Below are 56,498 nucleotides of genomic sequence, written 5' to 3'. Positions count from 1 at the left end.
GCCATGGGCGTCGGGGATGATCGCCTCCGCGTCCTTGGCCACCCACTGCTTGGCGCCGGCCGGGCTCTCGGTGAGCTCCCACTCGAAGCCGAAGAGGATCTCGAAGAACCGGTTGCTCCACTGGGTCGGCTTGTCGGTCCAGGTGACCTCGAGGCCGGACGTGATGGCGTCGCCACCCTTCCCGGTTCCGAACTCGCTCTTCCAGCCCAGGCCCTGCGCCTCGATCGGCGCGCCCTCGGGCTCGACGCCGACGAGGTCCGCGTCGCCAGCACCGTGGGTCTTGCCGAAGGTGTGACCACCGGCGATGAGCGCGACGGTCTCCTCGTCGTTCATCGCCATCCGGGCGAACGTGTCGCGGATGTCGCGCGCCGAGGCGAGCGGGTCCGGGTTGCCGTTGGGGCCCTCGGGGTTGACGTAGATCAGGCCCATCTGGACCGCACCGAGCTGCTCGGAGAGCTCGCGTTCGCCGCTGTAGCGCTCGTCGCCGAGCCACGTGTCCTCGGGACCCCAGAAGATCTCCTCGGGCTCCCAGACGTCCTCGCGGCCGAAGGCGAAGCCGAAGGTCTTGAAGCCCATCGACTCCAGCGCGACGTTGCCGGCCAGCACGAGCAGGTCGGCCCACGAGATCTTCTGGCCGTACTTCTGCTTGACCGGCCAGAGCAGGCGGCGGGCCTTGTCCAGGTTGCCGTTGTCGGGCCAGCTGTTGAGCGGGGCGAACCGCTGGCCGCCGTCACCGGCGCCACCGCGACCGTCGTAGATGCGGTAGGTACCGGCCGCGTGCCAGCTGAGCCGGATCATCAGGCCGCCGTAGTGGCCGAAGTCGGCGGGCCACCAGTCCTGGGAGTCCGTGAGGACGTCGACGACGTCCTGCTTGAGCGCCTCGAGGTCGAGGGTGGCCAGCGCGGCGGCGTAGTCGAACTCGGCGCCGAGCGGGTTGGACGCCGGGGCGTGCGCGTGCAGCACCGACAGGTCCAGCTGGTTGGGCCACCAGTCCTGGTTGGACCGCGGGCGGTGCCCCTTGGGCTCCGGTGCGTCCAGAGCGGGGTTCTCGCTCTCGCTGCCGTCGTGGGCGACGGGGCAGCCTGCCTGGTTCTCGGACATGCTCAACCTTTCGGGGGTGTTCGTTCAGGTGTGGGCGGAACAGTCGGGGCACAGGCCCCAATAGATGACCTCGGCCTCGTCGATGACGAAACCGTGGGAGTCGGAAGCGGTCAGGCACGGCACGTGCCCCACCGCGCAGTCCACGTCGGCGATCGACCCGCAGGACCGGCACACGACGTGGTGGTGGTTGTCGTCGGTCCGCGTCTCGTAGCGGGCCACCGAACCGGCAGGCTTGATGCGGCGCACGAGTCCGGCCTCGGTGAGGGTGTGCAACGAGTCGTAGACCGCCTGGTGCGACACGTCCGGGACGACGGACCGCGACGCCGCGATCACCGATTCCGTGTCGGCGTGCGGGTGCGCATGCACGGCCTGCAGCACGGCCAGCCGGGGCTGGGTGACGCGCAGGTCGACGTCTCGCAGCAGCTGCTGGAAGTCGGGAGCGGTCACGTTCGACAGTCTGCCACTAATCTTGAATGAGTCAAGACTGGCTCCGGCGCGTCCCCGATCTCCTTGCCCACGGCGCGAGCCGATAGCGTCACGACATGGCACACCAGATGAGGGTCCGACGCGCCTTCGCCCGCGGCGCACTGCGTACGACGAGGTGGCGCCTCGTGGGCGACGTACCCCAGACCGGCATCCTCGTCGGCGCTCCGCACACCTCGAACTGGGACTGGGTCGCGATGCTGCTGATCGCCTGGTCCAACGGGCGCAGCCCCCAGGTCCTGATCAAGGAGAGCTTCTTCAAGGGGCCCATCGGCTGGCTCATGCGCAAGACCGGCGGGATCCCGCTGGACCGCAAGAACCCGGGCGCCACGATCCGCGCGCTGCTCGAGGAGGCCGCGGGCGACGAGCCGTTCCTGCTCGTCATCGCGGCCGAGGGCACACGTGGCAAGGGCGAGTACTGGAAGCCCGGCTTCTACCGGATCTCCCAGCAGACCGGCCTGCCGATCAGCCTCGGCTTCATCGACTCCCCCACCCGGACCCTCGGCATGGGCCCGACCTTCAGTCCGTCGGACGACGTCGTCGCCGACATGGACTTCGTGCGCGCCTTCTACGCCGACAAGATGGGCGTCCGTCCGGAGAACCGGACCGAACCGCGGCTCCGCGAGGAGAACGCGGCGGACTGAGTCGTCGGGGCCTTCAGGTCCCGTGGCACCCTTTGCCCCATGTTCGAGGCCATCGGGTACGTCGGCGCGGTGGGCTCCGCCAGCATGTGGGCTCCGCAGGCCGTTCGGGTGGTGCGCCTGCGCCGCGACGTCGAGGCCCTCGCGGCGATCAGCGCGTCGGCGTACGCGATCGCGGTGGGGTTCAACGCACTGCTGGTGGTCTACGGCAGCGGTGCCCACGCGGTGCCCGTGGTGGTGGCCGGCGTCCTCAACCTGGCCTGCGCCACGTTGATCTTCGGCATGCTCCAGCGGGCGAGGCGGCGGGCCACGTGAGCGTTGCCCTGGGGTTGCTGGTGGGCGTCGTCGACGTCGCACAGTTCCTGCCGCATGCCCGCCGCACGATCGACAAGCGCCACGACGTCAGGGCGATGAGCGGCCTGAGCGTGTGGACCTGGACCATCGCGACCGCGCAGGGCCTCGCCTGGATCGTGTACGGCGCCGCGAACGGCCTGCTGCCGATCCTGCTGCCGAACCTGGTGATCACGCCGGTCTGTGCAGCGATCCTCACGATGCGCCTCGCGGCCGGCGCGAAGGGGGCAGACGATCCGGACTGAGCGGCGTACTGTGCGGAAGGTCGTCCAGAGCCCAGCAGGAGGTCCCACGTGAGTCGGTTGCGTCAGTCAGCAGTGGTGTTCGTCGGTGCGTTGTCCCTGGCGGGAGGCCTGGTGGCGACGGGTCCTGCTGGTGCGGACAAGGGCGGCAGCAACAGCGCCACCGGCACGGGGCGGATCTTCATGGTCAATCCGGTCCAGTCGAGCAACGACCAGGACCTGACCGACCAGAAGGATTCCGCGGGCGCCGTACCCGACAGGGCGTATGCCGACGCCCAGCTGCGCAACCTCGACGGCTCGGGCTACCTCCGCGGCAAGTGGGTCACCGTCGAGTCGAGCACCGGCACGCCCGCCTTCAGCAGGACGAACACCTACCTCTACAACCGCTCGCAGGACCAGTTCGAGCAGGTGATGGCGTACTTCTGGGTCAACCAGGCGCAGGAGTACCTGCAGTCCCTGGGCTTCGACAACATCCTGCACGAGCCGTTCCCCGTGAAGATCAACCAGTACGGCGGCGACAACAGCTACCAGACCGACAAGCCCTTCCGCGTGCGACTCGGCAAGGGTGGGGTCGACGACGCGGAGGACGCCGAGGTGATCGTCCACGAGTACGGCCACGCCGTGCACCAGTCGCAGGTCCCCGGCTACGGCCAGAGCCTCGAGGCCGGTTCGATCGGTGAGTCCTTCGGCGACTACCTCGCGGTGACCGTCGGCCTCGACGCCGCGGCCACCCACGGCTGGCCGGTCGCCGCCGACCCGTCGTGCCCGATGGACTGGGACGCGACGTCGTACACGGACGCACCGCACTGCATCCGCAGCTTCCACACGGACCTGACCGTCGAGGACAAGATCGACCAGGTCCACCACGACGGACAGATCTGGTCCCAGGCGCTGTGGGAGATCCGCAACGACTACGTCGCCCTGGGCGGGACGACGAAGGACTGGGACCGGACGCTGATCGCCTCGCAGTTCAGCTACGCGCCCGACACGTCCTTCTCAGACGCTGCCGCCGCGACGTACGCCGAGGCGCTGGCAGACGGCCCCGCGTTCGCCGCTGCCGTCAAGGCCCGGTTCGCCGATCGCGGGATCACGTTCTGAGCAGGTGGATCACTGGCCGGGACCGTCGTTCAGGCCGAGGACAGCGACCGCTTGGTCGGCCATGGCTCGTTCTCCGCGAAGGTTGGGGTGGACCGGAATGAGCTGGACCGAACCCAGCGCCGGCTCGACCCAGCGCGTGCCGATCGGTCGACAGGCGTCGTGGCCCTCGGAGATGGTCGAGACGTCGATGTAGGTTGCGCCGGTGACCTCGGCTGCGCGACGGACCGCGTCGTTCAAGGTGGCCTGCAGGTCGCGCAGATAGGGCACATCACCCCGGGCGATCGGCATCAGCGGGAAGCATCCGCCCGTGGGCGGCAGCAGCCAGAGGTAACCAGCGATGGCAACCCTGGCGTTGGGCGCCTTGGCCTGCACCGCACTCAGCGCATTGACCAGCGCGGGGTAGGTGGTGTTGCGCACGGTGTCGGCAAAGGAGGAGCCGTACTTCGCCTTGCACGGACTCCCCTGTCCGAGGGAAGCCACGGCGAGTGCCCCACAGGAGATCGCCGCATTGGCGAGCGTGTCGCTGTCGTTGCCGCCGATCGTCATCGTGACCAGGTCCGTCGACGCGGACAGGGCGTCCAGCTGAGGCGCGAGGCCCTGCATCTGCGCGGTGAAGTAGTCCTTGGTCTGCGCTGCCCCGCAGCTGACGTCGGTCAACTGGTAGCCGTGCTCGGAGGCAACGTCGTGGGCCCAGTTGTTCGACGACTGCCAGCAGATCGGATTGGTGCGGGGTGCGATCGGGAACACCCCGCTGCCCGCACTGAAGCTGTCCCCGAGATTGACGTACTCGACCCGGTCCACCGGCGAAGGGTCCGCAGTTGCCGGGCCCGTGGCCAGGGCGACTGAAGCCGTGGCCGACATCAACGAGCCGAAGGCCAGCAGGGCCGTGACCGACCTCATCGAGCGTGCGCGCATGCGTTTCTCCTAGACCGATCAGCAGGTCGCGCCGACACTACGTCCGCTTGCTTCACTTGTGTAGTAAGTGCTCCTCATTGCTCACATGCTGGACCCGGCCACCCCAGCCGACGCCCAGCAGCACCAGGCCGACAGCGGTCAGCACGTAGAGGTTGCCGGACAGCCCCTGCCAGAGGTTCCAGTCGTACTCGACCCCGTTGCGGAACGGCGCCCACCAGATCGCCCGCGACGCGGCGATGACGACGACGGCACCTGCGACCACCCGCGCCCGGGGCAGGCCGCTGAGCCACAGGGCGAGGACGATCGGCACGAACCAGACCCAGTGGTGGTCCCACGAGATCGGTGACGCGAGCACCATGCCGAGGGCAGCCATGCCGACCGCCAGGGGGCGGGCCGCCGGCGACGTCGAGCGCCACAGGAGCGCGGCTGCGACGAGCGAGAGGGCCGCGACGGAACCCGCGACCACGAACCACAGCGAGGTCGATGCCTCGTGCCCGAGCAACCGGCTCAGGGTGCCCAGCACGGACTGGTTGCCGGCGTACTCGACGCCCCCGATCCGGCTCGGGTCCCACAGGATTTCCGTCCAGTAGGCCACCGACGCGGTGGGTGCGAGCGCCGCACCCACGAGGACCGTGGCCGCAAAGCTCCCGACGGCGACGCCGGCGGCGCGGCGCTGCCCGACCACCAGGAGGAACGCCACGAAGAACAGCGGCGTCAGCTTGATGCCGGCGGCGATCCCGACCAGCCAGCCCGCGTGCCGCCGTTCGGGACGCAGGACGTCGGCCAGGATCGCGGCCATCAGGAAGAGGTTGACCTGGCCGTACGACAGCGTCGACCACACCGGCTGGCTCAGCAGCGCCACCGCCGTCAGGACCGGCACCACCATCGCCGGGTACGTCGACCCGCCGGCCTCGAGCGTCGCGTGGATGGCCCACGCCAGCACGAGCACGCACGCCGCCGACCAGAGCGCGGCGGTGAGCCACAGGGGCAGCACCGCCACCGGCAGCATCAGCACCGCCGCGAACGGCGGGTACGTGAACGGCAGGTCCGCTACATGGAAGCGGACGTCGTACAGGTCACCGCCGAACAGCGCGCTCGCGCCGAGCTCGTAGACGCGCAGGTCGATGAACCAGTCCCACCGCCAGGCCAGCAACGCGCACCACAGCCCCACACCTACGGCGAGGGCGAGGACCAGACGACGGGCGGACCGGGACGATTCCACCCGGCGAGGCTAGGCGTGACCAGGGGCGTGGTCTGCCTCGTGGAAGCCGAAGTACCGAGACTTCACCCGCCTGTCGCCGACCCGACAGGCTGCTGACCCATGCCGTCCAGCCTTGCGCCCGGTCAGGGGGTCCTCACGGGTTCATCGAGTAGGCGCCGGCGGTCGAACGGGCATCGGCCCAGACCCGGGCAGAGCGCTCCTCGTCGAAGACCGGCCGACGCTGGATCGCGTTGGCACCCTTCACCTGGGCCTTGGTCAGCGACGGCTTCCTCGTGAGGTTCAGCGCGTGGGCCGAGACGTCGCCGACCAGCACCTCGAAGATGCTGTCGACGAGGTCGTCCTCAACGCTCGAGATGCCGGCCTGCTGCAGGATGAGGTCGCCGTACGCGACGGTGGTGAAGATGTCACCGACGACCAGCAGCAGGTCCAGGTCGCGCATCTGCTCCTTGCTCAGCGGGGTCGAGCCGAGCAGGGCCTGGAACGCATCGACCTGCTCCAGGAGGAGCTTCACGTTCGGCAGGGTCGCCCAGTCGGCGTACACCGCACGCCAGTCGTGGAAGACGACCTTGCCCAGGCCCTGGGTCGGCCCCTGGTTCCACAGGTACTCGTCGTCCGCGGTGTCACGACGACGCGGCGGCAGGCCCGGCGACGTGGCGGCAAGCCGGGCACCGAGGGGCTTGGCGGCACGGATCGCGGCCCGCGTGACCTTGAACGCCGGCGCGAAGGCAGCGTCGGGAACCTTGCCGGCCTTGCCGCGAACTGCGAGGAGGGCAAGGCTCGGGTCGGTCGGGCTGAAGATGTAGTTCTGCAGGAACTTGAGCGACAGCGCCATGTTGAGGTGGACGGTGCCTTCGAGGCGCGGGAGCCCCATCATCGCGATGGCGCCGACCGGGTAGTACATGTCGTTCTCGAAGCCGCGGGCCGCGATGCAGTCGGCGATCAGGTCATAGATCCGGGCACCCTGACGGCTGACGGTCATCTTCTCGATGGCGTCGAAGAGCAGGTAGCGACGGTCGTCGGCCGTGCCGGACCGCATGTAGTCGACGGCACGCTCGGAGAAGAGGTCCATCGCCTGCAGGCGGATCCAGCTCTCCGTGAAGTTCGCGCGCACCTGCGCGAAGTCGGTGACCTTGGTGTCGAACAGCACCCTGTTGTCGGCGTGGGTGAGGCCTTCGTGCCAGATGTGCTGCGTGGCGCCGACCGCACCGAACCCGATGTTGAACTTGCCCACATTGACCGTGTTGATCGCTGCATCGAACGCCTCGGAGCCGACGTGGATGATGTCCTCCTCGCGGACCGGGTAGTCCTCGAGGTCGAACGCGGCGACGTAGATCTGCGAGTTGACGACGTTCTTCCGCAGCTTGTACGCCGGGTGCTGGCTGTCCGCGACGAAGAAGACGTAGCCGTCCTGGGTGGTCGGTCCGGTGGGGAGGCCCTCGATGCGGCCGAAGACCGACACCATCCCGGCCTTGTTGCCGTTGCCGATGTAGTACTTGCCGCCGTTCGCCCTGTAACCGCCCTTGCCGTCGGGGGTGAGCACCATGTCGGAGGTGTAGACATCGGCCCCGTGATCGCGCTCGGACAGACCGAACGCGAAGATCTCGCCGTCGTCGAGCAGTTGCGCGGCCCGGCGCTTGACCACCTCGTTGCCGGTCTGCCAGATGGGCCCGAGGCCCAGGATCGTCACCTGCCAGACGTACCAGTACGACATGCCGTAGAAGCCGAGGATCTGGCTGTACTTGGTGACGCGGGACTCGTCCCAACGCTTGTTCGGGTCACCGTCGGCCTGCGCCGCGGGGGTCAGCAGCGTCGCGAACACCTTCTCCTTCTTCTGGAACTCGAGGAACTCGTCGAACCAGACCCGGTCGCGGTCCTGCTGGAGCAGCCACCCCTTGCCCTTGCCCTTGCCCTCGAAGAAGTCGATGGTCGCCTCGAAGATCCGCCGCGTCTCGGCGTCGAACTCGGCGAAGTCGGGCTTGTGCGGGTTGAACAGGCTCATCAGGGATCTCTCCATCCAGAAGGGGTGGAGCGAGATTAATACATCGATGTAGGAAATTGCTACATCCATGCAGGAAATCACGGGATCGCCTACTCTCGCTCCATGCCTTCGAGCACGACCACCCACGCAGGACGCCAGCGCGCCGCCCATCTCGGACCGGAACGCCGACGCCCCCAGGTCCTCGACGCCGCCCTGACCATCGCCGTGCGCGACGGGATCGGCGCCGTGACCGTGGGATCCGTGGCCGCGGCGATGGGCGTCACACGCCCTGTCGTCTACGCGTGCTTCTCCGACCGGATCGAGCTGGTCGACGCTCTCCTCGACCGGGAGACCACGAGCCTGGTCGAAGCGGTCCTCGTGGCGCTGCACAGCTCCGCGAATGCCGACGACCCGGAACGGGCCTTCATCGACGGGTTCCGGGCGCTGCTCCACGCCGCGACGGACTCCCCCGACACCTGGCGCCTCGTCCTCGCCGGCGAGCCCGACCCGGCCATCGCCGAACGCTTCCGTTCCGGGAAGGCCCTCGTCCAGGCGCGCACCGTCGAGTGGATCCGACCTGCCATGGAGCACTGGTGGCAGACCCCGGACCTGGAGCGCAAGCTGCCCGTGCTCATCGACCTGTTCCTGGCAGCCTGCGAGTCAGCGGTGCGCTCCCTCCTCGACCCGGACAACGACTGGGGTCCCGACGACCTCGGCACCTTCATCGGCAAGGCGATCCACGGGGTGTTCAGGGACGCCTGACCTCACGGCAGCGCTCCCCAACGATCAGCTACCGGGGTGGGTGTGAACCACAGCTGTCGCGCACGATCAGCTTGGTCGCGAGCACGGTACGACGCCGACGAGGTCGCTTGCCCTGGATCAGCTCGGCGAGTGCGTGCATGGCCTGGAGCCCGATCTGTCGCGCGGGGACTTCGACCACGGTCAGTGCCGGGTCGACCAGTGACGCGAGGGGAGAGTCGGTGTATCCCACGACTGCAAGATCGTGCGGGACCCGCAGGCCTTGCACCTTGGCTTCGGCCATGGCTCCGAGAGCGAGGTTCGAGCCTCCGGCAAGGATCGCCGACGGTGGATCGGGAAGTTGCAGCAGCCGGGCCATCGCACTGCGTCCGGCCTCGACGGTGAAGTCCGGAACCTCCGCCACGAGGTCGGGAGACGGTACGACGCCGGAGTCCTCCAGCGCGCGCACGTAACCGCGGTGGAGCTCAGCGACGTTGTGCCACGCCAGCGGCGCCGTGACGAAGCCGATCCGGTCGTGGCCGTGCTTGCGAAGGTGCTCGGTCGCCGCGTACCCCGCATCGGCCCCATCGAACACGAGGCTGTATCCACGTCGATCCGGCTGGTCGACGTAGACGATCGGCAACGAGGTGTCGTCCTGTCCCGCGAACCGGTCCCCCGGCAGGTCGCCGGTCGAGACCGCGATGATCCCGTCCACTCCTCGGGCGACGAGTCGCCGGATCATCGCCTGGGCAAGGCTCGCCGAGTCGCGGGTGTCCACGATCAGCACCAAGGTCCCCCGCTCTCCGGCAACCTCCTCGATCCCTCGTAGCAGTGGGAGGTAGAACGGATCCAGCCCCCCGATGAGCACGGCGATCGTATTGGCCCCGAAGGCGAGGGCACCGCCTGCGGCAGCCCTCGGCGATGACTCCACCACCACGGTGCCGACGCCGTGGCGCGTCTGCACCAGCCCGTCTGTCTCCAGCTTGGCGTAGGCAGCACGGACCGTGTTCATGTTGACGCCGAGCTCGTTGGCGAGAGCGCGCACGGGCGGCAGCCGGTCACCGGGGGCGAGCTCGCCGTCTGCCAGCTGCAGTGCGATCCGCGAGCGAATCTGCTCGGCAATGCCCAGCCCGGTCCGGGGGTCGAGTTCGAAGGTTGACAGTTCGTCCTCCACATGCTTACTGTTTCAGTGTTATAGAACAGTGTACATCATTCCAGGGGATCAGCACTGCAACTGTGCCAGCACCCCGTGGTCAGTCAGTGAGGAACCCACCATGAAGAAGCTCAAGATCCGGAGACGGAGTGCACTGGCCGTCGGGCTGACCATCGGCCTGGCCGGCGGCATCGCCACGGTCGCCGGTGCGGCCATCCCCGGCGCCGACAAGGTCATCAGGAGTTGCTACGACCCGAGGTCGGCGTACGTCCGGGTCATCGACACCGAGGCCGGACAGACCTGCACGACCGCGGAGAAACCCCTCAACTGGAATCAGACCGGACCGCAAGGTCCCGCCGGACCCACCGGCTTGACGGGCCCCGCCGGGCCGAAGGGTGCCACCGGACCCACCGGCGCCACCGGAGCGCAGGGGCCTGCTGGTCCCGCTGGTCCCGCCGGTCCCGCCGGTCCCGCCGGCGGGTACCAAAGGGTCAGTCGCGGTGAAGGATGTGCCGGTACCTGCACCAGCGAGTGGTACAACACCTACCTCGAGGCCTGGGCCGGCTGCCCCTACGGCATGACGCTGGTCGGCGGTGGGTTCGAGATGAAGCCTGGCAGGTACAGCAACGGAAAGGTCTATCCGGTCGAGGTCCAGAAGAACGCACCGTACCCGGGCTACGACTACTGGGTCGTCGGCGTCACCGTCCCGCAGCAGCTCACGTTCATGGACCTCAAGGTCTACGCGATGTGCGTCGCCAAGTAGCCGCGTAGCCCGGCGCACCCGGAAAACGCAAGGACCGCCTCCCCTTGTCGGAAGACGGTCCTTGTTCGGTGGAGCTGAGGGGATTCGAACCCCTGACCCCCTGCATGCCATGCAGGTGCGCTACCAGCTGCGCCACAGCCCCAAACTCAGTTTCCCCGCCGGAGCGGATCAACCTGCGGAATACTAACCAACCCTGCCCGAGGAGGTGAAATCGGGGTCAGAGGTTGTACGCCGCCAGCGCCCAGTCGCCCGTGGTGCGCTGCTCCAGGACAACTCGTCCGCAGTTGCCGAGGGCCCGGAGATCGCGCGCGAACGCCAGCGGCCAGCCGAGGAAGGCCACCAGTCCCGTTCGGGTCGCCGCACCGTGGGACACCGCGACTCCGGTCTCCCCCGGCCCCAGCGCGGCGGCCAGGTCGCGGATCGCGGAGGTGAAGCGAGCCGAGACCTCGGCGGGCGATTCCGCGCCCGGGATCTCCTCCCAGTCACCGCGCCGGAAGCGCTCGAAAGCGGCCTCGTCCTGCGCGAGGAGCTCGGCGTGGGACTGGCCCTGGTACTCCCCCAGGCGGAACTCCCTCAGCCGGGCGTCGTACGACGGCACGAGGCCGGCTTCCTTGGCGACCTCGTCGGCGGTCATCCGGGCCCGGGCGAGGTCGCTGGACCACACCAGGGCAGGCTCCATCGCCGCGATCAACGGTGCGACCGAACGGGCCTGCCCGACCCCGACGTCATCGAGCTCGACATCGAGCTGTCCCTGGATGCGGTGTTCGGCGTTCCACGCCGTCCGGCCGTGCCGGAGCAGGACGATCCGACGTGCGTCGCTCATTCCGAAGGTGCGTTGATCTCGGCCGGGAGCTCGATGACCGGGCAGTCGCGCCACAGGCGCTCGAGGGCGTAGAACTCGCGCTCCTCGCTGTGCTGGACGTGGATCACGATCTCGCCGAAGTCGAGGAGCACCCAGCGGCCGTCGCGGTGGCCCTCACGGCGGATCGGCTTCGAGCCGAGCTCACGCAGCTTGTCCTCGATCTCCTCGACGATGGCGCGGACCTGGCGGTCGTTGGCGCCGGAGGCGAGCAGGAAGGCGTCGGTGATGGCGAGCTGCTCGCTGACGTCGAAGGCGAGCTGGTTGGTCGCGAGCTTCTCGGCAGCAGCGAGCGAGGCTGCGCGGATGAGCTCGACGGCGTGGTCGGTGGCGGTCATGTGTCTCCGGACTGATCGTGAAGGGTGTCGCTGTCTGACACGGGGCGGGGATAGAGCCCGTGCTTGGTGATGTATTGCACGACGCCGTCAGGCACGAGGTACCAGACGGGCTGGCCCCTTCGTTGCCTCTCGCGGCAGTCGGTCGAGGAGATCGCCAGTGCGGGGATCTCCACCATGGTGACGCGCTCGGGCGGAATCTTTGCCAACGTCGCGGGATCCATCTCTGCACCCGGGCGGGTACAGCCGACGAAATGGGCCAGTTCGAAGAGCTCCTCGGCGTCGCGCCAGCTGAAGATGTCGGTCAGCGCGTCGGACCCGGTGATGAAGTAGAGATCGGCTTCCGGGCGCTCCTTGCGGAGGTCGCGCAGCGTGTCGATCGTGTACGTCGGCCCCTTGCGGTCGATGTCGACGCGGCTCACCGTGAACCGCGGGTTCGCGGCCGTGGCGATCACCGTCATCAGGTAGCGGTGCTCGGCCGGCGACACTGCGCGGTCGGCCTTCTGCCACGGCTGGCCCGTCGGGACGAAGACGACCTCGTCGAGGTCGAACCAGCCCTGGACCTCCGACGCAGCCACGAGGTGGCCGTGGTGGACGGGGTCGAAGGTGCCGCCCATCACCCCCAGGCGGATGCGCCGTCCGGGGTCCGAGGCCGACACCGGGCGGTCAGCTGTGTTCGCGGCCGCCGCCGAAGGCGACCAGGCCGATCAGCAGGAGCAGCAGGAGGGCAAGGACGCCACCACCGATGAACCACGGGTTGACGGCGGGCTCGCCGTGCTCCTCGGCGGCACTGGCGACGGCGAGAGCGAGGGTGCTGATCTGGCTGAGCATGGCCGGATCCTATCGAATGTCCCCGGCGGCAGCGTGGCGGGCGGTCTCGAGACGGTTGCTGCGCAACCTCCTCGACCAACGGGCGGTTCAGTGCAGGGCGAAGTCGACGCCCAGGAAGAGCAACGTGAACCGGATCGTGCGACCGACGAAGACGGTCGGGACGAACGCCCACATCGGCATCTTGAGCAGCCCGCCGACCGCGGCCATGACCAGCAACGGCGGGATCCCGACCGAGGCTGCCACGAACATCACGCCGATGGCGTACCAGGGGCGCCCCTGCATCCGGGCGACCCACTTCTCGTACCCGGCCTTCACCTTCGGCGAGGACAGCTTCTTCTGGGCCCAGGCCGAGTCGGCCCCGCGGCGGGCCGCTTCGTACCAGACCACCTTGCCGACAGTCGCGCCCGCGCCGGCCGCGATGCCCAGGGCGATCGCGGTCGCCGTACCACCGTCGGCAGCACCGGCGCCGACGATGTAGACCTCCATCGGGAGGAAGGGGAGCAGGGCCGAGGCAATGCTGAAGGCAAACGTCGTCAGCCACAGGATCATGCCGGCCCCCGCATCACTGGTCCGGGGCCTGCTCGCGCGCGGGGACCGGAATCCCCAGCTTCAGCAACCAGCCCAGCGAGACGCACTTCAGGACCAGGAGTCCCACCGCGATCACGATGCCGAGCCACACCCAGCCGGTCACCAGCAGGATCACCGCGAAGGCGCCGGAGTTGGCCGCCTTGCCGATCCGCGACCAGTTCCAGAGGTAGATCCGGCGGTCGACGACGTGGAAGTAGTTGGGGCTGCGGATCGGCCACGCGAGGAACGCCAGCGAGAGGTACATGTCGATGACCATGAACTCGAACAGGTAGATCGCGATCGGGATCCCGATCCACGTCATGGGTTCGTCACTGAGGTAGCCGCTCGGTTCGAGCCAGATCAGCCCGACGTACAGCGCGCCGCAGCTCAGCCGGTCGCACATCATGTCGACGACCGCGCCCATCCGGGTCTCGCAGTCGAACCACCGCGCCCATTCGCCGTCGATGCTGTCGCCGACCCAGTAGACGACGAGTCCCACGACGATCAGGGTGAGGCTTTCGTCGTACGCCGCCCAGACCGCGATGGCCAGGGTGATGGCCGTACGGATGAACGTGATGATCGTGGCTCCGGTGAAGAGCCGTTCGACGGACGGATCCGCATAGATCCGGTCCGGGGAGCCTGCCATGTCGCGAAACCTACCGCGCGCCCGAAGAACGCCCGACGACACACCCCCAGTAGTTCCCGGGATTCATCGACCGTCCACCTCCGTTGCCTAGCGTCGCAAGCGTGATCTGGATGGCTGTCGCCTTCGCGCTCGCGAGCGCCGTGACCACGTCGCTGTCGACCTCGAACCAGCACCTGGCCACCGGAAAGGCACCCACCGGCACCGGCGCAGCAGGCCTGATGCGCTTCCTCGTACGACGTCCCGAATGGCTCCTCGCGCTGGCGCTGGGGCCGGTCGGCTTCACGTTCCACGTGCTGGCACTCGACAACGGACCGATCGCCCTCGTGCAGCCGATCGCCATCATGGGCATCGTCTTCGCGGTACCGGTTCGGGCGGCCCTCGCGCGCACCTGGCCGGCCCGCGCCGAGCTCGGTGCCGTGGCGGTCACGGCACTGGCCATCGCCGCGCTGCTCCTCGCGTCCGACGTCCGCCCGGCCCCCAGCGGGCCCGACCCGTTCACCCTGCTGGTGGCGTCGTGCGCGTGCGGGATGGCCGCTCTCGCAGCCGTGGCGGTCGCCGGGGCACTCGCCCAGCCTGTGGCGCGTGCCTTCGCCCTGGGCTGTGCGTCAGGGGTTCTCTTCGGCCTGATGGCGGTGTTGATCGAGGCCTGCCAGCTGCACCGCGACGAGCACGGCTGGGTCGGACTGGCCACCACGTGGCTCCCCTATGCCCTCGGGGCGTCCGGGCTCGGCGGCATCTGCGTCAACCAGCTCGCGTACCGCTCAGCCCGCCTGTCCGCCTCGATGCCGGTCCTGAACGTCGTGAACTGCCTGCTCACCCTCGGGTTCGCCCACGTCGTCCTCCGCGAGGTGCCCCACCACACCCCCGGGTCTGCCCTGGTGTCGATCGCCGCGCTGCTGGCGATGGCGTGGGGGTTGTGGCGACTGGCCCGCCTCGAGGAACTAGCGGACGTGGCCGTCGCCGATGACGACGTACTTGGTCGACGTCATCTCGGGCAACCCCATCGGACCGCGCGCGTGTAGCTTCTGCGTGCTGATGCCGATCTCGGCACCGAATCCGAACTCGCCGCCGTCGGTGAACCGGGTGGAGGCGTTGACCAGGACGGCTGCGGAGTCCACCTCCGCCACGAACCGGCGTGCCGCACCCTGGTCCTCGGTGACGATCGCGTCGGTGTGACCGCTGGACCAGGTGTGGATGTGCTCGAGTGCCGCCTCCAGGTCGGGTACGACGCGCGCGGCGATGTCGAGCGAGAGGTACTCGGTGGCCCAGTCGTCTTCGGTGGCCGGGACGACGTCGTCATGCTCCGAGAACGCGTCGTCGCCGTGCAGGACGACCCCGGCGTCCTGGAGCGCTGCGACCACGCGGGGCAGGAACTCGGCGGCCGCGGACTCGTGGACGAGCAGGGACTCGGCCGCGTTGCAGACGCTGGTGCGATGGGTCTTGGAGTTGAGGACGATCGACAGTGCCTTCTCGAGGTCGGCTGCCGCGTCGACGTACACGTGGCAGTTGCCGACGCCCGTCTCGATGACCGGCACCGTCGACTCGTTGACGACCGACTGGATCAGGCCCGCTCCCCCGCGAGGGATGAGCACGTCGACCAGGCCACGCGCCCGCATCAACGTCTTGACGCTGTCATGCGTGTCGCCGGGGACCAGCTGGATGACGTCGGGGGCCAGGCCGGAGGCCTCGACCGCGTCACGGAGCACGGCCACGATGGCGGCATTGCTCGAGCGGGCCGAGGAGCTCCCCCGCAGCAGCACGGCGTTCCCGGACTTCAGGCAGATGCCGGCCGCGTCGGCGGTGACATTGGGGCGGGCTTCGTAGATCATCCCGACCACGCCGAACGGCACCCGGACCTGGCGCAGCTCGAGGCCGTTGGCGAGCACGCCGCCGCGCACCACCTCGCCGACCGGGTCGGCGAGGCCCGCGACGTCGCGCAGGCCCTGGGCCATGTCCGCGAGGCGCCCCTCGGTCAACCGGAGCCGGTCGATGATGTTGGCGGGCGTGCCACCCTCCTCGGCGCGCGTGACGTCGTCGTCGTTGGCCGCGAGGATCTCGCCGGACCGGGCCAGCAGCGCATCGGCCATGGCCTGGAGCGTGGCGTCCTTGGCGGACCGGGTGGCGAGCGCCAGCCCCCGGCTGGCGACGCGCGAACGTTGGGCGACGCTGATGAATTCGGAAGTACTGCTCACCCAACCGAGCGTAGTTCCTGGGACGCCGTCACGCGGACGACGTCTCAGGCCCTATCGCTGTGTCAGGTCAGGCGCAGGGACGGCGCTTCGGCTCGATACCGGTCCGGTGGGTGACGTTGCGGTTGTCCCACATCGCGCGCCAACGCAGGTTGTAGGTCCTGAGCACGAGCGGGTCGTGGATCTCGTAGGTGACCTCGTCGCTGCCCAGCGCGGGCGCCGACCAGTTCTCCGAACCGGTGAAGACGACCTTCGTGGCCCGGCCCTTGTAGGTGCCGTCGACCGTCAGCACCTTCAGGTGGGAGTAGCACCGCGTTCCGTAGACCTGCTTCTCGCCGCCGGTCGAGAGCTTCATCCCGAAGTCCCAGTCGGCAGCCTTCACGCTGATGCCGGAGCCCTTGAGGATCCGGACGACTTCCTTGCTGATGACCGAACCGATCACCGCGACGACGCATCCCTCACGCTTGCGAGCAGCCACGGACTTGGCGATCCGCACGCCCCGCGTGCCGTACCAGGCATACATCGCGATGCGGACCACGGTCTTGCCGCTGGCGCCGAAGCCCGGCTTGGTCCGGCAGTGGATCTGACGGACGCGGTCGAGCGCCAGGTCACCGGAGCTCGTGAACCGCACGCTCTCGCGAGGAGCCGCGAAGCGCTGGTAGTACACACCGAGGGTCTCGGTGCGGTACGTCATGCGCCGGGGCGACACGGCCCGGTCGAACTTCAGCTGGTTGAAGATCGCCAGGAAGCTCCGGTAGAGGTCGTGGTTGCCGTAGACGGTGTAGGCGTCGTTCCACTGTCCGCGCACCGCGCCGCCGCTGAGGTTGGCCGAGCTGTTGATGACCACACTGGTGGCCGCGCCTGCCCGGCTGAAGGTGTAGGTCTTCATGTGCATGTTGCCGCCGCGCGAACCGTTGCGGCACGCGTTCCTGCAGATGATCAGGAAGCTGTTGGCCCGCGGGTTCTTGCCCAGCTTGGCCTGCAAGCCCTTCTCGACCGGACCGATGAGGTTCGCGTTGACGACGATCTGGACGTTGACGCCGCGGTCCTTCGCTGCCTTGAGCAGGGTGGCCGTGTCGGAGCGGTCGATGTTGTACGACGCGAACCGGATCGTCGCACCGGGCGGCGTGTTGCGGATTCCGTCGTGGACCCGCTTCAGGATCGCCGTACGGCCCTCGTAGGTGCCGTTCGGGGTGTTGAAGACCGGGCCGACGGGCGGGAGCCACGTGGGAACCGTGGCGGCCGTCGTGGAGGCGACGGACGCCTCGGGCGCGGCGCTGGCGCCCGCCACCTGCCCCGAGCCCGTGAGCAGGCCGAGCACCAGGAGGGAAGCTGCAGCAACGATCTTCATGAAGAGAACCCTAACCGAGAAGTTTTGCAGTCGTGGTCATACGAGGCCATACAAATAGCCATACAAGGAGCCGTTCAAACCGAAGGACGCCGCACCAAAGTACGACGTCCTCCGGCTGAAGAGAAACTGTCAGCCCTTGCGCTTCACGATCTCGGCGGTCACGGCGGGCAGCACGGAGTGCAGGTCCCCCACGACACCGAAGTCGACGAGCTCGAAGATCGGGGCTTCCTCGTCCTTGTTCACGGCGATGATCGTCTTCGACGTCTGCATGCCGGCGCGGTGCTGGATGGCACCGGAGATGCCGTTCGCGACGTACAGCTGCGGCGAGACGACCTTGCCGGTCTGGCCGACCTGGAAGGCGTGCGGCTTCCAGCCGGAGTCGACCGCGGCACGCGAGGCACCCACGGCTGCACCCAGAGCGTCAGCGAGACCCTCGACCGCGGTGAAGTCACCGCCGGTGCCACGACCACCGGAGACCACGATCGCGGCCTCGGTGAGCTCGGGACGACCGGTGGCCTGACGCGGCTGCGAGGCCACGATCTGCGCGGTCTTGGCGCCATCGGAGATCGTCGCAGCGAACTGCTCGACGGCCCCGGCGCCGGCACCCTCTTCCGGAGCGGCAGCGTTGGGCTTGACCGCGATGATCGGGGTGCCCTTGACGACCTTGGCGTCGACCGTGAAGTTGCCGGCGAAGACGGACTGGGTCGTGACGATGTCGCTGCCGTTGACCTGGACGTCCACGGCGTCGGTGATCAGGCCCGAGGAGAGCTTGATCGCCAGGCGACCGGCGATCTCCTTGCCCTCGGCCGAGGCCGGGACCAGGATCGCGGCGGGCGAGGCGGCAGCAGCGATCTGCTCGAGCACCTCGGCCTTGGGGGCCACGAGGTAGCCCTTGATCTCCGCGTCGTCGACGACGTAGACCTTGTCGGCGCCGTACGCCTTGACGGCGTCAGCAGCGGCGGCAGCCTTGTCGGCACCACCGATGAAGACGGCGGACGGGGACCCGATCCGCTTGGCGATCGCCAGCAGCTCGTAGGTGGGCTTCTTGACAGCACCGTCGACGTGGTCGACGAGAACGAGAACTTCAGACATGGCTCAGGCTCCTCAGATGAACTTCTTGGACGCAAGGAACTCGACCAGCGCCGTGGCGCCCGATCCGTCCTCGTCCTTGACGATCTCGCCGGCGGTGCGCGCCGGGCGTTCGGTCACGGTCTCGACCTTGGTCCAGGCAGCGTCGATGCCGACCTCGGAAGCGTCCACGCCGATGTCGGCGAGGGTGAGTGCCTCGAGGGGCTTCTTCTTCGCGGCCATGATGCCCTTGAACGACGGGTAGCGCGCCTCGCCCGACTGGTCGGTGACCGACAGGACCAGCGGCAGCGTGCCGCCGATGACCTCGGTCGCGGAGTCACCGTCACGCTTGATGCGGACCTGGTCGCCCTGCGACTCGACCACGGCAGCGAGGGTCACCTGCGGGAGACCGAGACGCTCGGCCAGCATCGCCGGCACCACGCTCAGGCCACCGTCGGTCGACGCGAGGCCACCGACGATGAGCTCCGGGACACCGATCTTCTCGATCGCCTTGGCGAGCACGAGCGAGGTGGCGATGGCGTCCGAGCCGGCGATGGCGTCGTCCTGCACGTGGACGGCCTTGTCGGCGCCCATCTGCAGCGCCTTGCGCACGGCGGCCTCGGCGGCGGCGGGACCGACGGTCAGCGCGGTGACGGTGATCTCCTCGTCGGGGCGCTTCTCCTTGATCTGGAGAGCCTGCTCGACGGCGTACTCGTCGAGCTCCGAGAGGAGACCGTCGACGCCGACGCGGTCAACAGTGTTGTCCGCCTCGAACTTCCGGTCGCCCGTGGCGTCGGGAACGTACTTCACAAGAACGACAATGTTGGAGAGAGTCATGGTTGTGGCCGGACCGGCCCCTTCCTGTGCAACGAGCCCCGCGCCGTAGTTGGCGCAGGGAACAACTGTGTGGTCCTCTTCAGGACAGCGTTCGGCAGGCTACCGTCCGGTTCGCCACCGCGGAAACCGCATCTCAGTGGACTACCTCACAGTCCCTGGCCGAACAGGCTGGTTCAGGGCCGGATGACCCTCTCGAGAAGCCGGCCGATGACGAGGTAGACGACAGCGGCGATGCCGTAGTTGAACAGCGCTGTCTTGACGTCGTCGTTCTTGCCAGTGAACTCCTTGACCGGGTTGTCCAGGTCGAAGAAGCCGAGGTCGAAGGTGTTGGCGAGGTCCCGAACGATCTTCACCAGGTCGTTGTTGGCGTTGGCCTCCAGCGCGAAGGTGAAGGCGGCGGCGGCGAGGATCAGCGCCAGGGTGACGCAGACCCCCCAGATCACCCGTGCGCCGAGGTCCCGCCAGCGCGCCACGGCCAACGCGTGGCTCGACGGACCCGGGTCGACTTTCGCCGCCCCGGACTCCTCGATGTTGTCCGCCACGTTGCTCACCGACCTTCGAAGGTGGCCTTGCCCGGCCCGTTCTCGATGAAGGACTGCATGCCCGTCCTGCTGTCCTCGGTGGCGAACACCGACGAGAAGTGCTGGCGCTCGATCTGCAGGCCGGTCTCGAGGTCGGCCTCGAGTCCGCGGTCGACGGACTCCTTGATCGCCCGGAGGGCGTACGGCGCCGCGGTCGCGAAGCGGGCGGCCCAGGCGACGGCTTCGGTGTAGACGTCGGCGGCCGGGACCACCCGGTCGACCAGGCCGATCGCGAGGGCCTCCTCGGCCTTGACGAAACGGCCGCTGTAGAGCAGGTCCTTGGCGCGGCTGGGGCCGACGAGGCGCGGCAGGCGCTGGGTGCCACCGGCGCCCGGGATGATCCCGAGCAGGACCTCGGGCTGGCCGAGGACCGCGTTGTCGGCAGCGAAGCGGAGGTCAGCGGCGAGCGCGAGCTCGCAACCACCACCGAGGGCGTAGCCGTTCACTGCCGCGACGACCGGCTTCGGGATCCGCGCGATCGCGTTGACGGCGCCCTGGAGCGCCTCGACCCGGTCGACCATGTCCGTGTAGGACATCGTCGACATCTCCTTGACGTCGTTGCCTGCGGCGAAGACCCTCTCGCCGCCCCAGACCACCACGGCGCGCACATCGGCACGCCCGGCGGCCTCGGCGGCTGCGTCGCGCAGCTCGTCCTGGACCTGGATGCTGATGGCGTTCATCGCCTTGGGGCGGTCGAGCCGGATCGTGCCGACGCCGTCGGCAACTTCCAGGCGCACGAACTCGCTGGTCATCTGCTCCCTCTCGTGTGGTGACGCTCCTGCTGGGGCTCCCCTCCGCATTGTGCCGCTCCTCACCCCCTCGGTGTACAGAACCCCCGGGACTTGAACACATTGACGGCACAATGACGGCGTGACTCCCGGCCTCTGGCGATCCCTCGATGAACGTGCTGCGGTGTGGCCCGGTCGCAACTGGCCGCTCGGTGCGACCTGGTCGCCCGAGTCGACCAACTTCGCGGTCTACTCCCCCAACGCGACCGGCATGTGGCTCTGCCTGCTCGACGACGCGCCCGGCGACGGCGAGCAACGCTTCGCGCTGACCGAGCAGTCCCTGGGCATCTGGCACGGCGCGTTGCCCGAGATCGCACCGGGCACCCGCTACGGCTATCGCGCCGAGGGACCCGCCGACGAGACCGAAGGCATGCGGTTCGACCCCGCCACCCTGCTGCTCGACCCGTACGGCCTGGCCGTGTCCGGCAGCGCGGGCAACGCCAGCAGTGTCGTGGTCGACCCGTCCTTCGACTGGTCCGACGACAACCCGATTCGTCGGCGCTGGCTCGACTCGGTCATCTACGAGCTCCATGTCAAGGGGTTCACGCAGCTGCACGACCGGATCCCCGAGGAGCTGCGCGGCACGTACGCCGGCCTCGGCCATCCCGTCGTCACCGACTACCTGCGCGACCTCGGGGTCACGGCGGTCGAGCTGCTCCCGGTCCACCAGTTCTTCTCGGAGCCGGCACTCGTCGAGCGGGGAACCGTCAACTACTGGGGTTACAACCCGGTCAGCTACTTCGCCCCCGACGCCGGCTACTCCGCCTCCGGCGACCGCGGGCAACAGGTCACCGAGTTCAAGCAGATGGTCAAGGACCTGCACGCGGCCGGCATCGAGGTGATCCTCGACGTCGTCTACAACCACACCGCCGAAGCCGGGCCCGACGGGCCGACCTACTCCTTCCGGGGGCTGGACGACCGTGGCTTCTACCGTCGGGTCCCTCCCGTCGACGGCGTGTACGACGACACGTACTGGGACGTGACCGGCTGCGGAAACACGGTGAACTCGGAGGATCCGCTGGCGCTGCGGCTGATCCTCGACTCGCTGCGGTACTGGGTGAGCGAGATGCACGTCGACGGCTTCCGGTTCGACCTGATGTCGGCGATCACCCGCACCGCCGGGCCCGACGCGATCCGCGTCGACATGGCGTGCAAGCTGCTCATCGCCATCGGCCAGGACCCCGTGCTGCGGCACGTGAAGCTGATCGCCGAGCCGTGGGACGTGTCGATGGACGGGTACCTCGTCGGCGGGATGCCGCCGCCGTGGGTGGAGTGGAACGACCAGTTCCGCGACACGATCCGCGACTTCTGGCGCGGCCAGACCCAGGGCTCGCACGCCGTCGCCACCCGACTGGCCGGCTCGTCGGACCTGTACGCCGACGACGGCCGGTCGGCGTACAACTCGGTCAACTTCGTGACGGCCCACGACGGCTTCACCGTGCGCGACCTGGTCTCCTACGACACCAAGCACAACGAGGCCAACGGCGAGGACAACCGCGACGGCACCGACAACAACCGCTCGTGGAACCACGGCGTCGAGGGCGAGACGGACGACCCGGAGATCGTGGCGCTACGGCGACGTCAGGCCGCGAACCTGATGGCCACGCTGTGCCTGTCCAACGGCGTGCCCATGCTGACGGCCGGCGACGAACGTGGCCGCACGCAGGGCGGCAACAACAACGCGTACTGCCAGGACAACGAGATCTCGTGGATCGACTGGCAGGCCGACAACGCCTGGCTCGACGTCTACGAGGTGACCCGGACCGCCCTCCAGCTGCGCCGTGAGCACCCGGCGCTGCGGCAACGGCACTGGTTCGAGGGGCGCCCGACGATCATCGGCGGCCCCAAGGACCTCGCCTGGCTGCACCCGTCAGGACGCGAGATGACCGACCAGGACTGGTACGACGCCGACCTCGACACGATCGGGATGTTCGTGTCCGGCAAGCCGCTGCGCTCCCCCGGCCCGCGCGGCGAACAGCAGATCGACACGTCGTTCCTGCTGTGGTTCCACGCCGGCGCCGAGCCGATCACGGTCTTCCTGCCCGACAACGACTGGGTGCGCGCCGGCGCCATCGTCCTCTCCACCGACACCGGCCTGCCTGCCGGGACGAAGCTCGTCGTCGGCGAGGAGCTGGTGATCGGGCCGCGGAGCGTGGTGGTCATGCAGGAGACGGAGGCCTGACATGGTGCGTCCTGCGAAGGCGCTGGACCAGGTGGTCCGCAACCGGATCGCCCCGTCCCTGAAGGACCTCGGGTTCACACGCAAGGGCCTGAGGTTCACGTTCGAGCGGCCGGACGGCGCCCGGGCCGTCGCGACTGTCCGTCGGTACACCCTCGGCAGGAACGACGCCGAGCTCCACGTCGACTTCTTCGCCCAGCCGCGTGTCTGGCGTGACTTCATGGCGCTCGAGGGCCGCGATCCGGACTGGCACCTGTGGAGCCAACGCGTCCTGGTTCCCGGCGCAACGGGCCCGATGCGGGACCACTGGTCCTTCGACCTCGACGACCTTGAGGCCGGCGCCTCGCTCACCGAGGAGGTGGTCGGACTGGCGCAGACCGCCGTGTCCTTCCTCGACCCGTCCGCCCTGCTCACCCACGTCCGCTCGAACCCGCACCTCCCCGGGCTCGGCAGCCGTCGCGAGGTGGTCGTCGCCAGTCTGCTCGCTGCGACAGAAGGGCCGTCGCCGGAGCTGGACGCGATGCTCCTCGCGTTCGACCAGGACCCCGACTGGCCCGACTTCAACCCGGCGTTCACCGGGTTCCTCCGCTCCTGGCTCGTCACCCGCTGACCCTTCCCCCAGCCCGGGGACCGTGACTACGTTGTGGGAACGCTTCACCAACTCTCGGGAGGTTCACCCATGCCACGCCTAAGGTCCCTTGTCGGCGCCATCCTCACGTCGGCAGTCGCGACCGGGCTCACCGCCACCCTCGCGGTCACGCCCGCCACGTCCAGCCCATCCACCTCGTCCAGCGAGACCGGCCCGTCCGCATCGCCCTCGGCACAGGGCGACATCCTCGAAGCCGTCCAGAACCTGCCGGGGGTCACCTCGGTCGCGGAAGCCACGGCCCCGGCCGGCTACCGGTTCTTCAAGATCACCTTCCGCCAGCCCGTCGACCACCGCGACCCGACGGCCGGCACCTTCGAGCAGCGCCTGACGCTGCTGCACAAGGACGCGGCCCGGCCGATGGTGATGTACACGAGCGGCTACAACGTCTCCAGCAATCCCAGCCGCAGCGAGCCGACGCAGATCGTCGACGGCAACCAGCTGAGCATGGAGTACCGCTTCTTCTCGACGTCGATCCCCGCGCGGCCCGACTGGCCCCGGGAGCTCACCATCTGGCAGGCCGCCTCCGACCAGCACCGCATCATCAAGGCGTTCAAGCGGCTGTACCGGGAGAACTGGCTCACGACGGGTGGCTCGAAGGGCGGCATGACCGCGACGTACCACCGACGGTTCTTCCCCGACGACGTCGACGGCACGGTGCCCTACGTCGCCCCGAACGACGTCGACAACGAGGACGACTCGTACAACGAGTTCCTCGCGAACGTCGGCACCGACCCGCAGTGCCGCGCCGACCTGACGGCCGTCCAGCGCCGGATCCTCGGTCCGGACCGGGCATGGTTCCTCGAACGCACCCGCCAGGAGGCGGAGGCGACCGGGGACACCTGGGACGTCCTCGGCAGCCTTGACCGCGGCATGGAGATCGCCGTGATCGACCTGTACTTCACGTTCTGGCAGTACTCCCCGCAGTCAGCGTGTGCCGCTGTCCCGCAGGCCGACGCGACCAACGAGGAGGTCTGGGACTGGACGCTGGGTGTGGTCCCGCTGACCGGCTACCTCGACCAGGGCCTGCTCGGCACGCTGCCGTACTACTACCAGGCTGCCTACCAGCTCGGCTGGTACGAGGCCTACGAGGAGCCGCTGGCCGACGTGCTGCAGCACCCGGGCGGTTGGGGCGGGCCGAACTTCGTGCCTGCCGACCTGTTGCCGATCGACTTCGACCGTCGCGCCATGGCCGACATCGACCGCTGGGTGCGCACCCGGTCGACCGAGATGCTCTATGTGTACGGCGGCAACGACCCCTGGGGCGCCGAGGCCTTCGAGTGCGGCCGACGGGCGGCGCAGCGCGCGTGCTCGGTGCACGTCGTCGAGGGCGGCACGCACGGGGCCCGCATCGCCCAGCTGCCGGAGGCGGAACAAGTGAGCGCCACCGCGCAGATCCGAGCGTGGGCGGGGCTCGACGCCGGCGGCGCTCGCCCCCGGCACAACGCGTCGCTCGACCGGGCGCCGGACTACCTGCGCCCGCCCGGGCGCTGAGCCGCGGCGCTCAGGCGAGCGCCACGACGCCGAGCTCGGCCGTTGCGACCAGCAACGGGTTCGTCGGGAGCACCCGCACGGTGTAGCCGAACGGGCCCGAGCGGCCGAGCTCGACCTGGCCGTCGAAGCGGTGCCGCCCGCCGTCGTACGACTCGACGAGGGTGAGGGGCGTCGTGGTCGCGTCGACGATGTCGTCCTCCGCGTCGACGCGGCCGTGGACCAGCTGCACCTGGACGTCGTCGGGCGACAGCTCCCCCAGGGCGACGTAGGAGTGCACGCCGAGGGTGCCGCCGACCTCGGCGGCGTCCTCGACGCCCTGGGCCTCGACGTGTTCGACGCGCACCTGCGGCCAGGCCGCGCGGACCCGCGCCTTCCATGCAGCGAGGTCGCGGGCGCCGTGCTCGGTGGCAGCGAGCGTGCGTGCATTGGCGACCGCCGGCGCGTAGAGCTGGGCAACGTAGTCGCGCACCATCCGGGTCGCGAGCACCTTGGGGCCGAGGGTGGTCCACGTGTGCCTCAGCATCTCGACCCAGCGGGCCGGGACGCCCTCGTGGTCGAGGTCGTAGAAGCGCGGTGCGACCTCGGACTCGATCAGGTCGTAGAGCGCGGCTGCCTCGAGGTCATCGCGCTTGTCGGAGTAGTCCTCCAGCCCGTCGGCGGACGGGATCGGCCAGCCGAACTCCGGGTCGTACCACTCGTCCCACCAGCCGTCGAGGATGGAGAGGTTGAGCCCGCCGTTGAGCGCTGCCTTCATGCCGGAGGTGCCGCAGGCCTCGTACGGGCGCAGCGGGTTGTTGAGCCAGACGTCGCAGCCGGGGTACAGCGGCAGCGCCAGCGCGATGTCGTAGTTGGGCAGGAACACGATCCGGTGGCGCACGTCCTCGGCGTCGGCGAAGCGCACGAGCTCCTGGATCAGCCGCTTGCCGCCGTCGTCGGCGGGATGTGACTTGCCGGCCACCACGAGCTGGATCGGTCGCTCGGGGTGCAGCAGGAGTGCCTTGAGCCGCGCGGGGTCGCGCAGCATCAGCGTCAGGCGCTTGTACGACGGCACGCGACGTGCGAACCCGATGGTCAGCACGTCCGGGTCGAGCGCCTCATCGATCCAGCCGAGCTCGGCCGGTGCCGCGCCGCGCTTCTCCCACGAACGCCGCAGGCGTCGACGGGCGTCGACGACGAGTCGCTCGCGCAGTGCCCGCTTGGTGCGCCACACGTCGGGGCCGGAGACCTTCGCGAAGGCTGCCCAGAACGCCTCGGCGTCGTCGTCCTCGGGATCGCCACCCTCGGCAGCGGCGAGGGCCAGGACCTCGGGCGCCACCCACGTGGGAGCGTGCACGCCGTTGGTGATCGAGGTGATCGGCACCTCGGCCTCGTCGAAGGCCGGCCACAGCCCGTTGAACATGCCGCGGCTGACGTGGCCGTGCAGCTGCGAGACGCCGTTGGCGCGCTGGGACAGCCGGAAACCCATCACCGCCATGTTGAAGACGCCGGGATCGCCGCCGTCGTAGTCCTCGGCACCGAGCGCGAGGATCTGGTCGACCGGGACGCCGGGCGTCGCCCCGTGGTCGCCGAGGTACTGCTCGACGAGGGTGCGCGGGAAGCGGTCGATGCCTGCCGGGACAGGCGTGTGGGTGGTGAACACCGTCGAGGCGCGACCGATCTCGAGCGCCGTGGCGAAGTCGACGACGTCGGCGCCGCCAGCGCCCTGCTCGCCGACGGTGAGCTCGCGGATCCGCTCCACGCCCAGGAATCCGGCATGGCCCTCGTTGGTGTGGAACACCTCGGGCGTGGGAGCACCGGTGATCCGGGAGTGGACGCGCAGGGCGCGGACGCCACCGACCCCGAGCAGGAGCTCCTGGCGCAACCGGTGTTCGGTGTTGCCGCCGTACAAGCGATCGGTGATCAGCCGATAGTGCTCGGGGTTCTCCTCGAGGTCGGTGTCGAGGAGCAGCAGCGGCACCCGGCCGACCGCGGCGACCCAGATCCGGGCGAGCAGGTCCGGACCGTCGGGCATCCGGAGCGAGACGGTGGCACGTTCGCCGGAGGCCTCGACCAGCGGCGACAGCGGGAGGCCGTCGGGGTCGAGGACGGGGTAGCTCTCCTGCTGCCAGCCCTCGTGCGACAGGGCCTGCTTGAAGTACCCGTGCTTGTAGAGCAGGCCGACGCCGACGATCGGGACGCCGAGGTCGCTCGCGGCCTTGAGGTGGTCACCGGCGAGGATGCCGAGGCCGCCGGAGTACTGCGGCAGGACGGCCGTGATGCCGAACTCGGGCGAGAAGTAGGCGATTGCCTCGGGCCAGGTCGCGTCCGGTTCGGCGGCGCTGGCGCGCTGGTACCACCGCTCCCCCTCGAGGTACGACGACAGGTCGGCCCGCACCTCGGCGACGCGCGCGACGTACGACTCGTCGGCAGCCAGCTCGGCCCAGCGCTCGGCCGACACCTCGCCGAGCAACCGGGTCGGGTCGTGACCGGTGCTCACCCACAGGTCGGGGTCGACGGCCGCGAACAGCTCCTGGGTGGGTGGATGCCACGACCAGCGCAGGTTGGCGGCGAGCTCACCCAGGGAGGCAAGCGCGTCGGGCAGGAGGGGGCGGACCGTGAACCTTCGGATCGCACGCATGTGTCCGACCGTAGCCAATCCCACTTGAACGTTCCAATGCTGTTTGTGAAAAGCGCCCGTAACAACCGCTCGCCGGCGCCGTTGAACCGGGTACTAGCGGGCGGGGTGGTCATGGGGGCCACCTCGCCCGTTGTTTTTGCGCGAGCGGGTGCGCGGGCGGCCGCTTTCGGTCCGGGGTCCTAGGGTGGAACCAATGACCACGACCCCCGCCCTCCGCTCGGTCGCCGAGCACCAGCAGCACGTCGCTGCGCTCCTCGTACCGCGTGCCGGGGGGCAGGAGACGATCGCCGTCGCCGAGGCCCGTGGCCGCATCCTGGCTGCCACCGTCACCGCGCCCGAGGCGCTCCCCTCCTTCGACAACTCGGCGATGGACGGCTACGCCGTCCGGGCCGCCGACATCGCCGCCGCGACGTCCGACTCCCCTGCCGTGATCCCGGTCGCCGGTGACATTCCGGCCGGTGCCGCGGTGGGCGAGCTGGCGCCGGGCACCGCGCTGCGCATCATGACCGGCGCTCCGGTCCCCCGCGGCGCCGACGCGATCGTCGAGGTCGAGATCACCGACGGCGGCACCGACAAGGTCGCGATCACCGATGCACGCGACGTCGGGTCCTTCGTCCGTCCTGCCGGTTCCGATGTCGCAGTCGGCCAGGAGGTCCTCGCTGCCGGTGCCGTGCTCGGTCCGGCCCAGATCGGTGTGCTGGCAGCGCTCGGCATCGCGGAGGTCGTCGTACGACGACGGCCACGGGTACTGGTCTGCTCGACCGGCTCCGAGCTGGCCGACGACCCGGTCCCGGGGTCCGGGCAGATCCGGGACGCCAACGGCGCCCTGCTGGCCGCGGCCGTCGAGGAAGCCGGCGCGATCGCGGTCCGCAAGCTGTGGGTGGCCGACGACGTGCCCGCGTTCCTCGCCCTGCTCGACGCCGAGACCGCGGCGGGTGACATCGACCTGGTGCTCACGTCCGGTGGCGTCAGCGCTGGCGCCTACGAGGTCGTGAAGGACGCGCTCGGCCCGCGCGGCGTGGAGTTCGTGAAGGTCGCCATGCAGCCCGGGATGCCGCAGGGTTCGGGAGTCGTCGGCGGTGTCCCCGTCGTGTGCCTGCCCGGCAACCCGGTGAGCGCGCTGACGTCGTACGAGGTCTTCGTCCGCCCGGCCCTGCGTACGGCGGCCGGCCATCCCCACCCACACCGGCCGGTCGTGCGCGCCGCACTCACCGAGCCCCTCAGCCCGCTCAAGGGCAAGCGCCAGATGCGCCGCGCACGCCTCGACCGCGCGGCCGGCACGGTCACTCCGTGGGGCCCGCCCGGCTCCGGATTCCTCGGCTGGTTCGCCGGTGCCGACGCCCTCATCGACCTGCCCGCCGACGGTGGCCCGCTGCAGCCCGGCGACGCCGTCGACGTGTGGGACCTCAGCTTCAGTTAGGTTCGAACCATGGTCGGACGCATCCCCGTGATCGACGTCAACCCGCTGCTGGAGGCCGGTGCCACCGGCGGCCGGCTGGCCGTCAAGGCGAGCGTCGGCGAACCCTTCCCGGTCAGTGCAACGGTGTTCCGCGAGGGCCATGACCGGCTCGGCGCCGAGGTCGTGCTCGTCGCGCCCGACGGCACCCGGCACGCGCCCGTTGCGATGACGCCGCTCCCGGCCGTCGACCGGCACACGGTCAGTCGCTACGAGGCGTGGGTCGAGGCGGACAGCGTCGGCGCCTGGTCCTTCGAGGTGCAGGCCTGGTCGGACCCGATCGCGAGCTGGCAGCACGCGGCCGGCATCAAGATCCGGGCCGACATCGACACCGAGCTGATGTTCGCCGAGGGTCGGTTGCTGCTCGAACGGGTGCTCGCCGAGGGCGGCCCGGACCGGGCCGGCACGAGGATCCTGCGCGCCGCGATCAAGGCCAGCAGCGACCAGAAGCGCCCTGCCGCGGCCCGGCTCGCGCAGCTCGAATCACCCGAGCTGGTGGGGGTCCTGAACGCGCACCCGCTGCGGGACCTGCTCACGGTCGAGGGTCCGTTCCCTGTGTACGTCGACCGCCCCCGCGCCCTCTTCGGCAGCTGGTACGAGTTCTTCCCGCGCTCCGAGGGCGCGACGTACGACCCGCAGACCGGCGCGGTGGTGAGCGGGACCTTCCGGACCGCCGCCGAGCGACTGCCCGCGGTGGCGGCCATGGGCTTCGACGTCATCTACCTCCCACCGATCCACCCCATCGGCGAGGTCAACCGCAAGGGCCCGAACAACACGGTGCTCGCCGAGGGCGAGCCGCTGCCGGCCGACTGGACCGGATCGCCCTGGGCGATCGGCAGCGCGGCCGGTGGCCATGACGCCGTCCACCCCGACCTCGGCACCCTCGCGGACTTCGACGCCTTCGTGGCGGCGGCCGGGGCGCTCGACCTGGAGGTCGCCCTCGACCTCGCCCTGCAGGCCGCTCCCGACCACCCGTGGGTGGCCGCACATCCCGAGTGGTTCACCACCCGGGCGGACGGGTCGATCGCCTATGCCGAGAACCCGCCGAAGAAGTACCAGGACATCTACCCGGTCAACTTCGACGCGCATCCCTACGACCACCCGGACAGCCTCGCGACCGAGGTGCTGCGCGTCGTACGGCACTGGATGGCGCACGGCGTCCGGATCTTCCGCGTCGACAACCCGCACACGAAGCCGGTCGCGTTCTGGCAGTGGCTGCTGGCCGAGGTACGCCGGACCGACCCGGACGTGCTGTTCCTGGCCGAGGCGTTCACCAAGCCGCCGATGATGCAGACGCTCGGTGCGATCGGCTTCCACCAGTCGTACACGTACTTCACGTGGCGCACCGCGAAGGTCGACATCGAGGACTACCTGCGCGAGGTGTCGCACGAGTCCGCCCACCGGATGCGGCCGAACTTCTTCGTCAACACCCCCGACATCCTCCACGAGTTCCTGCAGTACGGCGGCCCGGCCGCCTTCCGGATCCGGGCCGTGCTCGCCGCGATGTCGTCGCCCACGTGGGGGATGTACGCCGGCTACGAGCTCGGCGAGCACGTGGCCGTGAAGCCGGGCAGCGAGGAGTACCTCGACTCGGAGAAGTACCAGATCCGGGTCCGGGACTGGGGTACGGACGCCACCGGCCTGGCGTCGTACATCACGAGGCTGAACGGGATCCGGCGAGCCCATCCGGCGCTGCAGCTGCTGCGCAACCTCACCGTGCACCCGACCGACGAGGAGCACGTGCTGTGCTTCAGCAAGACCGCCGGGACCGACACCGTGATCGTGGTGCTCAACCTTGATCCCCACCAGGTGCACGAGACGATGGTGCACCTGGACCTGGCCGCCCTCGACCTGCCGGCGGGCAGCTCGTTCAGCGTGCACGACGAGATCAGCGGCGCGGACTGGACCTGGGGCGCCGACAACTACGTCCGGCTCGACCCCGCAGAGCCGGCACACATCCTGTTCGTGAAAGGAAACGCATGACCGTGGCGGACTCGAGAGTCCTGAACGACGAGCCGGAATGGTTCCGTACGGCCGTCTTCTACGAGGTGCTCGTCCGGTCGTTCCGCGACTCGAACGGCGACGGCACCGGTGACTTCCGCGGTCTGACGGAGAAGCTCGACTACCTCCAGTGGCTCGGCGTGGACTGCCTGTGGGTGCCGCCGTTCTTCCCCTCCCCGCTGCGTGACGGCGGGTACGACGTCTCCGACTACACAGGCGTGCTGCCCGAGATCGGCACCGCCGAGGACTTCCACGCGTTCCTCGACGCCGCCCACGAACGCGGCATCCGCGTGATCATCGACTTCGTCATGAACCACACGAGTGACCAGCACCCGTGGTTCCAGGCGTCGCGCTCGGACCCCGAGGGCCCCTACGGCGACTTCTACGTGTGGTCGGACACCGACGACCTGTACCAGGACGCGCGGGTCATCTTCGTCGACACCGAACCCTCCAACTGGACGTGGGACCAGACCCGCCAGCAGTACTTCTGGCACCGGTTCTTCCACCACCAGCCGGACCTCAACTTCGACAACCCGGCCGTGCACGACGCCATGATCGAAGCGATGTCGTTCTGGCTCGACATGGGTCTCGACGGCTTCCGGCTCGACGCCGTCCCCTATCTCTACGAGCGGCCGGGCACCAACGGCGAGAACCTCCCCGAGACCCACGAGTTCCTGCGCAAGGTGCGCCGGTTCGTCGACGAGAACTACCCCGGCCGGGTGCTGCTCTGCGAGGCGAACCAGTGGCCGACCGACGTCGTGGAGTACTTCGGGCCGGAACTGCTCGACAACGGCGAGGTCATCGGGACCGAGTGCCACATGGCATTCCACTTCCCGGTGATGCCGCGCATCTTCATGGCCGTACGACGCGAGTCCCGCTTCCCGATCTCGGAGATCATGGAACAGACGCCCGCGATCCCGTCCGGCTGCCAGTGGGGCATCTTCCTGCGCAACCACGACGAGCTCACCCTCGAGATGGTGACCGACGAGGACCGCGACTACATGTGGGGCGAGTACGCCAAGGACCCGCGGATGAAGGCCAACATCGGCATCCGCCGCAGGCTCGCTCCCCTGCTCGACAACGACACCAACCAGATCGAGCTCTTCACCGCACTGCTGCTGTCGTTGCCCGGCTCCCCCGTCCTCTACTACGGCGACGAGATCGGGATGGGCGACAACATCTGGCTCGGCGACCGCGACGGCGTCCGTACGCCGATGCAGTGGACGCCCGACCGCAACGCCGGCTTCTCCGCCGCGACGCCCGGCAAGCTGCACCTGCCGGCCATCCAGGACCCCGTCTACGGCTACCAGAGCGTCAATGTCGAGGCCCAGCTGGAGAACCCGTCGTCGCTCCTGCACTGGACGCGCCGGATGATCCACATCCGCCGCGGCCACGACGCCTTCGGGCTCGGCACCTTCACCGACCTGGGTGGGTCGAACCCGACGGTGCTGTCGTACGTCCGCGAGCACGTCGCGGCGGACGGCTCGGACGACGTCATGCTGTGCGTGAACAACCTGTCCCGCTTCCCGCAGCCGGTCGAGCTCGACCTGCGTCGCTACGAGGGCCGCGTGCCCGTCGAGCTGCTCGGTGGCGTGCCGTTCCCGCGGATCGGGGAACTGCCCTACCTGCTGACGTTGAGCGGCCACGGCTTCTACTGGTTCCGACTGACGAATCCCGACACCTCGGGGAGGCCGGTGCTGTGATCGAGCACTTCCTTGCACAGAGCCGCTGGTTCGGCGGCAAGGGGCGCGCCTTCACGGTGACCGGCGTGCGCCAGGTCGGGGCTATCGGATCCGTCGGGAGCGATCCCGGGGTGGTCGTCGTCCTGGCCGAGGTCACCTATGCCGAGGGTGACCGAGAGCTCTACCAGCTGCCGCTGTCGTTGTACGACGCCCCGCAGGACCACCTCGACCACGCCCTGGTGGGGCGCTGGCCGGAGTCTGCGGAGGGCTCGGAGGACGGCGCGTTCGCGTACGACGCCGTCCAGGACCGGGCCGCGATGTCCGCCTACCTGCGGGCCTTCGACGGCCCGCACACGGGCCTCGACTTCGTCCGGCTCGAGGGCCACGACCTCGATCTCGACGCGGTGCCCTCGCTCTTCAGCGGCGAGCAGTCCAACTCGTCGGTGCTGTTCGGCGACGACTCAGTCCTCAAGATCTTCCGCAAGGTGACACCGGGCGAGAACCCCGACATCACCACCCACCAGGTCCTCACCGAGGCGGGCTCCACGCACGTCGCCGCGCTCTACGGCTGGATCGAGTCCGACGACCTCCACCTCGCGATGCTGCAGCAATTCCTGCGGACCGCGAGCGACGGCTGGGAGCAGGCACTGGCCAGCGTCCGTGACCTGTTCGCCGAGGGCGACCTGCACGCCGAGGAGGTGGGCGGCGACTTCGCCAGCGAGGCGTCACGACTCGGTACCGCCCTGGCCGAGGTGCACGACCAGTTGCGGGCAACCTTCCCGACCGCCGAGATCGACGCCGCCGACGTGGCGCGGACGATGTCCCGCCGCCTGGACGAGGCCATCGCCGTCGTCCCCGACCTCGGCGAGTACGCCGACGGTGCCCGCGCCGTCTTCGCGGCCATGGCCGGACTCGGCAACCTCCCCGTGCAGCGGGTGCACGGAGACCTCCACCTCGGCCAGACCCTGCGCACCGTCGCGGGCTGGAAGCTCGTCGACTTCGAGGGCGAGCCCGCCAAGTCGCTCGCCGAGCGCCTGCTCCCCGACTCCCGCTGGCGTGACGTCGCCGGGATGACGCGGTCGTTCGACTACGCGCCGCATGCCGTCGACGCCTCCCTGCCCGAGGACGACGCCGACGTGGCGCATCAGCGCGCCATCCGCGCCGACGAGTGGGCTCGCCGCAACCGCAAGGCGTTCCTGGCGTCGTACTGCGGCGAAGGTGGGCTCAGCGACGCCGACCGCACCGTGCTCACAGCGTACGTCGTCGACAAGGCCGTCTACGAGTGCGTGTACGAAGCACGCAATCGCCCGGCCTGGCTACCGATTCCGCTGGCAGGCGTCGCGCGGCTCGTCGCGGACTGATCAGCCGAGGATCGCGCGCACGATCGCGATCGAACCGACCACGACGGCTGCGAGCAGCCACAGGCCGATCAGCAGTACGACGGCACATCCCACCCGACCCGTCCAGCGCTGCGCATCGGACTCCGGAGCAGGCAGGTCACGGCTTCCCCGAGGGCGCACTGCCGCTTCGCGGCGAAGCGCCTGGACGCGGGCGGTGTCGCGCAGCGCCGAGGGGATGCTCGCCAGCCGCGCGGTCTCGTCGCCGAAGCGCTCGCGCCATGCGTCGACAGCCGCCAGGGCAACCGGGTCGTCGCGACCCGTCACGAACCACAGCGCCCCCGCGGCGGGCAGGTTGCCCATCTCGTTGTGAACCGATGCAAGGAGGTCGAGCACCTCGTCGTCCTGGCGGTTCACGAGAAGGCCCGTCAGCCGGTCCCGCGCCTTCCACGCGCGGCCGGCTTCGAGGTCGGCGCGAGCGCGGACAAGGGCGTTGGTCACCGGCGGATCGTGTCAGGAGAGTGGCGTGGGTGCCACCGGATTCCCGTCAGTCAGCGATTCGCGGCGCAGGTCTCGATCTCCCTCTCCGGGTCCGGTCCGTTCGCCAACAGGTCCCGTTGGCTTCCCACCTCGATGACCTCCTTCGCCGGCGGCGGCTCCACGACGATCTTCGCGCCGAAGCCGCGGTACTCGACCCGGATCCTCAGCGAGTCGGCCATGTCCTTGATCGCCAGGACCTCCGCGGGCAACTGGTCAGCGTCAAGGCGGGCAAGGACGTCAGCCGCCCCGAACTCGACCGCCGCGTACCTCCCGTCGGTGACCGTGACCACGCCCGGGACGGTAGCGGCCGGGTCAATCGGCGCATCGAGCTGATTGACGATCTTCGGCATCATCGCTGGTGCTGCTTCGTCCAGAAGGAGGTCGACCCTGACCAGATCTCCGGTGCCGTCAACCAGGCCGACCGCCGATGGCTCCAGAAGCATGTTCGCCGTCGGAGGGACGGCGGAAGCAGCGGCCTGGTCCCCGGTGCCGGTCGTGAAGTGCATCCAGCACCCGATCAGATCCGGGGCGATCCCGTCGCCCGTGACCTGGGACCAGACATGGCCGGCAATCATGCGATAGTCGACAGCGGCACCCGGCACCATGTAGCGCTGGAGGGCTGCTGGTCCGGCGAGATCGAAAGCACCCGTCGCCATGGTCTGCTGGTTGTCCCGGTCCTTCCAGATGACCTCGTACTCGGCGGTCGGATTCGCCAGTAGATCCCGCTCTGCGGCGTTCACCAGCGCCTGCGCCTGCTCCTTCGTCGCAACGTCAACGGCCGCGCTCGACGTCTCCTTGCCTGCGGACGGGCCGTCGGACTTCTCGCCGCAACCAGAGACGAGCAACGCGGCAAGAGCCACACAACAGAGGAGAACCCGAGACATGGGCGTCAGTATTGCCCGGCTCCCGCCCGGCGTCCGTGTTTCCGGAAGGTACTTCAACCTCGAGTTCGAGATCTTCTACACGAGCTGGAACGCGTCGGCGAAGTCGCGCAACATCGAGCGGGTGTCAGCCGGTATCTTCGCACCGCTCGTCGGACAGGCAAGCAGCCGCGTGCCCAGCTCTTCGGTACGGCGCGCACGATCGAGCGCGATGCGCCCGAGGCGGACAGCTACTGGGAGGCCGTGCGCTGGCAGGCCGCGTCTCAGCCCGCGCCACCTCCGCGGACGGCTACCGTTCGTCCATGGACGGTGCACAGGCACCTGCGCGGCACGGACTCCTCGGCCGTTTCGACGCGCCCATCGAGGCGGCCTACCAGACCTGGTACATCGAACGGTTCCGACCGCTCGGGATTGCCATGGCAGCCGCATCGGTCGTCGCCTGGATCATCAACCCTTTGATCGTGACCGCGTATCTGGAAACGGATCATGTAGTGGCGACATTTCTCGTCAGCTGGGCGGTGAACATCCCGGCCCTGCTCGCCGGCATCGTCTACCTGCGCCGGCCCGAGCCGAAGTGGGCGATAGCTTTCGCGACCGGCCTGCTGATGCTGACCGCGGCCAACACCATTGCGGTCCTCCTCCCGTGGATCCCCGGTCTCAAGCCGATGGCGTTCGCACTGGCCGCCACCTTCTTCGGGCTGTTGGCACCCCTGGTCCAGTTGCCCTTCCGACTGACGCTTCTCACCGGGCTGCTGATCACCACCGCCGGGGAACTCGGCCTGTTCCTCGCCACGGACCGGACCGGGCAGGACGTGGCGATCTCACTGACCTTCATCCCGATCTCCTCGCTGCTCGTCGGCCCGGCGATGGCGTTCGCAAACGAACGTGACCTCCGGGCGCGCTACGTCCGCGAGCTGCTGATCCAGCACCAACGACAGTTGATCCGGCGATATGCACCGGCCTCTGTCGTGTCGCGCATCGAGCTCGGCGACAGCTCGATCGACCACCCGCAACGGCGTAGGATCACCATCCTCTCCTCCGACGTCGTCGGATTCACCGCGATGGCAGACCGGATCGATCCCGAGGCGCTGGCTCACATCATCAATGACTACCTCGGCGCCGTCTCCGACCTGATCGAGCGCCACGGCGGCACCGTGACGGAGTTCGCCGGCGACGGCGTGATGGCGATCTTCGGTGCCCCGGACGAGATCGATCCAGTCGACCAGGTCCGCTCGGCGATCGCCGCGGCACAGGAGCTGCAGCGGTCCCTCGTCGACTGGAGCCGCGCCTGGTACGCGCACGGGATCGTCGAGGCGGCCAACGCCCGGATCGGGATCAACACCGGCGTCGTGTCGGTCGGCACCTTCGGATCGGCGATCCGGGCGACGTACACAGGCATCGGACTGCAGATGAACATCGCCGCCCGCGTCCAGGCCCAGGCCGAACCCGGGGGGATCCTGCTGTCCAACACCAGCTGGCACCTCGTCAAGGACGCGGTCGACTGCGAAGCCCGGGGCGAGGTCTTCGTGAAGGGGGTGCACTTCCCCATCGAGCTGTACTCGCCGGTCGCCGGCTGACGCCGGCGACAACTCACAACTCGACGGTGACAAACCCCAAGTCGGGGGTGACAAACCCCAACTCGCGCGTGACAAACCCCAAGTCGCGCTACAGGAGCTCGATCGGCTCCCGATCCACCGCCGCCCCCTGGACCACGCAGTCCCGGTCCTCGAGGGCGCAGTGCCACGCCCAGAGCAGCTGGCCACCGCCGACGCCGACGAGGGCGGCGGTGGCGAAGCCGAGGGCGGAGGTACCGACGAACGGGGTGACGGCGACGGCGGTGACGGCATTGAGGACCAGCGCGAAGAACGACGACATGGAGACGACGGCGCCGAGGCGTGCGGGGAACAGGTCGAGCAGCATCAGCTGCATCGTCGGGTACGTCGTGCCGTTGCCGAGGGCGATCAGGCTGAGGCCGATGACGGCCCACGGCAGGTCGGCAGCGACGGGCGAGGCGGCGATCAGGACACCCACCACGCCGCCCGCGAACGACAGGGTGCAGCCGATCGAGATGAGGCGGCGGGCGCTGATCCGGCCGGCGGCGCGGCCGCAGAGCCAGGACCCAGTCATCATCGCGCCGATCATCGGGACGAAGAGCTTCCAGAAGTCGAGCTCGCCCTCGCCGAGGACGTCGACGACGAAGATCGCCGCGCCACCGATGTAGAGGAACTGGGCGCCGAAGATCAACGCCGTCGCCCACGCGAGCCGGTGGAAGGCGGGCTCGCGCGCGACCGCCGCGAGGCTGCGGAGGACCGCTCCCACGCGCAGCTCGACACGGCGCTCCCGCGGCAACGTCTCCGGCAACAGCACCAGGACGGCGAGGATCAGGGCCACGCCCAGGGCCGCCTGGAACACGAAGACCAGCGGCCACTCGCCGAGCTGCAGGACCAGGCCGCCGATGATCGGGCCGATCGCCGGCGCGATGCCGAAGATGACGGCCACCCGGCTCATCAGCCGCTGCGCGGTGGCGCCCTCGAACAGGTCACGGATCACCGTCCTGCTGACGATCGTGGCACCACCCGCGCTGAGCCCCTGGAAGGCGCGACACACGAGGAGCCACGCCAGGCTCGGCGCGAAGGCGCATCCGATCGACGCGGCGACGTACACGACCAGGGAGACGACCATGACGGGCCGACGGCCCACGGCATCCGAGATCGGGCCGTGCAGCACGCTCATCGCCGCGAACGCAGCGAGGTAGACGGTCACCACCAACTGGAGCGCGCCGGCACCGACGCCGAAGTCGTCGCGCATCTCCGGGAACGCCGGGAACGGGGTGTCGATGCTGAACGGGCCGATCATCGACAGGCAGGCCAGCACGATCGGTACGACGACCAGGAGCCGGACGGACGTGGCTTCTCGGGTCGTGGTCACCGGACCATCACACCATCCCTCACTAGGGTGATCGCCATGACGGCCACGCGGATCCATTTGCGCGACGGAGGCGTCAGCCTCCTGCTCGAGTACGACGCCAGCTGGGCCAACGGACTTCCCCGGGTGCTGCACTGGGGAGATGACCTGGGGCGCCTCGGTTCGCGCCAGCTCGCCGATCTCGCGGAAGCCGCCCGGCCCCGCCGTGGCAACAGCGCCTTCAGCGTGCCGGGCATCGCGTCCCTCGTTCCGGTCGAGTCGGAGGGCTGGCTGGGCCGGCCCGGACTGATCGGCAGCCGCCAGGGCGCGGGCTACGTCACCCGGCTGGCGGTCACCGGCCACGAGGCGATCCAGCAGGGCGTCCGGTTCCACGCCGTCGACGAGGCGGCGCAGATCTCGCTGGACCTGACCGTCACGCTGTCCCCGCAGGGTGTGGCGCGACTCGGTGCCGAGCTGAGGAACACCGGCCGGACGTCGTACGACCTGGATCATCTCGGCCTGGCCCTTCCCGTGCCGGGCCACGCGACCGAGGTGCTGAGCCTCGCGGGCAGCCAGGGCCACGAACGCGTCCCGCAGCGCCTTCCCCTGGGTGTCGGCGCGCACGTGCGCGAGGACCGCAAGGGGCGCCCCGGACACGACTCGCCGCTGGTCCTGGTCGCCGGCGAGAGCGGGTTCGGGTGGGAGTCGGGCGAGGTGTGGGGCGTGCACCTGGCGTGGTCCGGCAACCAGGTCCAGGCTGCCGAGCGGCTCTACCACGGCGAGGCCGTGCTGGCGTCCGGCGAGCTCCTGCTCCCCCGCGAGGTGACCCTTGCGCCCGGTGAGACCTACACGGCACCGGACGTCTGGGCGAGCCACGGCCACGGGCTCAACGAGCTGTGCGGCCGTCTGCACGAGGAGATCCGGGCCCGCGCGACCCACCCGTCCACGCCCCGCAAGGTGCTGCTCAACACCTGGCAGGCCGTCTACTTCAAGGCAACGCCGGAGCGGCTCATGCCGCTGGTCGATGCCGCGGCCGCCGTCGGCGTGGAACGCTTCGTCGTCGACGACGGCTGGTTCCGCGGCCGCAACAACGCCCGTGCCGCCCTGGGCGACTGGGAGGTCGACCGCGAGTGGTGGCCCCAGGGCCTGACCCCGCTGGTCGAGCGGGTCACTGCCGCCGGCATGGAGTTCGGCATCTGGGTGGAGCCCGAGATGGTCAACCCCGACTCCGACCTCGCCCGCGCCCACCCCGACTGGCTGTTGCGTCCCGGGCCGGGGCACGGCCCTGACTCGCTAGGCCTGCCCTCCCGCTTCCAGTACGTGCTCGATCTCGCCAACCCCGGCGCCTACAGGCTCGTCGCCAGGGCGCTGCACAAGCTGCTCGACCAGCACCCCATCGGCTACCTCAAGTGGGACCACAACCGCCCGGTCACCGAGGCCGGCCACGGCCCCGACCACACGCCGGGCGTCCGGGCCCACACCCTCGCCGTCTACCGGCTGATCGACGAGCTGAAGGAACGCCATCCGGGGCTGGAGATCGAGTCGTGCGCCAGCGGTGGGGCCCGGATCGACCTGGGCATCCTGGCCCGCACCGACCGGGTCTGGGCCAGCGACTGCATCGACGCCCTCGACCGGCAGGAGGTGCAGCGCTGGACACAGCTGCTCGTCCCGCCGGAGCTCGTCGGGACCCACCTCGGCCCCGAGACCGCCCACTCGACCGGCCGCACCCAGCCGCTCGACTTCCGCGCAGCGACGGCGTTGTGGGGCCACTTCGGCATCGAGTGGAACCTCGCGAAGCTTCCGCCCGAGGAGCTCCCCGTGATCCGCAGCTGGGTCGAGCTGCACAAGAGCCTGCGCCCGCTGCTGCACACCGGTCGGGTCGTCGTCTCCGACCACCCCGATCCGACCCTGTGGGTGCACGGCGTGGTCGCGCAGGACCAGCGCGATGCGGTGTTCGCGATGACGTCGCTCGGCAAGCCGCCGACCTCGCCCCGCGGCCGGGTCCGGTTGCCCGGCCTCGACCCCGCGACGTCGTACGACGTCCGGTTGCTCGGCCCCGAAGGGGCGGGTGAGCCGCCGTGGAGCGTGCCCAGCTGGCTCCAGGGCAAGGGCGTGCGGCTCCCCGGACGGGTTCTCGGCAGTGCCGGCGTGCAGGTACCGGCCATGAAGCCACAGCAGACCTGTCTGCTCCGGGTGACCGCTCGCTAGTGCCACTACAGTGGACGGGATGACCCTCGGCGAGATGGACCTCCACCTCGTTGCGGAAGGCCGCCACGAGCAGCTCTGGCAGGTGCTCGGCGCCCACGTCCGCATCGAGCCGGTAGCGGGCACCAGCTTCGTGGTCTGGGCGCCCAACGCCCGCCAGGTCGCGGTCGCCGGTGACTTCAACGGCTGGGACGGTTCGACCCACCGGATGGCGCCGATCGGCTCGGGGCTCTGGGAGACGTTCGTCCCCGGGGTCGGCTCGGGCGCCACCTACCAGTTCGTGGTCGAGGGCGCCGACGGTGTGTGGCGGCACAAGGCCGACCCGATGGCGTTCCACGCCCAGCCGCCACCCGAGAGGGCGTCGCGCGTCTTCGCCTCCTCACACGTGTGGCAGGACCGCGCCTGGCTGGCCGAACGAGCCGAGCGGCAGCCGGTCAACGAACCGATGGCGACGTACGAGATGCACCTCGGGTCGTGGAAGAAGCACCCCGACGGCTCGTTCTGGACCTACGACGAGCTCGCCGCGGACCTCCCCGCCTACCTCAGCGACCTGGGCTTCACCCACGTCGAGCTGATGCCCGTCATGCAGCACCCGTTCGGCGGGTCCTGGGGCTATCACGTGACGTCGTACTTCGCGCCGGATGCGCGCTTCGGCGACCCCGACGGGTTCCGGCGCCTCGTCGACGCCCTCCACGCGGCGGGCATCTCCGTGATCCTCGACTGGGTGCCCGGCCACTTCGCGACCGACGACTGGGCGCTGGTCCGCTTCGACGGCACCGCGCTCTACGAACACCCCGATCCGCAGCGCGGCTGGCACCCCGAGTGGGGCTCGCACATCTTCGACTTCGGCCGGCCCGAGGTGCGCAACTTCCTCGTCGCCAACGCGCTGTACTGGCTCGAGGAGTTCCACGTCGACGGCCTCCGCGTCGACGGGGTCGCCTCGATGCTCTACCTGAACTACGGCCGCAACGACGGCGAGTGGACGCCCAACCAGTACGGCGGCCAGGAGCACCTCGAGGCAGTGCGCTTCCTGCAGGAGCTCAACGCCACCGCCTACAAGCGGGTGCCGGGCATCGTGACGATCGCCGAGGAGTCGACGGCCTGGCCGGGCGTCACCGGCGCGACCTCGGGCGGCGGACTGGGCTTCGGCTTCAAGTGGAACATGGGCTGGATGCACGACAGCCTGGACTACCTCCGGCACGACCCGATCCACCGCGCCCACCACCACGGCGAGATGTCGTTCTCGATGGTCTACGCGTTCTCGGAGAACTACGTGCTGCCGCTCAGCCACGACGAGGTCGTGCACGGCAAGGGCTCGCTGGTGCGCAAGATGCCCGGCGACCGCTGGCAGCAGCTCGCCAACCTGCGCGCCTACCTCGCCTTCATGTGGGCGCATCCCGGCAAGCAGCTGCTGATGATGGGCTGCGAGTTCGCGCAGGAGTCCGAGTGGGCCGAGGCCCGCGAGCTGGACTGGTGGCTGCTCGCGAAGCCCGACCACCGCGGCATGCAGGACTTCGTGCGCGACCTCAACCACCGCTACCGCGAGGAGTCCGCGCTCTGGCGCCTGGACAACGACCCCGCCGGCTTCGCGTGGATCGACGCCCAGGACGCCGGCCACAACACCTTCTCCTTCGTACGACGCGCGCCCGCCGGATCCGGGGTGCCGGACCTGGTGTGCATCTCCAACTTCGCTGCGGTCCCCCACGACTACCGGCTGGGTCTCCCGGTCGCCGGTGCCTGGGCCGAGGTGCTCAACACCGACGCGTCGTCGTACGGCGGGACGGGGGTGGGGAACCTCGGAACCGTGGAGGCGGTCGCCGCCGGGCCGCTCGAGGCGAACGCCCCGGGCGGCAGCCCGGCCTACGCAACGCTCGTCCTGCCACCACTCGCGACGCTCTGGTTGAGGTCCCCCGCCGGTGGTTGAGGTGCGAGCTTGCGAGCCTCGAAACCCCGCCCGTTAGGGTTACCTCCGTGTCCGAAGACCCGGAGATCCGCCACACGACCGTCGACGACGGCACCGCCCGGCTCATCTGGACCGCGGACCTCACCGAGCGCGGCTGGCAGGCCGCTGTCGACGTCGTACGACGCCAGGTCGCCACCGCGCTGATCGACCACGAGCGGGTCGAGGTCAAGGTCGCCGTCGACGACGCCGAGGCGCAGCGGATCGCGACGTGGTCCGGCATGCGCCGCGAAGGCGTGCAGCGCGGACGGACCGGCGACGTCGTCGTCTACGCCCGCCTCGCCGACGACACCCCCGTGCACGAACCCGGTGGGTTCCGGGCGCTGCTCAACTCGTTCCTCCCGCGCAAGCGCGGCATCGGGCAGATGCTGATCCGCGACGACTCGCCGGATCCATCGGGGCCGCGGGTACTCATGTGCCAGTTGACCTACAAGGACGACTGGGACCTGCCCGGTGGCGTGGTCGAGCCCGGCGAGTCGCCGCGCCTGGCCGTCACCCGCGAGGTCGAGGAGGAGCTCAGCCTCCAGATCGAGGCCGGAGCGCTCGTCCTCACCGACTGGTTGCCGCCGTGGGGTGGCTGGGACGACGCGATCTGCCTGGTCTTCGACGGCGGCGTGCACCCGGCGGCCATCACCGACCAGGTCGTGCCGCAGGCCCGGGAGATCCGCTCCGCCGCGTTCCTCACGCTCACCGAGGTCGACGAGCGGGCGGCCGACTTCACGGCGCGGCGGGTGCGGGCTGCACTGGCGTCCCTGGCAGGGGAAGGTCCGGCGTACACGGAGTCGGGGAAGTGACCTTCCTCCCGATCGTGCGGTGCTGGGCGACCAGCACACCGACGACGAGGATCGCGCCACCGACCAGCTCTCCGGTCGAGGGCACCTCGGCGAGGAGGAGCCAGGCGGACCCGATCGCGACCGGCGGCACCAGCATGATCCACGGCACCACCGAGGCCGAGGTGTTGCGCGACAGCAGTCCGTTGAAGATGCCGTAGCCGACCAGCGACGCCAGCCCCGCGGTGTAGAGCGTGGACACGGCCGCCTTCCAGCCGAACGCCGCGACGCCGTCGGCGAGCGCACCCGGTCCGTCGAGGACCATCGACAGTGCGATCAGCGGGATCGGGACGACGAGGGCCGACCAGACGGTGAGCGCCAGTCCCCCGGTGGCGCCCGACGCGCGGGAGACGACGTTGCCGATGGCCCACATCAGCGCACCCATCAGGCACAGCGCGAGCGCGATCAGGGGCACGTGTCCGCCGCGGCCGAAGCCGACGACGACCAGTCCGGCGGCCCCGAGCACGACGCCGATCGTCTGCGGACGGGTGGGCCGTTCGCGGAGCACCACGGTGGCGATCAGGATCGTCAGCACGACCTGGGCCTGGAGCACCAGTCCGGCGAGCCCGGGTGGCATGCCGGCGTCCATGGCGACGTACAGGAAGGCGAACTGGCCGAGCGACATGAAGACACCGACGGCCGCGACGGTGCGCCACGGCACGGGCGGCGGGTCGAGCAGGAACACCGCCGGCACGACCACCGCGAGGAAGCGGGCGGCCAGGAACAGCAGCGGCGGTACGTCGCCCATGCCCCAGTCGATCACGACGAAGTTGAAGCCCCAGATCACGGCGACGAGCGCGGCGAGGGACTGGTCCTTGCGATTCACGTGACCAGCATTGCCGCCACGACCATGAAGCACCAGCGAATAGATCTGTGCCATTTGATGTAGCGTTGCTACATGATTGATCTGGACGCCCTGGCCGGTCTGCAGGCAGTCGCCACCCACGGCTCGGTCGTCGCCGCGGCCGCCGCGACCGGCTTCACCCCCAGTGCCATCTCCCAGCAGGTCAAGCGGCTCGAGCGCCAGACAGGCGTGCCGCTGCTCGAACGCGTCGGTCGCGGCGTGATGCTCACCAGCCACGGCCACCACCTGGTCGACGCCGGCCAGCAGGTCCTCTCTGATCTCGAGCTGCTCGAGACCAACCTGCAGCAGCGCGCCGGTGTCGTTGCCGGCCGGATCCGTCTCGCCGCGTTCTCCACCGCCATGCGTGGCCTGGTGGCACCCATCGCCCGGGGCCTGCGCGACGCCCACCCCGACCTGGCCCTCACCCTGCGCGAGGGCGAGCCGTGGGACGTCGTCGACCTCGTGGCGAGCGGCCAGGTCGAGCTCGGGATCGTGCACCGCTGGGGAGGCGTCGCGCAGACCATCCCCGACCACGTGGTCGCCACTCCCCTGCACGGCGACGTCGCCGACCTGATCGTCCACTGCGACGACCCGCTCGCCCGCCGCCGCAGCGTCACACCCCACGACCTGGTCGACGTGGACTGGATCGCCACCCCCGAGGGCACCATCTGTCGCCAGTGGCTCTCCCGGATGTACGACGGCACCGGCCGCCCGCCCCGGATCGCCCACGTGTCAGCGGAGTTCGACTCGCACCTCGCCCTCGTCGCGGCAGGACTCGGCGTCGCACTGGTCCCGCGGATGGGTCGCGCGCCGCTCGGTGACCAGCTGGTCGCCGTACCCGTGACCGATCCGGAACCGATCCGCCTGATCGACGCGTTGCACCGCCGCACCATGGCGGACTCCCCCGCCGTCCAGGCGGTGCTGGCGGCGTTCGATCAGGTCGGAGCTGGCGTCGAGCCATGAGCGCCACCACGATCGCGCCAGCGCCGCCACGCCGGACCCGCAGCTGGGCACTGCTTGCCGCGGGCACGGTCCTTGCGGTCGTTGCGTTGCCGGCCGTCGCCTACGAGTACAGGTACGTGTGGGCGGACCGACTTCTCGACCATCCCATGGCCTTCGGAGCCATCGGGTGGTCCCTGGTGGCCGTCGCTGGATACCTCATCCCGCGCCGTACCTGGCAGCAGCTGATGGTGGGACTGACGTCAGCCGCCGTCGCTCTTTGCTGGATCGCCGGGGTGTGGTCCCTCGAGATATTTCAGTCCGCCGAGTTCGCCGGCTTCTCCGGGATCGCCAACGCGGACGGCACGATGCAGACCCACGTGCTCCTCGGCGGGTTCGTAGACCCCTACTGGGAAATCCGGGTCGAACAGACCGATCGAGGACTGCTCAACAGGCGATTCACGGTGGGATGTGTGAACGGCGACGGGCAGTCCTTGCAAAGGTTGTCGTGGTCAGACGGATCGCTGGTCGTCGACACGTCCGCCGGAACTGTCGCAGTGCCGGTGGGCGAGAACGGGCACATCGGGCGTGCGCGCCCACTCGTCGGCACCACTCCTGACGAAGACTTTGGCGGCAACGGCAACGCGCCGATCCTGGAGAGTTGCTGACGACGACAAACCCCAAGTCGCGCGTGACAAACCCCAGCTCGGCGGTGACAAACCCCAAGTCGCGATCAGCTGGGCTGAGACTCGAGCGCCCGGCGGGCGAGGTAGGTCGCCCCGGCGACGGCCGCGGGCATCACCAGGATGCCGCCGAAGGGCACCAGGAAGCAGGCCTGGACGCAGACACCGAACCCGAGCATCGCGCCGCGGTGCTGGCGCATCAGGTCGGCGCGGGCGGCGCGGTCCATGCCGCGGGCCTCCAGGGGGCGCGACACGAGCTCGCCGGCGAGCAGGCGCCCGGAGACGATCAGGCCGAGCGTTGCTCCGATGATCGCGCCGATCACGGGCAGCAGCCCGATGAGGAACACGACGACGGCTGTCGCCAGGCCCATCACCACCAGCACCAGGCCGTCCAGCGCGCCGCGGATCCAGCCGACGCCGCGATCGGGGATCTCGCCTCCGAGGGAGATCTCGACCTGCTTCCAGATCTTCTCGTAGAACGGGTCGCCCACCGCGAGGGTGAGCCCGGTGAAGGTGACGATCGAGAGCATCACCGCGCCGGCGAGCACGCCGATGTAGACGACGGTGCGGAAGATCGAGCGCGCTGCGTCGGCCCAGTCGTTCGCGAACGGGGTCGCCCACGCGATCAGGTCATCGAGGACGAGGACCAGGCCGACGAACGCCGCCGCCAGCAGGACCATCACGATCACGGCCGGCACGATGCCCAGCGCCATCAGGCGGGTGCGGGTGCGCCACAGCCGGATCCCCTGCAGCAGGAAGCCGGCGCCCTGCCCGAACCCCATGCCCCGCGCTGCGCCTGCCATCACGATCCGCCGGCTCAGAACAGGGCAGAGGCGAGGGCGGCGCGGCCCTTGAGGACGCGCGGGTCGTCGTTGCCGACCGCACCGAAGAGCGCCAGCAGGTGCTCGCGGGCCTTGTCGCGGTCCTTGCCGGAGGTACGACGAACCAGCTCGACGAGGCGCGCGAAGGCGTCCTCGACGTGGCCGCCGAGCATGTCCAGGTCGGACACGAGGGTCTGCGCGTCGACGTCGTCGGGGGCGGCTGCCGCAGCAGCGCGGGCCTCGTTGATGTCGACGCCCTGGGTGCGCTGCAGGACCTTCGCCATCGCCAGGCCCGCGGCGGCCTCGTGGTCGGCGGGGTTGCCGTCGACGAGCTTCTGGTACTCCGCAACGGCCAGGTCGATGTTCCCCTCGGCCAGCGCGTCCTGGGCGGGTGCGTAACGGGGGTCCACCTCGGGCTCGCCGCCCTCCTCGCCCTCGACCCCGGTCACGGGGGCGCCGAAGGCGTTGGGCTGGTGGCGACCGGCGATGCCCTGCGCGGTCAGCTGCTGTGCGAGCTGGTTGAACAGCGCGCGGATGTCGTCGATCGGAGCCGCGCCCGGGATCGGCTGCGTGGCCGGGCGACCCTCGAGGATCACCAGCATCAGCGGCACCTGCTGGATCTGCATCGCCTGGGCGATCTGCGGATTGGCGTCCACGTCGATCGTGGCGGCGAGGAACCGGCCGTCGTACTCATTGGCGACCTGGATGACGTCCTCGGCCATGTCGACGCTCTCGGGCACCTGGCTGGCCGAGTGGAAGACCAGGACGACCGGGGCGTTCATCGACGCCTCGAGGACGGTCTGGAAGTTCGCCTCGTCGACGGCCACGGAGTACGCCGAGGTGGCCCGGCCACCACCGGTACCACCGCCGGCACCACCAGCGGGAGAGGCGGGCGCGCCGGCCGGGGCCGGGCGCTGCTTCAGCGCCGAGAGATCAATGGCGCCGGGACGGGAGAACGGCTGCTGCGTCATGGACGCAATCCTACGGAGCGTCGTCAGTTGGGGACGCGGGGGCCACGCAGGCCGGCCCGCTGCACGACGCGCTGGATGGCGAGGTCGCGGTCGTCGGGACGGCCGACGTACCGGATGTCGCGCAGGCCCTGCTCCTGGGCGGCGGACTCGAAGCAGAAGTGGCCGAAGCCGAGGATCCGGCCGTGGAGCGGCTTCTTGACCGAGATGTCGAGGATCCGGCTCAACGGCATGGTCGCCAGGCTCTGCGACAGCACGCCGTGGACGCGGAAGACCCGCATGTTGGTGATCACGAACCGGTCGCGCAGGACGGCGAGTCCGCCCCACGACGCGTGCAGGAGCAGCCCGGCCGCGACGATGATGAAGAACCAGGCGACCGCGATCGCGACGAACCAGCTCGCCACCAGCAGCACCAGCGCGAGCAGGCCCTCGGCGCCGGGCCGCAGGTAGGCGAACCAGTGGTGGGTGACCTCGTCGACGACGACCTCACCCTCCTCGCGGAGCAGGTGCTTGCTGATCCGGGGGTCGCCGAGGCGCGCGATGAATCCCGACACGAAACTCACCTGGGGCTCGTCACGGGCGCGGCACTAGCCGAGGGCGCCGAGGAAGTCGATGATCCCCGTAAAGGCCTGATCGGTGAGCGCCCAGACGTCGGAACCGGTGCTCTTGGCGGTCGTGGCCAGGCCGTTGGGATCGGTGAACATCCAGAAGCCGAGGAACACGATCACCACGACACCGATCAGCTTCTTGGTGTCCATGCGTGGGTGTCTCCATCCTGGTGTGGTTGTGCCCCCGAGGACACAGATCGACACATTGGTACCAAACGCCCCACCTGTCGCGCGGGAGGCGCGCCCAACTCCGGCCGTCAGCGGTCAACTGGCCGTCAGGGACAGGCGTGCTGCAACCCGTTCATCAGGGTTCCGGCCGGAGCCTGCGAACCGCGGAGCCAGGCGTCGAAGAAGGTGTCGAGGATCTCTCCCGTGCGGGCCTGGACGAACGCCTCGAACTGCGCCACCGAGGCGTTTCCGTCGTGGTGCGCGGTGACCCACAACCGCAGCACCCGCTCCATCTCGGCCGCGCCGATGCGGTTGCGCAACGCCGCGAGGACCATCGCTCCCCGGTCGTACACGGCGCTGTCGAAGATGTGCGCCGCACCGGGGTTGTCGAGCTTCAGGGTCCAGAACGACGACCTCGGCGTCTGGCAGGCATCGGCGTAGTACTCGTCGAGCCAGGCCTCCACGCTCGGGCCGCCGTGCGCGGCGTCGTACAGGACCTCGGCATAGGTGGCGAAGCCCTCGTTGAGCCAGATGTCGCGCCACTTGCGTACCGAGACGCTGTCGCCGAACCACTGGTGGGCGACCTCGTGGACGATCACATCCGTGTCGATCCACGAGCCGTACGTCGGCCGGGTCTGGTTCTCCAGGGCGAAACCGACGTCGAGATTGGTGACGACGCCACCGATGGACGAGAACGGGTAGGGGCCGAACTGGCCCTGGAGCCCCTCGGTGATGCCCGCCGTACGACGCAGCACCCGCAGGGCACGGCGGCGCTCACCCAACGAAAGGCGCGAGGAGACCGCGTTGTAGACGGGGATCCCCGACGCGGTTCGACTGGCCTCGAACACGAAGTCACCTGCCGCCACGACGGCGAGGTAGGTCGCCATCGGGTCCGACATCCGCCAGTGGGTGACCGCGCGGGTGCCGACCACCGTCCGCGAGACGCGGACACCGTTGCTGATCACCCGCTTGGCCTTCGGCAGGGTGACGCGGATGTCGAACGTGGCCTTGTCACTGGGGTGGTCGTTGGACGGGAACCACCACGGCGCCATGTGCGGCTGGTTCATCGTGACGAACTCGTGGCGGTCCGCCAGCCAGTTGCGCTCGCCGGCGTACCCGACACGGGACGGACGGCCCCGGTAGACGACCTCGACCTTGAAGGTCTTGCCGGCACCGATCGCACTGCGCGGAACGACCTTGAGCTCGTGGTGATTGGGGCGCGTGAAGCGGGCATTCCAGCCGTTGACCCTGACCGCGCTCACCGGCAGCAACAGGTCGAGGGAGAAGCTGCTGAGCGCCCGGTTCGCGCGCAGGGTGACGACGGTGCGTCCGCGCAGGATCCGCTCACCGAAGTCGTAGGCGATCCGCACGTCGTAGTGCAGCGCGTCGGTGCCGCCGTTGCCGTCGTAGGGCCAGTACGGGTCGGATCCCCTGATCCCGCCCGGGGCCGGCGCAGTGGTCAGCGTGGACACGGTGGCCGAGGCGCCGGGGACGGTGGCCGCGGCCCCCGAGAGTCCCGGGACCAGCAGGAGCAGGAACACCACGAGAACCGTCCGCCAGCGCATCGGCCCAATGTACGTCAGCATTTATTCGGTTGATCCCACCCACCGATGTGCGTCAGCCTTGGACCTCACTCCGCGCATCCGCGGAACCCGTCGAGAGGAGCGTGACATGTCCATGACTGTTGCCGGCCTGCCCGCAGACCGAATCCCCTCGACCCACAGGAGCACCCGACGTGTTTCCGGAGAACCTCTCCACACCTGACCTCACTGCAGACCTCGACCCGCGCTTCGTCTTCGACTTCAAGGCGTACGACGACCTCGGCCCCGGCCAGCGCTGGTCCACCTGGCTCGACATCGAGCCACTGTCACGCGGACCCGAGCCACGACCCGACTGGGTCGTGACGTCCCAGGGTGCGATCGACACCGACCTCGGCATCCTCAAGACCGGCAAGGAAGCCGACGTCTTCCTGCTCGACCGGACCGACCCCCACGACCCCGCGCAGTCCGTCGTGATGGCCGCCAAGCGGTACCGCTCCTCCGAGCACCGCACCTTCCACCGCTCGGCCACCTACACCGAGGGCCGCAGCATGAAGCGGTCCCGCGACGAGCGCGCGCTCAAGCGCAAGAGCACCTTCGGTCGCGAGGTCGCGGCAGCCGAGTGGGCGATCTCCGAGTGGAGTGCGCTGCAGCGCTGCTGGGACCTCGGCCTACCCGTGCCCTATCCGGTCCAGATCGACGGCACCGAGATCCTGATGGAGTGGATCACGGTGCCCGGGACGGACGGCGACGCGGACGACGGGCCGCAGACGGCTCCGCGCCTGGCGCAGACCCGGCCCGATCCCGTGCTGCTCGAGTCGTACTTCGAACAGCTCCGCTCGGCGATGCTGGCGCTCGTGCAGGCCGGACTCGTGCATGGCGACCTGTCGGCGTACAACATCCTCGCGGCGGGCGACCGCCTCGTGATCATCGACCTGCCGCAGCTGGTCGACCTGGTCGGCAATGCCGGCGGGTTCGACTTCCTGCAACGCGACTGCACGAACGTGTGCGGGTGGTTCGAGCGACGCGGCCTGGCGGTCGATGCGCACGAACTGTTCGGGGACCTGGTCGCCCACGCCTTCTGAACCGAGCGGACCGGGCGGGGTAGCCTCCGCCCCGTGAGGAGCACCCGCGCCCGGTCCGTCGTCGTCGCGTCCCGCACCGAGACCGACCGCCGGCTCGAAGCGGGTGCGGCTGCGGTCGCGTGCGCCCGCCTCGCCGGCCTCGACCTGGAGCGTACGACGCTCTACTCGCCGGACGAGCTCTTCGACCAGTCGACCTACGCCGCGTCCTTCGATGCCCGCGCCGACCACTGGGCCCGGTCGACCTCGGGACCCGCCGAGGCCCTGGCCGAGGTGCTCCACGACCAGGCCATCGACAACGCCCTCGCCGGCTGGGTCCGGGACCGGTCGCTGGTCGGCGTGATGGGTGGCCATGCCGCACAGCGCGGCAGCACGGAGTACGACGACGCGGCTCGCCTGGGCGCCCTGCTGGGCCGCACCCACGTGATCGCCACGGGCGGCGGTCCGGGGGCGATGGAGGCGGCCAACCTCGGCGGCCGCTTCGCACACGGATCCACCGAATCGCTCCTCATCGCGCTCGCCACCGTGGCGAGAGTGCCGTCGTTCCTGCCTTCGGTGGATGCGTGGACGGCTGCGGCCCGGGACACCGTCGCCCTGTGTCCCGATCCGGCCCCGACGCTGGGGGTTCCGACCTGGCACTACGGGCACGAACCGCCGAACCTGTTCGCGACGGCGATCGCGAAGTACTTCCGCAACGCCCTGCGCGAGGCCATCCTGCTCCAGGTCTGCGACGCGGGGATCGTGTTCCTGCCCGGAGCGGGCGGCACGGTGCAGGAGATCTTCCAGGACGCCTGCGAGAACTACTACGCACCCGAGGACGCCGTCGCGCCGATGGTGCTGGTCGGGCGCCGGTACTGGACCGAGGACCTGCCTGCGTGGCCGCTGCTCCGGGCGCTCGCCCGGGGCCGGCCGATGGAACAGCACATCCACCTCGTCGAGACGGTCGACGAGGCAGCCGCCCTGTTCGTCGAGACGCCTACGCCACCCGGAGGCTGACCCGCTCCGCGATCACCGCGCGGTAGTGCGCCAGCAGCTGCTCGTTGATCGAGAACCACGACCGGTCCTGCACGGCGCGGACGGCGGTCACACCCATGGCCCGGCGCAGCACACCGTCGGTGGCGAGGCGGTCGACGCATGCAGCCAGGTCGGCGCCGTCGCCCGGCTGGTAGAGCAGGCCGGTCGCACCGTGGGCGACGACGTCGACCGGTCCACCCTGGGCCGGGGCCACGACCGGGACGCCCGACGCGATCGCCTCCTGCGCGGACTGGCAGTAGGTCTCGTAGCGGCCGGTGTGGACGAACAGGTCGAGCGAGGCGTAGGCCCGGCTCAGGTCATCGCCGTGCAGCAGGCCGAGGAAGGTCGCCCGGTTGCCCAGGACACCGCGGAGCCGCTGCTCCTCGGGGCCGCCGCCGACGAGCACCAGCCGGTAGCGGGGGTCGTCGGCCAGGTGTGTGAGGAGGTCGAGCTCCTTCTCGGCTGCCAGGCGCCCGACGTAGCCGACGAGGAGTTGGCCCTCGGGAGCGAGCAGGCGGTGCAGCGCACCGTCGCGGTGCCGCGGGTGGAAGGCGGCCAGGTCGACGCCGCGGCCCCACCGGTGCACGGCCGGGACACCGAGCTCCTGCAACTGGTCGATGCTGGCGGTCGACGGCGCGAGGGTGCGGTCGACGTGGTGGTGGATCCGGCGCGTCAGGCCGGCTGCAGCGCGGACACCGCCCGGGACGTCGTACCGCTCGGCGAAGCCGACGAGGTCGGTCTGGTAGATCGCGACCGTCGGGATGCCGAGCTCCTCCGCGGCGCGTGCGGCCTGGTAGCCGAGCGTGGCGGGCGAGGCGATGTGCACGACGTCCGGGCCGTACTGGAGCATCATCGCGCGCAGCCGGCGACGCGTCTCGAGGCCGACGCGGAAGTCGGGGTAGAACGGCAGGTTCGCACCGCGGGCGCGGCGCAGCCGGAAACCGGCGTAGGTGTCCGGACCGGTCGGCGCGACCAGCTCGGCCTCGTGCCCCTGGGCGGAGAGGTGCTCGAGGACCCGGCGCACGGAGTTCGTGACACCGTTGATCTGCGGAAGGAACGACTCGGCCACCACCATCACGCGCAGCTTGTTCATGGCAGGGACGCTAAGCAGCGTTCCGCAACGCTCGCCCACCGTGGCGCGTGTGTCGGGCGACCGCATCGTGAACGACTGGAATACGACGTGACCCGGATCACCTTTGCGTCGTTTGAGTCCCGTGGAGATCTCTCGTCGCCAGTTGATCCGTCAGACCATCGCCGCCGGCGGGCTCGCCGCAGCCGCTACCGCGCTCCCCGGAGTGGTGCGGGGAGGCGCTGCCTCGGCGGCGACCGCCGCGTCTGCCCCCGTCGAGAACGCGGCTGCGACCTTGCAGCAGACCTTCACGACCGGCGCGCCCAACGCGCTCGGGTACCGCAAGGTCCTCGCCATTGCCGGCGAGCCCCACGGCACGCGCACCGCCCTCGGCGTCGCGGCCGGTCCCGGTCGGGCGGCTGCGCGCCAGGGCCTGCTGGCGTTCGTCCAGCTCAGCGACGTCCACATCGTCGACGCCCAGTCCCCGCTGCGCCTGGAGTGGGTCGACCGGCTCGAGGACCCCGGCTCCCCCGTCGCCACGGGACTGCTGACGTCGTCGTACCGCCCCCACGAGATGCTGACCGGCCAGGTCGCGGACTCGATGGTGCGCGCCATCAACCAGGTCGAGAACGGCCCCGTCACGGGCCGGCCCCTCGCGCTGGCCATCCAGACCGGCGACAACTCGGACAACTCCCAGTTCAACGAGGTCCGCTGGAACATCGGCGTCCTCAACGGTGGCCCGGTCCGCTTCGACTCCGGCAACCTGACCCGCTACGAAGGCGTCGCCGACGGCAACGCGCTGACCTACGACACCGCCTACTGGCACCCCGACGGCGCACCCGCGGGCAAGCCCGTGGACCGCCCGCGCAAGGAGTACGGCTTCCCGGTCGTCCCGGGCCTGCTCAACGCCGCCCGCGCGCCGTTCAACGCCGAGGGCCTCGACATCCCGTGGTACTCCGTGTTCGGCAACCACGACGGCCTGGTCCAGGGCAACTTCCCCACCAGCACCCTCCAGCTCAACCTGCTCGCCCTCGGCGCCCTCAAGGTCGTGTCACCCCCGACCGGGATCAACCCGGCCGAGGTCCTCGACAACCTGATGAGCGACCCGGCAGCAGTCATCACGAACCTGCTCTCCGGCGTCACCAACGCGGGCATCCGCGTCGTCACGCCCGACCTCAACCGTCGCCTGCTGACGCGCAAGCAGGTCGTCGAGCAGCACTTCTCGATGGGGGGTGCCCCGTTCGGCCACGGCTTCACCACGGCCAACCGCCAGCAGGGCACGGCGTACTACTCCTTCGACCAGGGCAGCTTCCGCTTCATCGTCATGGACACCGTCAACCCCAACGGGTACGCCGACGGCTCCCTGGACAAGACCCAGTTCACCTGGCTCTCGAACCTGCTGGCCGCCTCGGCCGACAAGATCGTCCTGGTCTTCAGCCACCACACGTCCGACACCATGGGCAACCCGCTCATCGCCACCGGCGGCAGCCTCGAGACGCGGGTCACCGGCGGCGCGGTGCTCACCGAGCTGCTCTCGCACCCGCAGGTCATCGCGTGGATCAACGGCCACACCCACACCAACAAGATCACCCCGCGCCCGCGCACCGGGGGCGGTGGCCTGTGGGAGATCACGACGGCCTCGCACATCGACTGGCCGCAGCAGGCCCGGATCATCGAGATCGCCGACAACACCGACGGCAGCCTGTCGATCTTCACCACGATGGTCGATCACACGGGCCCCGCGGCCAACGCCGACCTAAGCTCCCCGGCGGAGCTGGCTGGCCTGGCCCGCGAGCTCGCGGCGAACGACTGGCACGACCACAGCGGTGGCCCCGGTACGGCGGACGACCGCAACGTCGAGCTGCTGGTGGGCAACCCGCTCGCATAACGCTGGTCGAGTCACGCTGGTCGAGGCGGTTGCGCAGCAACCGCCTCGAGACCTACTCCACCGCGGCGAGCTGGCCGCAGGCGCCGTCGATCTCGGAGCCACGGGTGTCGCGGACGGTCGTCGGCACACCCTTGGCCTCGAGCCGGCGGACGAACTCGCGCTCGTCCTTCGGGTCGGACGCGGTCCACTTCGACCCCGGCGTGGGGTTGAGCGGGATCAGGTTGACGTGGACCCAGCCGTGGCCGCGCTCGTTGAGGACGTCGGCGAGCAGGTCCGCACGCCACGCCTGGTCGTTGATCTCGCGCATCATGGCGTACTCGATCGAGACGCGACGCTTGGTCTTCACGAAGTACTCGTAGGCGGCGTCGACGGTCTCCGCCACCGAGAACCGGGTGTTGATCGGGACCAGCGTGTTGCGCAGCTCGTCGTCCGGCGCGTGGAGACTGAGGGCGAGGGTGACCGGGATGCCCTCGTCGGCAAGCTGCTTCATCCGCGGCACGAGACCGACGGTGGAGACGGTGATGCCACGGGCTGACATGCCGTAGCCGTCGGGCGCAGGCTCGGTGAGGCGTCGTACGGCGCCGATGACGGCCTTGTAGTTGGCCATCGGCTCGCCCATGCCCATGAACACCACGTTGTTGACGCGCCCCTTGCCGCCCGGCACCTCGTCACGCTCCAGCGAACGCGCACCGGCGAGGACCTGCTCGACGATCTCGGCGGTGGACATGTTGCGCTGGAGGCCGCCCTGGCCGGTGGCGCAGAACGGGCAGGCCATGCCGCAACCGGCCTGGCTCGAGACGCACATGGTCACGCGACCGGGGTAACGCATCAGGACGGACTCCACGAGGGAACCGTCGAACAGCTTCCAGAGTGTCTTGCGGGTGGTGCCCTTGTCGGCCTCGAGGGTGCGCAGCGGCGTCATCAGGTCGGGCAGCAGCGCCGCGACCAACTCGGCGCGCTGGGCGGCCGGGAGGTCGGTCATCTGCTCGGGGTCGTCGGCGAGCCGCGAGAAGTAGTGCGTGGCGACCTGCTTGGCCCGGAAGCCCGGCAGGCCCATCTCGACCAGCAGCGCCTTGCGCCCGGCGGGATCGAGGTCAGCCAGGTGCTGCGGCGGCTTCTTGCGCCCGCGCGGCTCGTCGAAGACGAGGGGAAGGGGGCGTGGCCCGGAGCCTGGCTGGTCGGTCATGGTGGATCGATTGTCCCACCTGCGCCGACGGATGCCGAAACGCCAGGTCAGCGGGCCGCGAGGCTCAGGCGTCGCGCTTGAGCAGGAACCACAGCACGGCGCCGGCCACCCCGACCGCGACGATGAGCGTCGCCAGCGTGCCGAGCAGCATGTAGCGCGCAAAGCGGCGTGTGTGGTGGGGCACCAGCAGCCCGATGGGGACCACGAGGAGGAGCAGGACG

54 protein-coding genes and 1 tRNA gene (2 of these 55 cut by a window edge) are annotated in these 56,498 nt (G+C 69.7%); 23 read left to right on the top strand and 32 right to left on the bottom strand.

Features of this window, described 5'->3' with window-relative positions; translation table 11 throughout:
* Nucleotides 1-1,101, bottom strand: partial view of a catalase/peroxidase HPI gene (katG, locus tag ACOACQ_RS11060; protein WP_420288302.1) — the start only. 1,107 nt of this gene lie to the left of the window's left edge; 1,101 of the gene's 2,208 nt are visible here — the first part of the coding sequence; its start codon is at nt 1,099-1,101; the stop codon falls past the left edge of the window.
* Between the two features lie 24 nt (nt 1,102-1,125).
* A complete protein-coding gene (locus ACOACQ_RS11055) occupies nt 1,126-1,548 on the bottom strand; it encodes a Fur family transcriptional regulator (RefSeq protein WP_378605275.1) in 423 nt (140 codons plus the stop codon).
* Nucleotides 1,549-1,643: 95 nt separating this feature from the next.
* On the opposite strand from ACOACQ_RS11055, the gene ACOACQ_RS11050 reads away from it, so the two are divergent.
* The 4 genes from ACOACQ_RS11050 to ACOACQ_RS11035 are packed head-to-tail and all read left to right on the top strand — an operon-like array spanning nt 1,644 to nt 3,916.
* Entirely contained in the window at nt 1,644-2,228 is a 585-nt protein-coding gene (locus ACOACQ_RS11050) for a 1-acyl-sn-glycerol-3-phosphate acyltransferase (protein ID WP_378605272.1), read from the top strand.
* A 39-nt stretch (nt 2,229-2,267) separates the two neighbouring features.
* The gene (locus tag ACOACQ_RS11045; RefSeq protein ID WP_420288301.1) at nt 2,268-2,540 is read left to right on the top strand and encodes a hypothetical protein; all 273 of its coding nucleotides are present in this window, start codon (nt 2,268-2,270) and stop codon (nt 2,538-2,540) included.
* Nucleotides 2,537-2,821, top strand: coding sequence for a hypothetical protein (locus ACOACQ_RS11040; protein ID WP_420288300.1), 285 nt, complete (start codon nt 2,537-2,539; stop codon nt 2,819-2,821). The genes ACOACQ_RS11045 and ACOACQ_RS11040 overlap by 4 nt, the downstream gene beginning before the upstream one ends.
* A gap of 48 nt (nt 2,822-2,869) precedes the next feature.
* Nucleotides 2,870-3,916 (top strand): M36 family metallopeptidase, encoded by a 1,047-nt coding sequence (locus ACOACQ_RS11035; RefSeq protein ID WP_420288299.1) that lies wholly within the window; start codon nt 2,870-2,872, stop codon nt 3,914-3,916.
* Between the two features lie 9 nt (nt 3,917-3,925).
* On the opposite strand, the gene ACOACQ_RS11030 is transcribed toward ACOACQ_RS11035, so the two are convergent.
* The 3 genes from ACOACQ_RS11030 to ACOACQ_RS11020 all read right to left on the bottom strand — a co-directional run bounded on the left by ACOACQ_RS11030 (nt 3,926) and on the right by ACOACQ_RS11020 (nt 8,121).
* Entirely contained in the window at nt 3,926-4,831 is a 906-nt protein-coding gene (locus tag ACOACQ_RS11030) for an SGNH/GDSL hydrolase family protein (protein WP_378596019.1), read from the bottom strand.
* Nucleotides 4,832-4,883: 52 nt separating this feature from the next.
* Nucleotides 4,884-6,053, bottom strand: a complete 1,170-nt coding sequence (locus ACOACQ_RS11025) for a glycosyltransferase 87 family protein (protein ID WP_420288298.1) — start codon at nt 6,051-6,053, stop codon at nt 4,884-4,886.
* A gap of 133 nt (nt 6,054-6,186) precedes the next feature.
* On the bottom strand, nt 6,187-8,121 hold the full coding sequence (locus ACOACQ_RS11020; protein WP_420288297.1) for an acyl-CoA dehydrogenase family protein: 1,935 nt from the start codon (nt 8,119-8,121) through the stop codon (nt 6,187-6,189).
* Between the two features lie 33 nt (nt 8,122-8,154).
* Between ACOACQ_RS11020 and ACOACQ_RS11015 the strand changes: the two genes are divergently transcribed.
* Nucleotides 8,155-8,793: a TetR/AcrR family transcriptional regulator gene (locus tag ACOACQ_RS11015; protein WP_420288296.1), complete on the top strand. Its 639-nt coding sequence runs from the start codon at nt 8,155-8,157 to the stop codon at nt 8,791-8,793.
* A gap of 28 nt (nt 8,794-8,821) precedes the next feature.
* Here ACOACQ_RS11015 and ACOACQ_RS11010 read toward each other — a convergent pair whose 3' ends face one another.
* A complete protein-coding gene (locus ACOACQ_RS11010) occupies nt 8,822-9,943 on the bottom strand; it encodes a substrate-binding domain-containing protein (RefSeq protein WP_378605244.1) in 1,122 nt (373 codons plus the stop codon).
* A 100-nt stretch (nt 9,944-10,043) separates the two neighbouring features.
* Between ACOACQ_RS11010 and ACOACQ_RS11005 the strand changes: the two genes are divergently transcribed.
* Nucleotides 10,044-10,685, top strand: a complete 642-nt coding sequence (locus tag ACOACQ_RS11005) for a hypothetical protein (RefSeq protein WP_378605241.1) — start codon at nt 10,044-10,046, stop codon at nt 10,683-10,685.
* 69 nt (nt 10,686-10,754) lie between these two features.
* Here ACOACQ_RS11005 and ACOACQ_RS11000 read toward each other — a convergent pair.
* The 7 genes from ACOACQ_RS11000 to ACOACQ_RS10970 all read right to left on the bottom strand — a co-directional run bounded on the left by ACOACQ_RS11000 (nt 10,755) and on the right by ACOACQ_RS10970 (nt 13,923).
* Nucleotides 10,755-10,827: transfer RNA gene (locus ACOACQ_RS11000), tRNA-Ala, on the bottom strand.
* A 75-nt stretch (nt 10,828-10,902) separates the two neighbouring features.
* Nucleotides 10,903-11,508: a histidine phosphatase family protein gene (locus ACOACQ_RS10995; protein ID WP_420288295.1), complete on the bottom strand. Its 606-nt coding sequence runs from the start codon at nt 11,506-11,508 to the stop codon at nt 10,903-10,905.
* Complete coding sequence (rsfS, locus tag ACOACQ_RS10990; RefSeq protein ID WP_378605236.1) at nt 11,505-11,882, bottom strand: ribosome silencing factor; 378 nt, start codon at nt 11,880-11,882, stop codon at nt 11,505-11,507. The genes ACOACQ_RS10995 and rsfS overlap by 4 nt, the downstream gene beginning before the upstream one ends.
* Complete coding sequence (gene nadD / locus ACOACQ_RS10985) at nt 11,879-12,538, bottom strand: nicotinate-nucleotide adenylyltransferase (protein WP_378605234.1); 660 nt, start codon at nt 12,536-12,538, stop codon at nt 11,879-11,881. Before nadD ends, rsfS begins: the two co-directional genes overlap by 4 nt.
* 7 nt (nt 12,539-12,545) lie before the next feature.
* A complete protein-coding gene (locus ACOACQ_RS10980; RefSeq protein WP_378605232.1) occupies nt 12,546-12,710 on the bottom strand; it encodes a hypothetical protein in 165 nt (54 codons plus the stop codon).
* An 87-nt stretch (nt 12,711-12,797) separates the two neighbouring features.
* Nucleotides 12,798-13,259 carry a hypothetical protein gene (locus ACOACQ_RS10975; protein WP_378605230.1) on the bottom strand — a complete coding sequence of 154 codons (462 nt, stop codon included), beginning with the start codon at nt 13,257-13,259 and terminating at the stop codon, nt 12,798-12,800.
* Nucleotides 13,260-13,272: 13 nt separating this feature from the next.
* The gene (locus tag ACOACQ_RS10970) at nt 13,273-13,923 is read right to left on the bottom strand and encodes a CDP-alcohol phosphatidyltransferase family protein (protein ID WP_378605228.1); all 651 of its coding nucleotides are present in this window, start codon (nt 13,921-13,923) and stop codon (nt 13,273-13,275) included.
* A 110-nt stretch (nt 13,924-14,033) separates the two neighbouring features.
* Here ACOACQ_RS10970 and ACOACQ_RS10965 point away from each other — a divergent pair, with 110 nt between their 5' ends.
* On the top strand, nt 14,034-14,945 hold the full coding sequence (locus ACOACQ_RS10965; protein ID WP_420288326.1) for a DMT family transporter: 912 nt from the start codon (nt 14,034-14,036) through the stop codon (nt 14,943-14,945).
* On the opposite strand, the gene ACOACQ_RS10960 is transcribed toward ACOACQ_RS10965, so the two are convergent.
* The 6 genes from ACOACQ_RS10960 to ACOACQ_RS10935 form a co-directional block, all read right to left on the bottom strand.
* Nucleotides 14,865-16,115 carry a glutamate-5-semialdehyde dehydrogenase gene (locus ACOACQ_RS10960; protein ID WP_420288294.1) on the bottom strand — a complete coding sequence of 417 codons (1,251 nt, stop codon included), beginning with the start codon at nt 16,113-16,115 and terminating at the stop codon, nt 14,865-14,867. The genes ACOACQ_RS10965 and ACOACQ_RS10960 overlap by 81 nt on opposite strands.
* 67 nt (nt 16,116-16,182) lie before the next feature.
* Nucleotides 16,183-17,463 carry a phospholipase D-like domain-containing protein gene (locus tag ACOACQ_RS10955; RefSeq protein ID WP_420288293.1) on the bottom strand — a complete coding sequence of 427 codons (1,281 nt, stop codon included), beginning with the start codon at nt 17,461-17,463 and terminating at the stop codon, nt 16,183-16,185.
* Between the two features lie 129 nt (nt 17,464-17,592).
* Nucleotides 17,593-18,555, bottom strand: coding sequence for an electron transfer flavoprotein subunit alpha/FixB family protein (locus ACOACQ_RS10950; protein WP_420288292.1), 963 nt, complete (start codon nt 18,553-18,555; stop codon nt 17,593-17,595).
* A 12-nt stretch (nt 18,556-18,567) separates the two neighbouring features.
* Nucleotides 18,568-19,368, bottom strand: a complete 801-nt coding sequence (locus tag ACOACQ_RS10945) for an electron transfer flavoprotein subunit beta/FixA family protein (RefSeq protein WP_378605219.1) — start codon at nt 19,366-19,368, stop codon at nt 18,568-18,570.
* Between the two features lie 173 nt (nt 19,369-19,541).
* On the bottom strand, nt 19,542-19,919 hold the full coding sequence (locus ACOACQ_RS10940; protein WP_420288291.1) for a hypothetical protein: 378 nt from the start codon (nt 19,917-19,919) through the stop codon (nt 19,542-19,544).
* A complete protein-coding gene (locus ACOACQ_RS10935; RefSeq protein ID WP_420288290.1) occupies nt 19,916-20,701 on the bottom strand; it encodes an enoyl-CoA hydratase/isomerase family protein in 786 nt (261 codons plus the stop codon). Before ACOACQ_RS10935 ends, ACOACQ_RS10940 begins: the two co-directional genes overlap by 4 nt.
* A gap of 118 nt (nt 20,702-20,819) precedes the next feature.
* On the opposite strand from ACOACQ_RS10935, the gene glgX reads away from it, so the two are divergent.
* The 3 genes from glgX to ACOACQ_RS10920 all read left to right on the top strand — a co-directional run bounded on the left by glgX (nt 20,820) and on the right by ACOACQ_RS10920 (nt 25,056).
* The gene (gene glgX, locus ACOACQ_RS10930; RefSeq protein WP_420288289.1) at nt 20,820-22,919 is read left to right on the top strand and encodes a glycogen debranching protein GlgX; all 2,100 of its coding nucleotides are present in this window, start codon (nt 20,820-20,822) and stop codon (nt 22,917-22,919) included.
* A 1-nt stretch (nt 22,920) separates the two neighbouring features.
* Entirely contained in the window at nt 22,921-23,526 is a 606-nt protein-coding gene (locus tag ACOACQ_RS10925) for a hypothetical protein (RefSeq protein WP_420288288.1), read from the top strand.
* A 69-nt stretch (nt 23,527-23,595) separates the two neighbouring features.
* Nucleotides 23,596-25,056 (top strand): S28 family serine protease, encoded by a 1,461-nt coding sequence (locus ACOACQ_RS10920; RefSeq protein WP_420288287.1) that lies wholly within the window; start codon nt 23,596-23,598, stop codon nt 25,054-25,056.
* Between the two features lie 10 nt (nt 25,057-25,066).
* On the opposite strand, the gene glgP is transcribed toward ACOACQ_RS10920, so the two are convergent.
* Nucleotides 25,067-27,673, bottom strand: coding sequence for an alpha-glucan family phosphorylase (gene glgP, locus ACOACQ_RS10915; protein WP_420288286.1), 2,607 nt, complete (start codon nt 27,671-27,673; stop codon nt 25,067-25,069).
* A 193-nt stretch (nt 27,674-27,866) separates the two neighbouring features.
* On the opposite strand from glgP, the gene glp reads away from it, so the two are divergent.
* The 4 genes from glp to ACOACQ_RS10895 are packed head-to-tail and all read left to right on the top strand — an operon-like array spanning nt 27,867 to nt 34,173.
* Nucleotides 27,867-29,093, top strand: coding sequence for a gephyrin-like molybdotransferase Glp (gene glp / locus ACOACQ_RS10910; RefSeq protein ID WP_420288285.1), 1,227 nt, complete (start codon nt 27,867-27,869; stop codon nt 29,091-29,093).
* Nucleotides 29,094-29,102: 9 nt separating this feature from the next.
* Complete coding sequence (locus ACOACQ_RS10905) at nt 29,103-31,112, top strand: maltotransferase domain-containing protein (protein ID WP_420288284.1); 2,010 nt, start codon at nt 29,103-29,105, stop codon at nt 31,110-31,112.
* Entirely contained in the window at nt 31,109-32,833 is a 1,725-nt protein-coding gene (gene treS, locus ACOACQ_RS10900) for a maltose alpha-D-glucosyltransferase (protein ID WP_420288283.1), read from the top strand. Before ACOACQ_RS10905 ends, treS begins: the two co-directional genes overlap by 4 nt.
* Entirely contained in the window at nt 32,830-34,173 is a 1,344-nt protein-coding gene (locus tag ACOACQ_RS10895; RefSeq protein ID WP_420288282.1) for a maltokinase N-terminal cap-like domain-containing protein, read from the top strand. Before treS ends, ACOACQ_RS10895 begins: the two co-directional genes overlap by 4 nt.
* Here ACOACQ_RS10895 and ACOACQ_RS10890 read toward each other — a convergent pair whose 3' ends face one another.
* Both ACOACQ_RS10890 and ACOACQ_RS10885 read right to left on the bottom strand, forming a co-directional pair.
* The gene (locus ACOACQ_RS10890) at nt 34,174-34,650 is read right to left on the bottom strand and encodes a DUF6584 family protein (protein WP_378605184.1); all 477 of its coding nucleotides are present in this window, start codon (nt 34,648-34,650) and stop codon (nt 34,174-34,176) included. It lies immediately after the preceding gene.
* A gap of 50 nt (nt 34,651-34,700) precedes the next feature.
* Entirely contained in the window at nt 34,701-35,573 is an 873-nt protein-coding gene (locus ACOACQ_RS10885; RefSeq protein ID WP_378605182.1) for a hypothetical protein, read from the bottom strand.
* A gap of 299 nt (nt 35,574-35,872) precedes the next feature.
* On the opposite strand from ACOACQ_RS10885, the gene ACOACQ_RS10880 reads away from it, so the two are divergent.
* Nucleotides 35,873-37,147, top strand: a complete 1,275-nt coding sequence (locus ACOACQ_RS10880) for an adenylate/guanylate cyclase domain-containing protein (protein ID WP_420288281.1) — start codon at nt 35,873-35,875, stop codon at nt 37,145-37,147.
* 88 nt (nt 37,148-37,235) lie between these two features.
* Here ACOACQ_RS10880 and ACOACQ_RS10875 read toward each other — a convergent pair whose 3' ends face one another.
* The gene (locus ACOACQ_RS10875) at nt 37,236-38,498 is read right to left on the bottom strand and encodes a multidrug effflux MFS transporter (protein ID WP_378605177.1); all 1,263 of its coding nucleotides are present in this window, start codon (nt 38,496-38,498) and stop codon (nt 37,236-37,238) included.
* Between the two features lie 36 nt (nt 38,499-38,534).
* Here ACOACQ_RS10875 and ACOACQ_RS10870 point away from each other — a divergent pair, with 36 nt between their 5' ends.
* From ACOACQ_RS10870 to ACOACQ_RS10860, 3 genes are read left to right on the top strand one after another with little or no spacing between them, the layout of a single operon-like run.
* Complete coding sequence (locus ACOACQ_RS10870) at nt 38,535-40,682, top strand: alpha-galactosidase (RefSeq protein ID WP_378605174.1); 2,148 nt, start codon at nt 38,535-38,537, stop codon at nt 40,680-40,682.
* Nucleotides 40,683-40,701: 19 nt separating this feature from the next.
* A complete protein-coding gene (gene glgB, locus ACOACQ_RS10865; protein WP_420288280.1) occupies nt 40,702-42,603 on the top strand; it encodes a 1,4-alpha-glucan branching protein GlgB in 1,902 nt (633 codons plus the stop codon).
* A gap of 47 nt (nt 42,604-42,650) precedes the next feature.
* A complete protein-coding gene (locus ACOACQ_RS10860) occupies nt 42,651-43,433 on the top strand; it encodes an NUDIX domain-containing protein (protein ID WP_420288279.1) in 783 nt (260 codons plus the stop codon).
* On the opposite strand, the gene ACOACQ_RS10855 is transcribed toward ACOACQ_RS10860, so the two are convergent.
* Nucleotides 43,357-44,295 carry an EamA family transporter gene (locus ACOACQ_RS10855; protein WP_420288278.1) on the bottom strand — a complete coding sequence of 313 codons (939 nt, stop codon included), beginning with the start codon at nt 44,293-44,295 and terminating at the stop codon, nt 43,357-43,359. The two genes, ACOACQ_RS10860 and ACOACQ_RS10855, sit on opposite strands and share 77 nt — an antisense overlap.
* A gap of 72 nt (nt 44,296-44,367) precedes the next feature.
* On the opposite strand from ACOACQ_RS10855, the gene ACOACQ_RS10850 reads away from it, so the two are divergent.
* Together ACOACQ_RS10850 and ACOACQ_RS10845 are read left to right on the top strand one after the other, a co-directional pair.
* Nucleotides 44,368-45,276: a LysR family transcriptional regulator gene (locus ACOACQ_RS10850; RefSeq protein WP_378605159.1), complete on the top strand. Its 909-nt coding sequence runs from the start codon at nt 44,368-44,370 to the stop codon at nt 45,274-45,276.
* The gene (locus tag ACOACQ_RS10845) at nt 45,273-45,920 is read left to right on the top strand and encodes a hypothetical protein (RefSeq protein WP_420288277.1); all 648 of its coding nucleotides are present in this window, start codon (nt 45,273-45,275) and stop codon (nt 45,918-45,920) included. Before ACOACQ_RS10850 ends, ACOACQ_RS10845 begins: the two co-directional genes overlap by 4 nt.
* Before the next feature lie 65 nt (nt 45,921-45,985).
* Here the strand turns inward: ACOACQ_RS10845 and ACOACQ_RS10840 are convergent, their stop codons facing one another.
* From ACOACQ_RS10840 to ACOACQ_RS10820, 5 genes are all read right to left on the bottom strand, one after another.
* A complete protein-coding gene (locus ACOACQ_RS10840) occupies nt 45,986-46,717 on the bottom strand; it encodes an EI24 domain-containing protein (RefSeq protein ID WP_420288276.1) in 732 nt (243 codons plus the stop codon).
* A 35-nt stretch (nt 46,718-46,752) separates the two neighbouring features.
* Complete coding sequence (locus ACOACQ_RS10835; protein WP_420288275.1) at nt 46,753-47,727, bottom strand: co-chaperone YbbN; 975 nt, start codon at nt 47,725-47,727, stop codon at nt 46,753-46,755.
* A gap of 23 nt (nt 47,728-47,750) precedes the next feature.
* Nucleotides 47,751-48,287, bottom strand: a complete 537-nt coding sequence (locus ACOACQ_RS10830) for a PH domain-containing protein (protein ID WP_420288274.1) — start codon at nt 48,285-48,287, stop codon at nt 47,751-47,753.
* 24 nt (nt 48,288-48,311) lie between these two features.
* Nucleotides 48,312-48,482, bottom strand: a complete 171-nt coding sequence (locus ACOACQ_RS10825; RefSeq protein WP_378605141.1) for a hypothetical protein — start codon at nt 48,480-48,482, stop codon at nt 48,312-48,314.
* A 125-nt stretch (nt 48,483-48,607) separates the two neighbouring features.
* A complete protein-coding gene (locus ACOACQ_RS10820) occupies nt 48,608-50,065 on the bottom strand; it encodes a M1 family metallopeptidase (protein WP_378605138.1) in 1,458 nt (485 codons plus the stop codon).
* A gap of 170 nt (nt 50,066-50,235) precedes the next feature.
* On the opposite strand from ACOACQ_RS10820, the gene ACOACQ_RS10815 reads away from it, so the two are divergent.
* Together ACOACQ_RS10815 and ACOACQ_RS10810 are read left to right on the top strand one after the other, a co-directional pair.
* Nucleotides 50,236-51,123: a serine protein kinase RIO gene (locus tag ACOACQ_RS10815; RefSeq protein WP_420288273.1), complete on the top strand. Its 888-nt coding sequence runs from the start codon at nt 50,236-50,238 to the stop codon at nt 51,121-51,123.
* 33 nt (nt 51,124-51,156) lie between these two features.
* Nucleotides 51,157-52,116, top strand: coding sequence for an LOG family protein (locus ACOACQ_RS10810; RefSeq protein ID WP_420288272.1), 960 nt, complete (start codon nt 51,157-51,159; stop codon nt 52,114-52,116).
* On the opposite strand, the gene ACOACQ_RS10805 is transcribed toward ACOACQ_RS10810, so the two are convergent.
* Nucleotides 52,097-53,227: a glycosyltransferase family 4 protein gene (locus ACOACQ_RS10805; protein ID WP_420288271.1), complete on the bottom strand. Its 1,131-nt coding sequence runs from the start codon at nt 53,225-53,227 to the stop codon at nt 52,097-52,099. The two genes, ACOACQ_RS10810 and ACOACQ_RS10805, sit on opposite strands and share 20 nt — an antisense overlap.
* A gap of 121 nt (nt 53,228-53,348) precedes the next feature.
* Between ACOACQ_RS10805 and ACOACQ_RS10800 the strand changes: the two genes are divergently transcribed.
* On the top strand, nt 53,349-55,091 hold the full coding sequence (locus tag ACOACQ_RS10800) for a TIGR03767 family metallophosphoesterase (protein WP_420288270.1): 1,743 nt from the start codon (nt 53,349-53,351) through the stop codon (nt 55,089-55,091).
* A gap of 52 nt (nt 55,092-55,143) precedes the next feature.
* Here the strand turns inward: ACOACQ_RS10800 and rlmN are convergent, their stop codons facing one another.
* Together rlmN and ACOACQ_RS10790 are read right to left on the bottom strand one after the other, a co-directional pair.
* The gene (rlmN, locus tag ACOACQ_RS10795) at nt 55,144-56,277 is read right to left on the bottom strand and encodes a 23S rRNA (adenine(2503)-C(2))-methyltransferase RlmN (protein ID WP_420288269.1); all 1,134 of its coding nucleotides are present in this window, start codon (nt 56,275-56,277) and stop codon (nt 55,144-55,146) included.
* A 64-nt stretch (nt 56,278-56,341) separates the two neighbouring features.
* Nucleotides 56,342-56,498, bottom strand: partial view of a hypothetical protein gene (locus ACOACQ_RS10790; RefSeq protein ID WP_378596236.1) — the end only. Its footprint extends 209 nt past the window's final position; 157 of the gene's 366 nt are visible here — the last part of the coding sequence; its start codon lies off the right edge, out of view; the stop codon is at nt 56,342-56,344.

It is taken from the genome of Nocardioides sp. CPCC 206347 (assembly GCF_048654605.1).
Taxonomy (GTDB): domain Bacteria; phylum Actinomycetota; class Actinomycetes; order Propionibacteriales; family Nocardioidaceae; genus Nocardioides.
This window is presented reverse-complemented; position numbering and strand designations above follow the sequence as displayed.

Bases quoted from the DNA above. Each gene is read 5' to 3' on its own strand.
- ACOACQ_RS11050 (WP_378605272.1), top strand. From the start codon at position 1,644: ATGGCACACCAGATGAGGGTCCGACGCGCCTTCGCCCGCGGCGCACTG.
- ACOACQ_RS11045 (WP_420288301.1), top strand. From the start codon at position 2,268: ATGTTCGAGGCCATCGGGTACGTCGGCGCGGTGGGCTCCGCCAGCATG.
- ACOACQ_RS11030 (WP_378596019.1), bottom strand. From the start codon at position 4,831: ATGCGCGCACGCTCGATGAGGTCGGTCACGGCCCTGCTGGCCTTCGGC.
- ACOACQ_RS11020 (WP_420288297.1), bottom strand. From the start codon at position 8,121: ATGGATGTAGCAATTTCCTACATCGATGTATTAATCTCGCTCCACCCC.
- ACOACQ_RS11015 (WP_420288296.1), top strand. From the start codon at position 8,155: ATGCCTTCGAGCACGACCACCCACGCAGGACGCCAGCGCGCCGCCCAT.
- ACOACQ_RS11005 (WP_378605241.1), top strand. From the start codon at position 10,044: ATGAAGAAGCTCAAGATCCGGAGACGGAGTGCACTGGCCGTCGGGCTG.
- ACOACQ_RS10995 (WP_420288295.1), bottom strand. From the start codon at position 11,508: ATGAGCGACGCACGTCGGATCGTCCTGCTCCGGCACGGCCGGACGGCG.
- rsfS (WP_378605236.1), bottom strand. From the start codon at position 11,882: ATGACCGCCACCGACCACGCCGTCGAGCTCATCCGCGCAGCCTCGCTC.
- ACOACQ_RS10980 (WP_378605232.1), bottom strand. From the start codon at position 12,710: ATGCTCAGCCAGATCAGCACCCTCGCTCTCGCCGTCGCCAGTGCCGCC.
- ACOACQ_RS10975 (WP_378605230.1), bottom strand. From the start codon at position 13,259: ATGATCCTGTGGCTGACGACGTTTGCCTTCAGCATTGCCTCGGCCCTG.
- ACOACQ_RS10970 (WP_378605228.1), bottom strand. From the start codon at position 13,923: ATGGCAGGCTCCCCGGACCGGATCTATGCGGATCCGTCCGTCGAACGG.
- ACOACQ_RS10965 (WP_420288326.1), top strand. From the start codon at position 14,034: ATGGCTGTCGCCTTCGCGCTCGCGAGCGCCGTGACCACGTCGCTGTCG.
- ACOACQ_RS10955 (WP_420288293.1), bottom strand. From the start codon at position 17,463: ATGAAGATCGTTGCTGCAGCTTCCCTCCTGGTGCTCGGCCTGCTCACG.
- ACOACQ_RS10950 (WP_420288292.1), bottom strand. From the start codon at position 18,555: ATGTCTGAAGTTCTCGTTCTCGTCGACCACGTCGACGGTGCTGTCAAG.
- ACOACQ_RS10945 (WP_378605219.1), bottom strand. From the start codon at position 19,368: ATGACTCTCTCCAACATTGTCGTTCTTGTGAAGTACGTTCCCGACGCC.
- ACOACQ_RS10935 (WP_420288290.1), bottom strand. From the start codon at position 20,701: ATGACCAGCGAGTTCGTGCGCCTGGAAGTTGCCGACGGCGTCGGCACG.
- ACOACQ_RS10925 (WP_420288288.1), top strand. From the start codon at position 22,921: ATGGTGCGTCCTGCGAAGGCGCTGGACCAGGTGGTCCGCAACCGGATC.
- ACOACQ_RS10920 (WP_420288287.1), top strand. From the start codon at position 23,596: ATGCCACGCCTAAGGTCCCTTGTCGGCGCCATCCTCACGTCGGCAGTC.
- glgP (WP_420288286.1), bottom strand. From the start codon at position 27,673: ATGCGTGCGATCCGAAGGTTCACGGTCCGCCCCCTCCTGCCCGACGCG.
- glp (WP_420288285.1), top strand. From the start codon at position 27,867: ATGACCACGACCCCCGCCCTCCGCTCGGTCGCCGAGCACCAGCAGCAC.
- ACOACQ_RS10905 (WP_420288284.1), top strand. From the start codon at position 29,103: ATGGTCGGACGCATCCCCGTGATCGACGTCAACCCGCTGCTGGAGGCC.
- treS (WP_420288283.1), top strand. From the start codon at position 31,109: ATGACCGTGGCGGACTCGAGAGTCCTGAACGACGAGCCGGAATGGTTC.
- ACOACQ_RS10885 (WP_378605182.1), bottom strand. From the start codon at position 35,573: ATGTCTCGGGTTCTCCTCTGTTGTGTGGCTCTTGCCGCGTTGCTCGTC.
- ACOACQ_RS10880 (WP_420288281.1), top strand. From the start codon at position 35,873: ATGGACGGTGCACAGGCACCTGCGCGGCACGGACTCCTCGGCCGTTTC.
- ACOACQ_RS10870 (WP_378605174.1), top strand. From the start codon at position 38,535: ATGACGGCCACGCGGATCCATTTGCGCGACGGAGGCGTCAGCCTCCTG.
- glgB (WP_420288280.1), top strand. From the start codon at position 40,702: ATGACCCTCGGCGAGATGGACCTCCACCTCGTTGCGGAAGGCCGCCAC.
- ACOACQ_RS10850 (WP_378605159.1), top strand. From the start codon at position 44,368: ATGATTGATCTGGACGCCCTGGCCGGTCTGCAGGCAGTCGCCACCCAC.
- ACOACQ_RS10845 (WP_420288277.1), top strand. From the start codon at position 45,273: ATGAGCGCCACCACGATCGCGCCAGCGCCGCCACGCCGGACCCGCAGC.
- ACOACQ_RS10840 (WP_420288276.1), bottom strand. From the start codon at position 46,717: ATGGGGTTCGGGCAGGGCGCCGGCTTCCTGCTGCAGGGGATCCGGCTG.
- ACOACQ_RS10835 (WP_420288275.1), bottom strand. From the start codon at position 47,727: ATGACGCAGCAGCCGTTCTCCCGTCCCGGCGCCATTGATCTCTCGGCG.
- ACOACQ_RS10825 (WP_378605141.1), bottom strand. From the start codon at position 48,482: ATGGACACCAAGAAGCTGATCGGTGTCGTGGTGATCGTGTTCCTCGGC.
- ACOACQ_RS10820 (WP_378605138.1), bottom strand. From the start codon at position 50,065: ATGCGCTGGCGGACGGTTCTCGTGGTGTTCCTGCTCCTGCTGGTCCCG.
- ACOACQ_RS10805 (WP_420288271.1), bottom strand. From the start codon at position 53,227: ATGAACAAGCTGCGCGTGATGGTGGTGGCCGAGTCGTTCCTTCCGCAG.
- rlmN (WP_420288269.1), bottom strand. From the start codon at position 56,277: ATGACCGACCAGCCAGGCTCCGGGCCACGCCCCCTTCCCCTCGTCTTC.